This is a genomic window from Nocardia sp. CDC153 (genome assembly GCF_035818515.1).
Classification (GTDB): domain Bacteria; phylum Actinomycetota; class Actinomycetes; order Mycobacteriales; family Mycobacteriaceae; genus Nocardia.
The window spans coordinates 173,015-228,820 of record NZ_JAYKYU010000002.1; the positions used below are offsets into that span (position 1 = coordinate 173,015).

A 55,806-nucleotide genomic window follows, 5' to 3' on the forward strand; every position below is an offset into this window, starting at 1 on the left:
CCGTAGAGCATCCCCTCACAGACCGCATTCGCAGCACGGCCGAAAGTCCCCGCGCCCCGGGCAGATGGCCACCGACCGACCCGAACCGCCCACCCGGACGGGCCCCGGCGAGGCCTTGTCAGGCGGTTTATGAAAGCGCACACTTACGTACGTGGCTGCTTTCAAAGAGGTCGACCTGACCATTCTCGGGGATCCGAGCCGCAAGGCGATCTTCGAGTTGCTGGCGCGGCGGCCGTGTTCGGTGGGCGAGTTGGCCGAGCGGTTGCCGATTACCCGGCAGGCGGTGTCGCAGCACCTGCGGGTGCTCAGGGATGGCGGGCTGGTGGTGGCCACGGCGGAGGGCACACGCCGGATCTATCGGATCAATCCGGAGGGTGTGGCCGCGATTCAGGCGTATTTCCAGCGGATCTGGGATGACGCGCTGACCAGTTTTCAGAAGGCCGCCGACGCGGCCGATCCCGAACAGGAGCAATCATGAGCACCCCCACGATTCCCGCGCTCAACGGCACCGCGACGGTGGCCCTGCCACAGGAGCGGGCCTTCCGGTTCTTCACCGAGAACTTCGGCAGCTGGTGGCCCGCCGACTACCACATCGGACAGTCCGACATGGTCGACGCCGTCATCGAGCCATCGGTCGGCGGCCGCTGGTTCGAACGCGGAGCCGATGGCAGCGAATGCGATTGGGGCCGCGTACTCGCCTGGGAGCCGCCGCACCGCTTCCTGGTGACCTGGCAGATCAACGGCTCCTGGCAGTTCGACCCCGATCCGGCCCACGCCAGCGAGATCGAGGTGCGCTTCGTGCCCGAGGGCCCGGAACAAACCCGAGTCGAACTCGAACACCGCCACCTCGATCGACTGGTCGACGGGCAGGCCATTCACGACGCCATCGCCATCCAGGGCGGCGGCTGGAGCACACTGCTCGAGCTTTTCGCCAAAACCGCTGCGGCACAGTCTTGATCGAACGGCAGGACGTGGATCAGGCGGACAGGTCACCGGTCTGGAGGAAGCGCTCCAGGCGCTGGGTGTAGGGCTCGGGATCGATGCCCTGTTCGGTGAGCCAGGTGTCGCTGTAGTACTTGTCGAGATAGCGTTCGCCCGGGTCGCAGAGAAGGGTTACGACGCTGCCCTTTTCGCCCCGGGCGAGCATTTCGGCGATGACGTGGAACGAGGCCCAGACGCCGGTGCCGGTGGAGGCGCCGCAGCGGCGGCCGAGGAGGCGTTGGAGGAGGTGGATGGTGGCGACGCTGGCGGCGTCGGGGACGCGCATCATGCGGTCGACGGCGTGCGGGACGAAGCTGGGTTCCACGCGCTGGCGGCCGATGCCCTCGATGCGGGAACCCTTGTCGGAGGTGATGTTTCGGTCCAGGGTGCGCCAGCCCTCGAGGAAGGCCGAGTTCTCCGGGTCGGCCACGCAGATGCCGGTGGCGCGCTGGGTGTAGTGGACGTAGCGGGCCAGGGTGGCCGAGGTGCCGCCGGTGCCCGCGGTGGCGACGATCCAGCTCGGTTCCGGGAAGCGTTCCTGTTCGAGCTGGCGGAAGATCGATTCGGCGATATTGTTGTTGCCCCGCCAGTCGGTGGCGCGTTCGGCGTAGGTGAACTGGTCCATGTAGTGCCCGCCGGTCTCCTCGGCGAGCCGCGCCGAGACCTCGTACACCTCGCATGGATCGTCGACCAGATGGCAAGTGCCACCGTGGAATTCGATGAGTTCGACCTTGGACTTGACGGTGGAGCGCGCCATGACGGCAATGAACGGCACGCCGATCAGCTTGGCGAAGTAGGCCTCCGACACCGCGGTCGACCCGCTCGACGCCTCGATCACCGGGCGGCCGGGCCGCAGCCAGCCGTTGCACAGCGCGTAGAGGAACAGCGAGCGCGCCAGCCGGTGCTTCAAACTGCCGGTGGGATGGGTGGATTCGTCCTTGAGGTAGAGGTCGATGCCCCAGTCGGCGGGCAGCGGGATGGTCAGCAGATGGGTGTCGGCGGAGCGGTTGCCGTCGGCCTGGACCTTGCGCACGGCCTCGCGCAGCCAGGCGCGGTATTCGGGGTCGTAGCGATTGATGTCGCTCTCGTCGACGAGCGTTTGCGATCCGGTTGCCAGTGCCATGCCCCCGACGCTAGTCGAGGACCGGGTTTAGTGGGACCGACCTGGGCCGACAAATTCTAAGCGTTCGTAATAGGGGGTGAAACTCCCGATAATGGCCGGGTCTACCCTGTGACGGCCGTCTCGACGAGCGGCACGGTCGCCTGCAACTCCTCGATGACCGCGCGCACCGCGGGCACCTTCTCCAATTTGGGCAGGGTGACCGCGAGAATGCGCCGCTGCATCGCGGGTTCCACCGCCACCGACCGCACCGCGCCCACGGCCGGGATACCGGCGATGGCGAGTTCGGTGGCCAGCGCGACACCCAACCCCTCGGCCACCAGACCGACGACGGCACCGAGATTCTCCGTGGCGAAGGAGATGTCCGGGTGGAATCCGGCCTCCCCGCACGCGTCGATGAGGTAGCCGCGGCATTGCGGACACCCGGCGATCCACTTCTCGTGAGCCAGCTCCGACAGCTGGAGCGGACTCATCCGATACCCGCCCGCCAGCTCGTGCCCCAGCGGCAGCAACACGCGCAGCCGGTCGGTGAACAGCGGCCGCACACTCAGCTCCGACAGATCGGGACTGGCCGCGTCACAAGAGCTTTCGGAGTCCGGCACCCCGCCCTCGGGATAGTCGAACAGGAGCGCGATCTCGCACTCGCCCGCCCGCAGCATGGCCACGGCCTCCGGCGGTTCGGCCTCCACCAGCGCGATCCGCAGCTCGGGTTCGGCGGCGCGGACCCGGGCAATGGTCTTGGGCACCAGCGTCGACATCGCGCTCGGAAAGGCGGCCAACCGCACCGTGCCCGCCTTCAATTCGGTCAGCGCGCGGATCTCGGCCTCGGCGGCGTCGAGACTGCCGAGCACCGTGGCGGCATGCCGACGCAGCGCCTCACCGGCCTCGGTGAGCTGGAGTTGATGCCCCGACCGCGTCACCAGCGCGGTGCCGAGCTGACGCTCCATGGCCTTGACCTGCTGACTGATCGCTGGCTGCGTATAGCCGAGATGCCGGGCCGCCGCGGAGTACGAACCGGTCCGCGCGACCGCCTGGAAAATCTTCAGCTGTCTGACCTCCAGCATGCCGACCATCCTAAACGTCCCAGTTCAGCGGCCCGGATCAGCGCGGCGGCAAACGCTCGGTGCGGGACCGGCAAGCATCTCGCGGGCCGCACGAGCCGCGCACCCCTGCTAGGTTGGATGTCGATCGCGTATAGGGTTCCGCGCACCGCCGCCAGCACGACACCACAATCAGGCGAGTGCGGACTGGTCCGAGCTGCGCCTCGGTGTTTCTGCCGGAATCGCCGACATCTAAAGGGACAAAAGCCTGGAGGACTCCCTTCCGCCTGCGCCGGTGACGGTGCGGCCGACCGAGAGCCCGAGGCACATGCCCGTAATCGTCCTGGTGGGAACACTTTTCGCGGCCGTGCTGCACGCGAGCTGGAATGCCATCGCGCACAAGATCCCCGACAAGACCGTCGCCTTCACCCTGGTGAACCTCGGCAGCATGATCGGCGGCATTCCGCTGGTCTGCCTGGCTCCGATCCCGGATCCGCGCAGCTGGGTCTTCCTCGGCGCATCCGCCGCCCTGCACCTGGCCTACAACGGTTTGCTGATGGCGTCCTACCGGCTCGGCGACCTGAGCCAAACCTACCCGCTCGCCCGCGGCACCTCACCGCTGGTGGTCACCCTGGCGGCGGCGGTGTTCCTGGGCGAATTGCCCAGCGCGGGACAGATTTCCGGCGTTCTGCTGATCTCGACCGGCCTGGCCTGTCTGGTCGGCTGGGGCTACCGCGCCCACCCGGCGCGGCCCACCGCGATCTACGCCGCCCTCGCCACCGGCCTGATGATCGCCTCCTACACCACCGTCGACGGTGTCGGAGTTCGCCTGTCCCACAGCACACTCGGCTACATCGGCTGGCTGATGGTCTTGGGCGAATTCGGTGTTCCACTCGCCGCGCTGGCCCAACGCCGTCGCGGACTGGCGACCGACCTGCGCCCGTTCTGGCTCCTCGGCCTCACCGGCGGCCTGTGCAGCGTCCTGGCCTACGGCATCATCCTGTGGGCTCAGACCCGAGCCGATCTCGCCGACGTCGCCGCGCTACGCGAGTCCAGCATCATCGTGGGCGCGCTGATCGGAACCCTCTGGTTCAAGGAGAGTTTCGGCGCACCCCGCATCGTCGCCACCTGCGCCGTGACCGCCGGAATCGCGCTGATGTACCTGGCCTGAGCAAATGGGTGTCCGAATTATCGGACCGGCAAGGGTTTTAGAGGACCAATTCCTCTTTTTGCTGGATCGTAGCCGTGATGGGATGAGTCTTGCTGAAAGGAAGTCGCACAATGAACGCTCTCGTAGCAATCCTCATCGTGTGGGTCTTACTCTCCCTGCCCGCGGCCCTGCTGTTCGCGCGGATGATTCGCCCGGCCGGGCGCACGACCGGCTCGGCGCCCGGCAGACACCGTTCCGGGGCGGCTACGCCGATGCGTCGCTGAAGCTCCCGTCGCGCAGGACAGGAACCGTTGCGCTGCTATCGATTTCGATCGCAGTGGCGACGTCTTCGCCGAATCCGATGGCCGCCAGTTCCCGTCCGGAGGCGCAGTCGGTGATCAAGCCGGGCACATCGGCGATGCCGGTGTAGGTGTTGCGGGCGATGATCGCCTCCGACGACAGCGTCCCGACGCCGTGGTCGGCGAGTGCCGCGATGACGGCTCCGGCACCCACCAGGTCTTCGATCGCGGGCCGCAGTACATCGCGCCCGGGCCAGTGCTCGCCCGCGGCGATGACACCGATCGGCTGGTCCACGGTGCCCCACCCTTGCTTCGCGATCCAGTCCCCGACCACCGCGGCGTTCCGCAGACACGCCGCGATCACCGGAACACCGTCGACGGCAGCCGAAATGGCCGAACCGTTCGGTGAAGGCAAGACCAGCCGCTCCGGAGCGGGTGCGCGGCGCAGCGCCGCCGGGGACAGTGACCACGGCTGTTCGGCCGACATCGCGCGGCGGCCGACGGCCAGCCGGGCATCGTGCGCGGCCGCGAAATCCGCTGCCGTCCGGTCCCGGAACGTGTAGGGATACACCCGCGTCCCAGCGTCGATGGCGACCGACACCGAGGTGGTGAACGACAGCACGTCGACGACCACGATCGCCGCGCACCCCGGCCCGAGCGCCCGCGCCCCGGTGATCCCCCACTCGAACCGCACCCCGGTTCCGTCCTGTTGCGACCACGCGGGCAGCTCCACGACCCAATCCCCCTCTCCGCGAACTCCCTTCGCGGCCATCGCCAGAGATTACCGCCCGCGGCTCCGGGCGCCGAGTTGATCACGGAACTGGCCGGGGGTGAGGCCGGTTTCCTCGCGGAAGGCTCGGTAGAAGTGGCGGTCGGTGGAGAAGCCGGAGGCCGCGGCCACCGCGGCCAACGAGCGGGAGGGGTCGGCTCGGATGAGGCGGCGGGCGTGGGCGATGCGGGTGCGGCGGACGATCGCGCCAGGCTCGCCGAACCCTTCACAGACCCGGTAGAGGGTGCGGCGGGAGATCAGGCAGGCGTGGGCGATCTCGTCGACCGTCAGGTCCGGATTGGTGAAGTTCTTGCGGATGTAGGCCAATACCTGCTGGCGGGTGTAGAGCGAGTCCGAGGGCGCGGGTGAGGTTTCGCCCGTCGCCAGCAGCAGCGCCGAGGCCATCATGCCCGCGGCGTCGGTGCCGAAGACCGAGACCGCCTGGCTGATGTCGTCGGGCGGGAGTTCGGCCAGGCCGCGGAAGAAACTGGTGACCACCCCGAGCGCGCCGACGGCAGGAACGGCGGTGGCCGTGGGCAGTTGCTCGCGGGTGAGGCCGGAATGTTCCATCACCAGTTGTAGTGGCGCGCGGACCAGCGTGGACAGGCAATTGTCGGTGGTGCGGCTCTCCAGCGGTAGGCCGCTGTCGAAGAACGAGATGGTGCCGGGCTTGCATTCGGCCACCTGCCCGCCCTGCTCGGTCCAATTCGTCCCTTCCAGGACGATATTCACCAGGATGAACTCACCGGTGGACTGCGCCACCATCCTTTTCGTCCGCAATGCCCGTTGCGCACTGGCCTGCATGCGCGAGACGGCGAATCCGTCGAATTGGGTCGTGGTGATTTGTCCATGCCAGTGACCTTGGCGCAATGGTTCGATCACCGTCGGGGCGACCGCATCCGACATCAAGGCTTCCCACTGCTCGAACGCCTGACGTGGCGAAAGGGTCGAGGACGATGAGATCTCGACAGCGCCGAAAACGGCTTGCTCCACGCCGGTAATCTTCCCACCACATATCGCTCAGCAACCACGTTTCGAACGAGTTCCGTATTCGGTTGTTGGTGAAGGCCACGACGGTGACCTCACGGAACGGGCGAACCGCTCATCAAGAGTGCTGTCAATGTATAGAGACGCTCGATTCGAAGCGGCGAACCGAGATCTTTGTAGTGCCACAATGGGGTTCGCACAGAATCGGTTACCGCACTGTCGAGGGAATCGACAAGAAAAATGTGAGCACGCCGTAACGCGGTGGCCACGAAGCGCTCGATCATGGGACTCGTACAACTGCCCAGCGCATGGACCGCACAGGCGGTCTCCTCGGTCGTCGAATGCCAGACGCCCCACGAACCGTTCGGTCGCTGAGTCGCGAGCAGCCAGGCGACGGCGCGCGAAACCGCCAGCAGCGCATCGGCGGAGAACTCGGCTTCGATCGCGCGGGACAGGGCCATGGCCGCGGCGGCGGTGGGCAGGACGGGCGAGGCGACCGACCTGTCGCTCCAATAGCCGTCCGGGTGTTGGGTTTCGACGAGTGCGTGCAGGGCCGCCGCTTCGCGGCCGCGGAAGGGGCCGGTCCGACGCGGGGAGACGGTGGTCAGCGCCTCGAGCAGGTGCGCGGTCGCCATCGGTGCCGCGGTCGCGGGAAAGGCCGTCAGGCACCCGGGATTCACGCCGTCGTCCCACGAGTTCAGGACGAAGACCGCGAGCGCGGAGGAGTTCAGGTCCGGCGGCAGACCCGGCGCGAAGGCCATGCCGTCGGCGCCGAGCGCGGCACGCAGGGACGCGCTCAACGACGCGGTGAACCCGGGCGGCAGCGGGAAGCCCAATCGCGCGAAAAGCGCCGCCGCCATGGCCCGTTCGAAGTTCGTGGCCGGCGCGAGGGCGGGCCACAGCCCTTGGTGGCGCACCCCCTCGCGCCGCAGATAGCGTTCGGCACCGCGCATTTCGGATCCGTGCCAGCGGACCGCGCTGGCGGTCAAGGCCGGTGAGCACGCGACCGCACCGCCGCTCAGCGAATCCTCGGCGTTCCAGCCGCGAGGCGCGGTCGCGAGCAACTCCAGCGGGTACTCGCGCCACGCGTCGCGATCGCCCTCGGCCGCTCGCGTCCGCATTACCGCGCAGCGATCGGTCTTGGCCCGCTGTGCCGTTCGGGCGCGGTCCAGTGCAATCGCATACCGACCGCCCTCGTACCCGAGCCGTTCGGCAACCCGATCCAGGAGAATCGGAACCGTGCAGTCGATCGACTCCAGACTGGGCAGTCGGTCTGGCGCAAGTGATTCCGGATCGGCGAGGAGGAACTCACACCCGTCCCGCACCGCCTCTCGCACCCACCCCCGATCGACCGGCGCGTCCGACGGCAACGCCAGCAACATCGACACCACCGCCAGCGTCGACACCGTCCGGTACCCCGTCGGCGCGTGCGGACTCCCCCAGCTGCCATCCCCATTCCGCGTGCGCGCCAAGGCATTCAGGCCCAGCCGCGCCAGCGAATCCGGCAGTAGCCGAGGTGTTTGCTGGAGCCGGTCGACCACCACCGCCGTGGCATACGGCGACCCGGTGATCATGCCGTCGGCGTCCTCGTCGACGAGCCTGATCAACTGCCACAACGACATCAGTGCGCGCTTGCGGATCGCGCCGATGGATTCCTCGTTCACGGATGCTCGCACGGGGTTGCGGACGGGGACGGGAACTCCTCCACGATACCCGCGCGACCATCGCGAACCCGTCTCCACGGAAAGCCAAACCGATTGCAGCCCTGCAGATCTTGCGAATCCACCGCTATTCGCCCGAAATGTCGGTTACGCTGGCGACGGAGGGATCCCGCCTCCGGCCGAGTGAACCCGAGTGTGTCCTATGAACGAACACGAATTGCGGCACCTGGAGATCCCACTTCCGTTCCCGCCGCAAAAACATTCCATGAGCGATCGAGCACAGGAAAGAGTTCAGACCTGGGCAATGCGTTTCGGATTACTGGCCGACGATGACGCGGCACGGCGTTTCGACAAGCTCGGATACGCGCGCTTCTCCGCCTATTGGTGCCCCACCGCGTCTTTCGCCGACATGCTGCTCGTGGCCGAATGGATCACCGTATTCTTCATCTTCGATGATCTGCAGAATCTGGCCATCACCACCGGCCGCCTCGACGAGTACGACCGACTGCGCCACGCGGCGCTGCGGGTGGTGCACGATCGCGGGGCGACCGGTCCGGTACCACCCGTCATCGCAGCTCTGTCCAATCTGTGCACCCGAACCTTCCCACGCAATTCCGAAGTGTGGCAACGCAGATTCGCTTTGAACCTGGAATTGTGGCTGATCGGACATGCCCGGGAGAACGCATTCCGGCAGGCGCTCCGGTCCCCGAGTCCGGAGGAATATCCACGATTGCGACGCGACGCGTGCACGGTATTGCCGACCGTCGATCTGGCGGAAATCATCGAGCACATCGAGCTTCCCGACGCCCTCTATTATGGGCCCGCCTATCAGGAGATCATCGCCACCACCGCCGATATTATGTGCTGGACCAATGACTTACACTCATTGGCCATCGAAACCGATGCCGAGGACACCATCAATATGGTGACCACACTGCACGACCATCGCGGTATGGATCTGTCTCGGTCGGTCGTGGAAATCCGGCGTCTCATCGATGCCCGGGTGACCGATTGCCAACGGGCCGCGCAATCCATAACCGCCGAAATGGATGCGCTGCACTTGCCGCCGAGAATTCGCAACGGTGTCCGTCGCTGCATTCGCGATTGTCAATCCGCCATCGCCGGAATGGAACTCTGGGACCGCACGGACACCGTCCGCTTCACCCCGGACGACGAGCTGCGCGAAACCCGGAACATCGACTACGGCAACGGATTTCTCGATCGAGTCTGAGACCGGCGCGGCCCGCCACACGGATTCGCGGACCAGGTAGCCGACCCCGCGCCCGGTGACACGGCCGTCGGTCAGATGAGGGCCCGGTGGCGCTTCAGTCGGCGGCGGACGTCGGCCATCATCGAGCGGGTGCCCGCGGTGCGGAGGAATCGGGGGATGAAGCGGTTGACGAAACCTACGAACAGGAACAGGTGCTCGAAGCGGCGTTGGTCGGCCGCGGTCCAGGTCAGGCCCATCTGATCGCGGAAGTAGGGCGCGAGGTAGCCGACGGTGAGGAAGCGCAGCAGGCCGCCGAAGAGGACCCGCAGGTACCAGTGGATCATCCGCAGATGCAGCAGGTCGTCGACGAAGGCGCGGATCTTCTCGTCGACGGCCACCTGCTCGCAGGCCACCACCCAGTATTCGTCGAATTCCGCGCGGGTCTTGGGCCACATGTCCGCGGTGACCTGCAGGGTGGTGCCCAGGGGCGCGGCGGTGGAGTAGAACGCCTCGGCCTGTTCGGGACTCATTTTGCCGTTGAGTAGCTGATAGGAGTCCTCGAAGCCGATGTAGAGGCAGGCCGCGACCCACAGCTGCAGGTTGCGGTCGAAGGCGTTGTACTTCACCGGGACACCGGGTTCGGACTTCACCTGGCGGTGCGCGACATTCACCGCCTCCCGGAAGGCGATCTTCTCCTCGGGTGTGCCCAGAATCGCCACCGCGAGGTAAGAGGCCGTGGTGCGCAACCGCTTCCACGGATGCACCATGAGCGCACCGGACTCGACCTTGCTGTCGGCGACGCCGTGCCCAACCCCGGGCCGCGCCATCTGCATGGCCACGTTCGCGGCGGCCCCGGAGAACTGCCAGAAGTCCAGTGCGTCCTCGAGTTTCGGCGGCCGCTTGCCGTCGGGCCGGTGCACGCCGGGGATGCGGATGCGAGTCTGTTCGAGGGTGAGGGCCGCGCCGGACGGCTGCGCTGCCGCGATTGCCATGAGTACCCCTCCCGGGCAGATTCCACGATGAACCGATACTAACTTATGACCGTTGCACAGTGACCGAAATCTGTTCGATCATGCCAACTGTGCACCAACAGACAGCGGAAGCAAAGATCTTCCGATTCGCTTCCCCGTTGAAGAATACTGAGTAACATACGACGCTGCGGCCGCTCGTGCACAGCGGCACGGGCTGGGACCGGAAGGAACTTGGCGGCATGCTGAAGCGCTTGGATCGCATACTCGCTTACGAGATGAAGGTGTCGGAATTTCTCGGCACGCTCATCATTCTCGGCATCCCCTACGGGTTGGTCGGGGTGGTGTGGACGCTCACGCACACCTCGCATCTGAAGCAGATGCACGGCCTCGATGTGATCATCTCGTTCCTGGGATCCATCGTGTGCTGGCCGGTGCTCACCTTCTCGAATGTGTGCATGACCTAGATGATGGCCCTGGTCTGGCTCATCGACATCCTGGTGATCGGCATCAAGATCCTCGGTGGGCGTATGAAAGTCAATCCCGTTCTGCGCGTGGGGCTCTGGGTTGCCGTGCTGTGCACGGTGGCGGCGGGGATCGCGGTGGTCGGGTTCGGACTGGTGCGGTTGCAGAGCTATCTCGAGGGCGCGGCCTGATGACGACACTCGAAAAACACTCCGGCCCAGCCGAACCTACCGAGCTCGAACGCATCGGTAGCAGTATTCGCGGACTCTGGCGGCGCCATCCGCAACGGTCACTGGAAACCCTTGGGCGACAGGTCGATCTGGGTCGTGACGCCCTGCGGCAGCTGGTCGTGTCGATCCTGCGCCGCCGCTTCCCGTATCGGGAGTTCATCAAGCAGTGCGCGTTCATGACCAGCGTGTCGGCCGCGCCGACCGTGCTGGTCGCCATTCCCATCGCGGTCGTGGTGTCGATTCAGGTGGGCGCGTTGGTCGATCAGGTCGGCGCGACCACGTTCATCGGCGCGGTGGCCGGGCTGGGCATCATCCGCCAGGGCGCGCCGCTGGTGACCTCGCTCATGATCGCGGGCGCGGTCGGGTCGGCCATTACCGCGGATCTGGGGTCGCGGACCATTCGGGAGGAGATCGACGCCATGATGGTCATGGGCGTGGATCCGGTACGCCGACTGGTCGCGCCGCGACTGGCGGCGGCGGTGCTGGTGAGCATGCTGCTGTGCGGATTCATCGTCTTCGTGGGCTTCGCGACGGCCTACATGTTCAATGTCTATGCCCAGCAGGGGACGCCGGGCTCGTTCATCGGGTCGTTCGCGTCCTTCGCGGTGGCCAATGATCTGGTGATCGCGGTGCTCAAGGCGGCCATTTTCGGGCTGCTGACCGCGGTCATCGCCTGCGATATCGGCCTGCACGCGCACGGCGGGCCGGGTGGGGTGGCCAATGCGGTGAACTCGGCGGTGGTGAGTTCGGCGCTCATGCTCTTCGCCACCAATATCGTGCTCACCCAGCTCTACAACACACTGCTACCGACGAAGGTGGTGTGAGGATGGGCAGTAGCTACACTCCCCCGGCGCTCAAACCCGTGCGGATGGCCACGACTGTGGTGTCGATTCCCGTGGCGGCCAATCAGCGGCTCGGGCATCAGGTCATCACGTTCTTCCAGGCGCTCATCGCGATTCCGTTCGTGTTGAAGCACTATCGGCAGGAAGTGCTCAGGCTTACGGCCGATGTCGGTTGGGGCAATGGCTCACTCGTGGTCGGCGGCGGCACCATCGGCGTGGTCGTGGCGCTGTGCGGGTTCGGTGGGATCACCGTGGGCATGGAGTCGTTCACGGCGCTCAACCTGCTCACCATGTCGCCGCTGACCGGTGCCATTTCCGGTTTCGCCACCACCCGCGAGCTCGCGCCCATCATCGCCACCCTGGCGTTCGCCATTCAGGCCGGGTGCCGGTTCACCGCGCAGTTGGGTTCCATGCGCATCTCCGAGGAGATCGACGCGCTGGAATCCCTTGCCATTCGGCCGCTTCCGTACTTGATCAGCACCCGCATGATCGCGGCCACGCTGACCATCATTCCGCTCTACAGCGTGGGATTGGCGACGGCGTATCTGGCCACCAAGCTGTCGGTGCTGTTCCTGGGCGGCACCACGGCGGGCACCTACGACCACTACTTCTTCCAGTTCCTGCTCGGCCCGGACGTGTTCTGGTCGCTGCTCAAGGTCGTCCTGTTCGTCATGATCTCGACGTTCATCCAGTGCTACTACGGCTACGTCGCCACCGGCGGCCCGGAGGGCGTGGGGGTGGCGGCCGGGCGGGCCATCAAGATGGTCATCGTCGTCATGGTCTTCGTCAATCTCTTTCTGACCCTCGCAATCTGGGGCATCGACCCCGGGTTCCGCATCTCGGGATAGGTGTTGCGATGATTCTCGATCCCAGCGGGCGAGGGCCGACGGCCCGGCAGCTCACGTTGGCCGGACTCGCCCTGATCGCCACGGTGGCGGTGCTGCTGTATCTGCTGGCGCTGCGCTACAACGGCCGCTTCGAAGAGAAGGTGCCGGTCGTCGCCGAGCTCACCAGCACCGGTGACGGGCTGCCCGCGCACGCCGATGTGAAGTTCCGCGGCATGATCGTAGGTCGGGTGGAGGATGTCGCGGTGGTCGCCAAGGGCGAGCGGCAGCGGGCCGCGATCGCCTTGAAACCCCAAGTGGCGGGAACGATTCCGGCGACGGTGGCGGCACGGGTCATTCCGAACAATATTTTCGGGGTGACTGCGGTGGAGCTGGTGGACACCACGCCGACCCGCGAGACCCTGCGGGCCGGTGCGACCATTCCGGAGGACACCAGCTCGGCCACGGTGCAGTTGCAGACCACGCTCAATGTGCTGCGCACCGTGCTCAATACGATTCAGCCGGAGAAGCTGGGCCGGGTGCTGTCGACCCTGTCCGCGGCGCTGGACCCGGGGTCGCGGGTGCCGGGGTCGACCGTGGAGCGGCTCGATCACTGGGTCACCGAGGTGCGCGGCATCGACGGGATCGGCGATCTGCTCGGCAATCTCGGACGCGCGGCCTCCGCGCTGAGTACCTCGGCCCCGGATCTGGTAGGAACCCTGGCCAAGTCGGTGACCACCGCGCGCACGCTCACCGAACAGCGGGCCGCGCTGATGGATCTGCTGAGCAGCGGCGGTACCGCGGTGGACACGGTGAACGGTCTGTTCGCACGCAATCCCGACTCCGGCAAGTTCCTGGTCTCGGGACTGAACGAGCTCTTCGCCAGCCTGGCCCAGGACACCCAAGCCATCCCCTACGCCATCGCCAATCTGAATACCGCGTTGCAGCGGCTGCAGACCACGTTCACCTACGGACCCAAGAAGCAGATGGTGTGGAAGATGGACGTGTCCTTCACGCCGTTCCAGCAGTACACGGCCAAGGACTGCCCGCACTACGGCGATCTGGCCGGGCCGCGCTGCGGTGGCGGGACCGTGCCGGAAACCGCTCCGGCACAGCAGTTTCCGCAGCAGTTGACGCCCCGGCATCTAGACGCAGCAGGGCCCGCTCCGACACTTCCCGGCATTCCGGCCCTGCCCGCGATTCCCGGGCTCACCGCGCCCGCGGCCGCTCCCGCAGCCGAGGTGGGAGGTGGCGGACTGCACGGTGCCGACGCCATCGCGGCACTGGTCGGCCGCACGCCGACCGCGGCCGAAATCCTATTGCTCACGCCGATGCTGGCCGGTGGTTCCCTCGTCCCCGCCGAGGCCGGAGGTGCCGCGTGAAGTCGGGAAAAGCCTTGGCGGGCTTCAGCCTTTTCGCCGTGGTCGCCATCGTGTTGACCTACACCATCTGGTCCACACTGCAGCGCGCGGTGCCCGGTGGGACGCACAGCTATTCGGCGGTGTTCTCCGATGTGCTCGGGCTGCGGGTCGGCGATGACATTCGGATGGCCGGGGTGCGGGTCGGGCGGGTGGACAAGATCTCGTTCGGGGACGGGTACCGGGCGCGGGTGGACTTCCGGATACAGGACGAACAGCACCCGACCACGACGACCAAGGCGCTGGTGCGGTATCAGAACCTCATCGGGCAGCGGTATATCGCGCTCATGCCCGGTAAGGAGGCCGGGCAACCGCTGGCGGCCGGGGATCAGATTCCGATCGAGCGGACCGAACCGTCGTTCGACGTGTCCTCGCTGCTGTCCGGCTTCGAGCCCTTGTTCAGTGTGCTGCAACCGGATCAGGTGAACTCCCTGTCGGAGACGCTGATTCAGGCCCTGCAGGGCAATGGGGTGTCGCTCAGCGCGCTGGTGACCCAGGCCGCGCAGCTGGCCGGGACCTTCGGGCAGCGGGACGAGATTCTCGGGCAGGTGGTGAGCAATCTCAGCAGCGTCATCTCCGGGCTGGCCCACCGCAGCAATGAGCTGGAGACGCTGATCACCCAGGCGCGGGCGCTCACCGAGGCGCTGTACACGCAGGGCTCGACATTGAAATCGTCGGTGGAACGGGTTGCGACGGCGACGGATTCGCTGGTGAACATTATCGCCGCGGTCGAGCCCGGCGCGGCCCGCGCCCAGACCGATGCCTCCGCCGGTGTCGCGCTGCTGCTGCTCAATGGCGCGTCCCTGGACAAGGCCGCCGTCGAGCTGCCCGACGTCCTCAATGGCGTCGCGCGCTTCAGCAGCTACGGCGCGTACGGCAATGCGTACCTGTGCAGTCTCGACGTGTCGCTGTGGGGCGTGCTGCTCCCGCCCGGTCTGTTCGATCAGATTGGCGGCCAATCCCATTCGGAGGTATGCCGATGAGGCGGCTGCGCTATCCCGGATTCCTCGCCAACCGATACCTGCGACTCGGACTGTTCGCGGCCGGGTTCGTGGTGCTGCTGCTGGTCGGGTCGACCGTGCTGAAGCAGGCGCAGGTGGGCGACAAGACGATTCACGCCGAATTCGCCCAGGCGTCCGGGCTGCGGCCGGGCGCGACCGTGGATGTGTCGGGCATCGAGGTCGGGCAGGTCAGCGCGGTCAGGCTGGACAACGGCAAGGTGCTCGTGGATATGCGGGTGCACCGGGAGATAAGCCTCGGTGATGACGCGCGGGCGGCCATCAAGATGTCGACCATTCTGGGTCGGCTCCACGTGGATCTCACACCCGGGCACGGTAAATCGCTGGCCGGGGACCGGATCAAGCTCGATCACACCGAGGTGCCCTACAACCTGGGCAAGGTCATTCAGGATCCGCAGTACAAGAACTCCTTCGAGCGCATCGAGAAGCTGGATCCGCAGAAGCTGCGGCAGGCGCTGGATCTCGTCGACCAGCAGATGGGCACCTCACCGGAGCTGACCGTGCAGGCCCTCGACAGCGTGGGCGCGCTGGCCAAGGTGATCAATGATCGGCGCGACGAGGTGGACACGCTGCTGAAGAGCATGGACACCGTCTCGCAGCTGGCCTCGGACAATCAGAACAGCGTGCTGCTGTTGCTCACTCGCGGTGCGGCGATCGGCAACGCGGTGCAGCAGCGGCAGACGCTGCTGAAACAGTTGCTCGACAATGTGGCCGCGCTGTCGAGCCTGCTGCAGCAGATGGGCCTGGAGAACAACGATCAGCTCGCGCCGCTCATCACCGATCTGAACACCATGTCCGAGGGCCTCGAGAAGAACAAGGGCAATCTCGATCGGCTGTATCAGATCATGCCGGTGACCTTGCGGCAGTTCAACAATGTGCTCGGCGACGGACCGTACGGAAATGTGTACGCGCCGTGGCTGTTTCCGGACAACTGGCTGTGTTTCGCGCAGGCCGTACAGGGGTGCAAGTGATGACATTTCGCAGACGATGCAAATTCGCGGCGCTGGGTGCTGCGCTGCTGCTCACGTCGGCGTGCGGGCTGCTGCCGGACTCGCTCACCTCACTGCCGAGGGAGTACCTCGGGGCGCGGATGAAGGTGACCGCGGATTTCGAGAATGTCGCCGGACTGTACGCGGGCAATGACGTTGCGGTGCTGGGTGTTCCGGTCGGGACCGTCGAAACCGTCACGCCCAAGGGCAGTTACGTGCAAGTCACCATGTCCCTCGACAAGGATGTCAAGATTCCAGCCGATGCCATTGCGGCGCTGGTGAATCCACAGTTGATCACGAATCGTCACGTGGAGTTGGCTCCAGCCTACGCCGGGGACGGGCCGACGCTGGCCGACGGGGCCTATATTCCGTTGCAGCGCACCAGGGTTCCCGTCGAATTGGATCGCATCCTGGCCACCTTCTCGCAGCTGGGCGAGGCGTTGAAGGGCGACAACCAGAGCGGGCCGATGGCCAGCCGTGTGCTGTTCCCACTGCTCAACGGCAATGGCGACAAGCTGCGCGAGACGCTCGACGCGCTGTCCTCCGCGTTCGAGGTGACCTTCGCCAACAAGGACCAGATCTCCAACACCATCATCAAACTCAATGACATCACCCAGGTCATCGCCTCGAACGATCAGACCGTGCGCGAGTTCAGCGGGCGGCTCACCGAGCTGGTGAACCTCATGGGTCAGCAGGCCCCGGGCATCGACGCGGTCCTGCGACAGCTCGACGACTTCGTCACCAATACCGCCACGCTGGTCGGACAGAACAAGGATCAGCTGGCCGGGGCCCTCACCCGCTTCGTCGGGATCACCGACCAGATGCGCGCCAATGCCCGCGGACTCACCGAGATCGTGGACGTCGGACCGCTCATGTTCCAGAACCTGGCCAATGCCACCAGCACCGAACGCCAAGCCCTGCGGTTGCACGGGCTGCTGGACAAGTCACTGCTCGACGGCGAGATCCTGTCGACCTTCTGCGAACGCATCCAGATGCGACTCGACGGCTGCCGCACCGGCAAGGTCCAGGACTTCGGGCCCGACTTCGGCATCACGGCCGCACTCCTGGGGATCGCGAACCTGAAATGAGACTACGCACAACGGCTTTCGGTGGAATCGTGACCGCGACCGCCCTGCTCGCCACCACCTCGTGCGCGGTCACCGTCGACACCCTGCCCATGCCCAAACCCGGGCTGGGCGCACCCGGCTACACCGTGCACGCCGCGTTCGCCGACGCGCTGAACCTGCCCGACCACGCGCACGTCAAGATCGGCGGAACCGATATCGGGGTCGTCACCAGGATCAAGACGACGAACTTTCTCGCCGATGTGCAGATGCTGATCCGTCAGGACATTCAGCTGCCCAAGGGCACGACCGTCGAACTGCGGCAGGCCACTCCACTGGGCGACATGTTCGTGGCCATGACCCTGCCTTCGGCGCAGGCGGCCGGGGAGCCGCTGCGGGACGGGGACACGATCGGGGTCGATCACACGGCGGCGGGGGCGTCGGTGGAGCAGCTCATGATGTCGATCTCGCTGCTGCTCAATGGAGGTGGGATCAATCAGGCCGCGAAGATCACCGGGCAGTTGGACTCCATGTTCGCCGGGCGCGCGCCGGAGCTGTCACATCTGATCACGGAGATGACCGCCGCCATTGCCGCGCTCAACGCGCGGACCGGGGATATCGATCGAGTGCTCGGCGGGATGAACTCGCTCTCGGGCGAATTGGCGCGGCGCAAGGCGCAGCTCGGGCAGGCGGCCGACACGTTTCCCGCGCTCATCGCGCTGGTGACCGAGAACAATCAGCAGATCGTGGATCTGCTCGCCAAGGTGGCGACGACCACCGACGCCCTCGGCGACTTCGCCAACACCACCGGTGACGATTTCGTGGGGCTGTTCAACAGCATTCAGGCCCTCATGTCCGGATTCGCGCAGAGTGATCAGCTGACACCCGCGCTGGATGGGCTGCATCAGATCTATCCCTCGCTCATGGCCAGCCTGCGCGGACCGGCATTGGCCGTGGCGGCGACGGTGTCGTATCTGGATATCGGGGCGCTCACCGATCCCAGCGGTAGTCGCTGGCCCGAAGTCGGGGATGTCGGGCAGTTCATCGGCAGTCTGGCGCAGGTGTTGGCGAAGGTGTTCGGGCGGGTCACCAGCCCGCCTCGGCAGCCGGACACACAGCCCGAGCCGCAGGGAGGGGATCGATGAATCCGCCGCTGTGGCAGTGGGTGGTGCGGCAGCGCATCGCCATCGCCAATATCGGGTTGATCGCCGTGCTGGTGCTCGGGTCGGGGTATATCGGCGGGTATGTGTTGCGGTTCAATCCGATTCCGCACACGTATTCGGTGACGGTCGAATTGGCGTCCTCGGCCGGGTTGCTGCCCGGCAATGACGTCACCTTCCGGGGTAGCCGGGTCGGGAAGGTCACCGATGTGCACGTCGCTGGGGACGGTGTGGCCGCCGTCGCCCAAATCGATGACAGCGCACGGATTCCCGTCGGCGGAACCGTCGCGGTCGGGCGGCTCTCGGCGGCCGGGGAGCAGTACCTCGACTTTCGGCCCGACTCCGACACCGGGCCGTATCTGCGCGACGGCGCGGTGGTGGAGCGGGCGCGTACCAGCACTCCCGTGCAGATCCAGGCGGTGTTCACCAATCTCAGCGATCTGATCGGCGGCATGAATCCCGACCGGCTCAACGTCATCGTCGACGAGCTCGACAAGGCGCTGGCCGGTGGCCCGGATCGGCTGCGCAATATGGTGTCCGGCATCAGCCGCGCCATGTCCGGGCTCGACGACCTGCTGCCGCAGACCCGGCAGCTGATCGAGAACCTCGAGGTCATCGCCGACACCACCCAGCACGCCCAACCCGATCTGGGGACGCTGACCGCGGCGGGCACCGTGCTGTTCGACCAATTCGCCTCCGCCGACCAGGAATTGCGCAAACTGCTCCGGCAGGGGCCGGGCCAGTTGGCGACGCTCAACGGTTTCATCTCCGAAACCCAGGACCCCGTCACCAATCTGGTGACGAACTTCGTCGCGGTCACCAAGGCCGCCAAGCTCCGCGCCCCCGCCATCGCGGCCCTGTTCCCGGCCCTGCGCGCGGGCTCCGAGGCCCTCGGTGTCCCCGCCCACGACGGCGCGTACAACACCCTGGTCGACCCTTGGCCCCGCCCCAGCTGCGACTACGACACCATCCCGGTCGTCCCCACCGACATCCAAGCCGACACCCGAGTCCGGCTCTACAACTACTGCGTCACCTCGAATCCGGCCATCCAAATCCGCGGCTCGGCCAACGCTCCCCGCCCAGCCATCCCCGACAACGGCGCGACCACCCCACCCGGTGCCACCGGCAACGAACTCTCCCAGCCCATCCCCCGATAGGAAACCCCATGAGCGACACCGAAATCGACCAGCCACCCGCCGAACCGCGCGGGAGGAAATCGCTGCCCGAGCATCTGCGGCTGCCACGATTGGGCAAGCGCGGTCGAGTCCTAGCGAGCGCGGCGATAGTCGTCGCATTGGCCGCATCGATCGGTTCGAGCATCGTTCTCTACCGGCACGACGCGCACAGCAAGGACCTGCTGACAGCCCAATCCGAGGCTCAGGCCGCGGCGTGCAAGTACGCCCCGGTGCTCGCCACCTACGACGCCAAGAATCTCGATGCCTATTTCACCGCGGTTCTCGCCGGCGCGACCGGGGACTGGCGCAAACAATTCGACTCGACCAGCAAGGATCTGCGAGACGTGCTGACCCAAGGACAGGTGGTCTCAACGGCCACCGACGTCCAGTGCGCGGTGCGAAACGTGGACCACGACTCCGCCGAGGCCATCGTGGTGATCGGGCAGACCATCACCAGCCTCGGCACCCAGGGCAAGCCCGCCCCCGGCCAGCTGTCCATGGTCATGCGCCTGGAACGCTCGGGCGACCGCTGGCTCGTCAACAAGGTGAATTCTCCACTGGCACACCAGCCTCAGCAGTGAGCCTGAACCTCACCCACCACTGACGAACTCGCCGCGTGATTCAGCAACCACCGGGTGATCTCGTCGGTCGGGGCGGTAGGGCCGTGCGGGGCGGGTGGGCCGCCCCGACAGCGTTGGGCTAGTGCTCGCCGTCGCACCACTGGTCGGCGGGGACGACGGCCTTGACTTCGGCGATGTGTTCGCCGCAACCGGCCCAGGTCGTCTTGCCGCAGGTTTCACAGGGGACGGGCTGACACATGGGGATCCTCTCCTCGTTGGGTTCGACACCGTGTTCGATCGTTCGAGACTATGCTGCCCGACCCGTCCGGAGGCGCTGCGGTCAGGTCTGGCGCAGCTCCCAGTCGGCGGGGAGGCCCTCGACCTTGACGGTGGTGGTTCTCGCCTCGAGGGTGACGGTGGCGTCGCCGAGTTTGAGATCGGCCAGGCGGACCTGGCCGATGCGTTCGGGCAGGCGCGGGGAGACCGTGAGGGTGCGGTGCGGAACGTCGGGTTCCAGGCCGAGGAAGGCGCGCAGCAGGAGCAGCGGCGCGGCGCTCGCCCAGGCTTGTGGGGAGCAGGAGGTCGGGTAGGGCACCGGGGTCGGGAGGGCGGCGCGGGAGAAGCCGCAGAACAGTTCGGGCGGGCGGCCGCCGAAGGCGATGATCGCCTCCAGCAGGCCGCCCGCGAGACGCTCGGCGAGTTCGATGGCACCCGGAATGTGTTGGTAGCGCATCAATCCCGCGACTGCGAGGGCGGTGTCGTGCGGCCAGATCGAGCCGTCGTGGTAGCTCATCGGGTTGTAGCGACCCATGGTGGAGGCCAGCGTGCGCAGCCCGAAACCGCTGTCCATGCAGGCGTCGCCGAGATTCTCGATGAGCGCGCGGGCGTGGTCGTCGCCGACGATGCCGGTCCACAGGCACTGCGCGGCATTGCTCGACAAGGCATCGATCTGCTGCTTGTTCGCATCCAAACCGATGGCGTACCAACCATTCTCGGGAATCCAGAACGCCTCCTCGAACCTGCGCCGCAACTCCGCCGCCTCCCCGCGCAGCCGCCGCGCGGTCGCACCGTCGCCGAACGCCTCGGCTATGTCCGCGCGCCCGCGCTTGGCCGCGTACACATAGCCTTGGACCTCGCACAGGGCGATCGGCGGATCCGCCAGGCGCCCGTCGGCGAAGTTGATCGCATCCCAGCTGTCCTTCCATCCCTGATTCGCCAGGCCACGATCGGTCTTGCGGCGGTATTCGACGAATCCGTCGCCGTCCGCGTCCCCGTAGTCGTCGATCCACGCCAGGGCCGCGTCGGCGGCAGGCAGCAGATCCTGGATTTCTCGTTCATCGGCTCCCCACCTCCAGCATTCGGCCAACAACATGACGAAAAGCGTTGTGGCGTCGACGGTTCCGTAGTACACGGACCCGCCGAGCACCTGATCACCCCCGGGGCCGTGCCGCATCTCGTGCATGATGCGGCCCGGTTCCTCCTCGGTCACCGGCTCGATCCCGGTGCCCTGCAGCTTGGCCAGTTGGCGCAGGGTGCCGAGCGCCAGCGCCGAATCCAGCGGCAGCGCCATCCACGAGGTGAGCAGGCTGTCGCGTCCGAACAATGCCATGAACCAGGGCGCGCCCGCCGCCACATAGGTCGGACCGCCATTGGGTGAATCGTCGATTCGCAGTGCGCCCAAATCACTTTCGGTGCGTTGCAGAATCGCCGTCAGGCTCCGGTTCCCGGTGGTGAGGCTGGTGGCGTTGGCTCGCCACTGCTTGAGTCGCGCCAGCGGACCGTCCTGCTCGTCGTCGCCGAAGCTCATCTCCACGGCCCGGTGCGCGATCACCGGGCGGCAGTACACGGTGGTCTGCCAGTGCGCCCGCCCGGGCACCACGATCCGCCAGCTGAGCATGCCGGGCAGGGCGAGCGGATGGCCGTCGGCGCTGATGATCAGCCCGCGCCCGCCGCCCCCGCGATCGGTCAGGTGCAGCTGCCCGTCGTCGGCGCGGACGTCGCCGGTGCCGGCCGCGACCGTGCCGGACTTCACCGCGAACAGATCGGCGAAGTCCGACTCGGCGTGCAGCGTCACCGTCATGGCGGTGTCCTCGTCACCGAGGTTGTCGATCAGGATGATCTCGCGCATGCCGTCGCCGATCATGCGCCGCCGCACCACCAGCACCGTCGAGTCGGCCACGCCCGGTCGCGGCGGCTTGCGCAGGATGAAGCGGGCGCGGAACGCCTCGGGCGTAGTGACCGAAAGCGCTTCGGGCGCATGGTCGTCCAACCGCAGCTGCCAGCGTGACAGCACCCGCGCGTCCCGGTAGAACAGGCCCTGCGAGGTGCCGTCGTGAATGTCGCCGAGGTGGTCGGACAGGCAGAACGTGCTCGATTCGACGAGGGTCACCACGCCGCCGCTCGCGTCGATCGGTACCGGCGGGCCGGCGTTGAACACCGCGCCGGTCATGACCGCACGCTCACGGCATCCTCGGTGTCGGTGGCGGTCAGAGTCTCCGGGGTGCCGAGAGCCTCCGGGGTGTCGAGAACCGCCGGGGCGGTGAGCAGCTCCGGCGCGGACACGGCCATCGGCAGCCGCCCGCGCCAACCCCGCATGCGTGCCCGCGCCTCGGCCACCACGATCGCGTGCCGGTAGACCTCGGCATAACCCGCACCCAGCCGATCCAGCGAAAACCGTTGCACCACACGCTCACGACAGGCGAACGGATCGAGTTCACCCACGCGGGCGATGGCGTCGGGCAGCTCGGCCGGATCGTCGCAGATCCAGCCGGTGACACCGTGCTCCACCACCTCCTCGACCGCGCCGCCGCGCAGCGCCACGACCGGGGTGCCGCACACCATGGCCTCGATCATGACGATGCCGAACGGCTCCTCCCAGGAGATCGGGAACAGCAGACAGCGCGCCGACGCCAGCAGTTCGCGTTTGGCAATGGCATCGGCCTCACCGAAGACGCAATCGTCCGGGGTCAGGCGCGGCCGGATGTGCTCGTCGAAATACGCGTGTTCGGCTGGCTCATTGCATTTTCCGGCCAGAATCAGGCGAATACCCGCCGCGTGGGCGGCGTCGAGCGCGCGGTCGGGACCCTTGTAATCGGCGTAGCGGCCCAGGAACAGCGCGTAATCCTTCTTCTGCTCGTGGAACGGCCAATCGTCCGGATCGATCGCATTGTGCACCCGGCCGATCCACGGCAATTCCGGTGCGAGCGCGCGCTGCCGGTCACTGATCGCGACCAGGCCGACACCGTCGTCGAAGGAATGGTAGTAATCCCGCATGTCGTCCTCGACCGGGCCGTGCACGGTCACGACCGTGGGGATGCCGAGCAGTCGATAGAAGGGCGCGTTCGACGGACCCGCGAAGGTGTGATCGTGCACGATATCGATGTGGTCGGTGGCGGCCAGCTCTTCGATGACCGCGCGAACCTTCATGGCGTGCACCACTTCCGGGTAGATCTCGCCCAGCCGCGCGGTCTGCACGTCGTCCCAGATACGAATGAAATCCGCCGCCGTGCCGTCGCGTCCCGCACCCAGCAGGGTGACGCGATGGCCTTGGGCGACCAGTTCGTCGCACAGACTCGCCACAATGGCCTCTACGCCGCCATATCCGCGCGGGGGAATATCGAAATACGGAGGGGCAACCATCACAATATGCAAAGGCCGGTCGGATTCGGCCAGCCGGTCGCGGTACAGATCGAAACTCATTGCAGACTCCTTCTCGTCATCGAGAGGCGAAAACTCGAGTATCTCTGTGTACAGCCGATACCCACCCTGCCAAGACCCCAAACGAGCGGCAACCGAGAAACACGGTCAACGGATTGTTCGTAAAGAATTCCCGATATATCTTGCGGCATCACGGATGTGAACAACCCGGTGTTCACCGGTAAAAATCATTCGATTCCGCGAAATTGGAATCGTGTGCGCGCCAGACATTTCCGGTGCCCCCTCCACCGGTCCCCCGGTGCGCCGAACCGGTGGCGGAGCGTAGGCGGTCGGATTAACGTCTGCCGTATGGCAGGGCCGCGCCGCGACACAGAGCCGATCGGGACCGATCAGACGCTGCTGCATCGGTTCGTCATCCGGCAGCTCACCGCCGCCGGTCTGGATCGCGATCGGCTGATTCGGGAGTGCGGTGTGCCCGAGTGGACGCTGACCGGATCGGGCGTGCATGTGCCCAGCGAGACGTTCTCGCGGCTGTGGGAGGTCGCGGCGCGGTGGCTCGACGATCCGGAAGTGGCGCTGCGCGTCGGCAATCGGTACGAGTTGAAGGCGACCCAGCTCTACGACTACCTGTTCTCCTCCGCACCGACGGTCGGCGCGGGGCTGGCCACCTGCGGCCCGTATGTGAGCGCGGTGACCACCAACCACCGCTTCGACTTCTTCGCCGAGTCCGACGACGAGTGCACGCTGACCCTCGACATGGTCAATGGCGAGGGCCGGGCTCGCGATCTCACCCACGCGTGGGGACTCACCGCCGTGCTCGCGCGCGCCCGCGGCGTGGTCGCCGAGCCGTTGCATCCAGTCCGAGTGTCGCTGCGGCAGTCGGCACCTCGCGACCTCACCGCCTACCACGACGTATTCGGTTGCACCGCCATCGATTTCGGAGCCAGCCGGGATTCGATGACCTTCCGCGCCGCCGACATGGACCTGCCCCTGACCACCGCCGACCCGGTCCTGGCCGACGTCCTGCGCCCCTTGGCCGCGGCCCTCCCGCCCCCACCACCCCTGGCCACCGCCTGGCCCGAGCGCGTGGCCACCGCCATGGCCGAGGATCTCGACCTGGGTGAGGTCTCCCTCGAACAGATAGCCCGCCGCCTCACCGTCAGCCCCCGCACCCTGCAGCGCCGCCTCGCCGAGGCCGGAACCACCTGGCGCAATGAACTCGACCGCGCCCGCTACGCCCGCCTGGCCGCGGCCTCGGCCGACGGCCCCCTGAGCCGCACCCAGCAAGCTCGACTCCTCGGCTACGCCGATGCCGCCTCGGTCCGCCGCACCGCGATCCGCTGGGCCTTGGCAGCCTCGACGCGACCCGACGGTCAGGACGTCCGGCGCACCGGCTCCTAGCCGACCGCACCGCTACCCGGGGTCTCCCGGTCCCCGGGTAGCGGTGCGTCGCGGCTCAGCCGGGCAGGCCCAGGCTACAGGTCACCTTTTCGGCATGCGCCGGATCCAATGCGTTGGAGACCATTTCGCTGACGTCGGCGTCGTAGGCGAGACCGATGTGGCCGACCGGGTCGAGCGGGCAGGTGTCCTGAACATAGGCGTTCTTCACACCGGACTCGGCGACGAAGGCGGTTTCGGCCGTGTTGAACAAGGTCGACTTGTGCGGAACCACCAGCGCATCGGTGCGTGAAGCGATGATCGTGTACGCCACGCCCGGTTGGGCGATGGCTCCGTTGTCGAGAGTCTTCACCGCCGAACCGCCGACCACCAGCTCACTACATGCCGGGCACCCGAGCGGAATCACCTTGGTGACAAGGAAATCCAGATCGGCGTCCTGTGCGACGGTGACCAGTCCCACGAAGGTCGTCCCGTGCGTCGGCGGCGCGAGCGCGACCACCTTGCCGACCTTGCCCGCGTACCCGAGCACCTTCGGTACGTACAGGGACTGGAACGCACCCTCGGAGTGCCCGACGATATCGACCTTGCTCGCCCCGGTCGCGGTGAGCACCCGGTCGATGTACGAGGCGATCTCGTGCGCGGAGATATCGATATCGACCGTGCCGCCGACCGGGACGGTCTCATCGACCTTGCCGTAGGTCGGCGCGAAGGTGCAATAACCCTTGGCCGCGAGGATCAACGCCAACGGGCCGACGTTTCCGTCAGCATTTCCGCCGAGGCCGTGGAGTAATACCACCGGATCGGGATGTGCGGCATTGGGTTTACAGGTGAAGTCGTTGTAACCGGACGTGGCCGCCGAGGCCGGGACCATGGCGAATACGATGGCAGCCACGGCCACCAGTACAGCGAGCAGGAAACGGGAAAAAGGACGCAAGGGTCCCTCCTGGAGCGAGAAACACGATTATTCCACATCGCGAACGATGCGTGGTAGCGAAACATACTGCCCGCCAGGTCGTTTTCACAGACTTTCGACGAATTCTCGCCCTATGCAGAGAAACAAAAATGGTCCCCCAATTTTCGTCGTTTTGTCAGTTTGCTTTTGCGCATGTTTCGCACCGCCTGAAGGACGCGGGGCGAGTGAGGTCGTACCAGACCCCGTCATACGGCGAGTCATACTGCCCCGCAGTACTTTTCAGCACTGTCCATCGTTGGATAGCACGAAGAGCCCGCGGGCTCTCGGCCCCGGATTCGTATCCGGTCGTGGTGCCGCCGGGTCGATCACGGGGTGAGGATTGCGGTGCTCGCGAGTTCCGGCCGTTCGTCGTACCGCAACGAGAGGTGTGCCCGTCGTGATACCAGCAACACTCCCCAGACCTCCGCGCGAAAGCACGGAACCTATTGCACAGGAAGGGTTTTCGGTACAGCCTTTCACCGCGCACTGCCGCGTCATCCTCGACGACGGCGATCACGCCATCATCGGGGTCTCGCCCGGGAACAGCTACTTCTCGGGCCGACGGATTCAGGAGCTCGCGCGCTGGGGCCTGGCTCGATTCGACCGCGCCGACTTCGTCTACACCGATGTGTTCCAGGCCGAGATGTACGAGGCGCTGGGATATTCGCAGCTCGATGCCCGTCGGAAGGCGGTGAAGAATCTGCGCGGCGTCCGCGCGAAGATCACCGCCGCCGTCGCCGAGGCGGACCCGTCGGGCCAACGCCTTGCCGCACACCCGATTTCGGCATTCCAGAACTATCCGGCGTATCGCCGCCTGCACGCGGATCTGGTCGCGCGCCTGGCCGGCGACGAGGAGTTCGCGCAGGTCTGCCACGGGCTGGTGGACTCGTTCCTGTCCTCGAAGGTGCTGTCGGGCGCGCAACCCACCGCGCGGCAACAACGGGTGTGCCTGGACTACATCTGCGCCGAAGCGCCGCTGTTCCTGGACACGCCCGCGATCCTGGGCGTCCCGTCCTCGCTGAACTGCTACCACCAGCTGCTTCCCATGGCGGAGCTGCTCTACTCGCGGGGTGCCGGTCTGCGCGCCTCCCGCAATCAGGGCCACGCCATCGTCACTCCCGCGGAAGGACTCACCGCATGACCACCACCGCCACCGTCCCCCTGGACTTCCCCTTCTCCGCGCGCGGCGACCGGATCCCGGCCGAGGTCGAGGTCCTGCGCTCGGCGACCCCGGTCCGCAAGGTCCGCACCATCGCCGGGGACGAGGCCTGGCTCGTCTCCTCCTACGCGCTGTGCAAGCAGGTGCTCGAGGACAGCAGGTTCTCGTTGAAGGACACCTCCGCACCGGGCGTACCGCGCCAGTACGCGCTGACCATCCCACCCGAGGTGGTCAACAATATGGGCAACATCACCGGGGCCGGTCTGCGCAAGGCGGTGATGAAGGCGCTGAATCCCAAAGCCGCTGGGCTGGAAGACTTCCTGCGCGTCACGGCCGGTGCGTTGATCGAGGACATCCTGGCGGCGGGCGCACCCGCCGATCTCCGCAACGACTTCGCCGAACCGTACTCGAGCGCCCTGCACTGCCACATACTCGGTATCCCGCAGGAGGATTCGGCACTGCTGATGCGCAGCCTGCCCATCGCGTTCATGAACTCCGCGGAACCCATCCCGGCGGCAAAGCTCAACTGGGACCGGGATATCGCGTACATGATCGACCGGCTCGACGATGCCCGCTCGACCGGTCTGATCGCCGAACTCGCCGCATTGCGCAGGGATCCCGACTACTCGCATGTCTCCGACGAGATGTTCGCCACCGTCGGGGTCACCCTGTTCGGCGCGGGCGTCATCTCGACCTCCGGGTTCCTCACCATGGCGCTGGTCTCCCTGCTCCAACACCCCGAGCTGCGCGCCCTGCTGCTGCGTGATCGATCGCTGATCGCGGCCGGCGTGGAGGAACTCCTGCGCATCAACCTGTCCATCGGCGACGCGCTCCCCCGGCTGGCCACCGAGGACCTTCTACTCGGCGAAACCCTGGTCCGCCGAGGCGAATTGGTGCTCGTCCTGGTCGAGGGCGCCAACTTCGACCCCGAAGCCTTTCCCGACCCCCACACCATCGACCTGGACCGGCCCAACGCCACCTCGCACCTGAGCTTCGGCGGCGGCCAGCACTACTGCCCCGCCACGGCACTCGGCCGCCGCCACGCCCAGATCGCGCTGGAGATCCTGCTCGACCGGCTGCCGGAGCTGGAACTGGCCGTCCCCATCGAACAGCTCGTCTGGCGCACCCGCTTCATGAAGCGCATCCCCGAACGCCTGCCGACCATGTGGTGACCGATCCGGATCCGTAGTCGACCGACACCGCTACCCGGAGTCGCCCAGACCCCGGGTAGCGGTCAGGGTTTGCGGCCCATGCCCGCGTAGGCCCAGGCCGGGCCGGAGTACGGGTCGGGTTCGAACAGGGGTGCTTCGGCGAGTTCGGGGTGCCCGTCGTCGAGGTGGACCACGCCGGGGGCGATGAGATCGGTTCCGGCGAAGAGGGATTCGGTTTCGGCGCGGGTGCGCAGGGCCATGGTGATACCGGCGCGCTCGCAGGCGGCGGCGGCCAGGTCCGCTCCCTTGGGGTCGACGTCGGCGGTGGGGTAGGTGATGACCAGGCAGCTGCCGGAGGGGACGGCGTCGAGGAGGCGGGCGATGATGCCGTGCGGGTTGTCGGCGTCGCGGAAGTACATGAGGACGGCGACCAGCATGATGGCGACGGGTCGATCCAGGTCGATGGTCTCGGCGAGGGTCGGGTCGGTCAGGATGGAGTCCGGGTCGCGCAGGTCGGCGAGAATGAAAGCGGTTCTGCCCTGCGGGGTTCCCGACATCAGGGCGCGGGCGTGGGCCAGCACGATCGGGTCGTTGTCGACGTAGACCACGCGGGCCTCGGGATCCACATCCTGGGCGACCTGGTGGACATTGCGCGCGGTCGGCAGGCCGGTGCCGATATCGAGGAACTGGGTGATGCCCAACTCGGTGATGGCGTAGCGGACGGCGCGACCCAGGAACGCGCGATTGGCGCGGGCCATCGCGCGGATGCCGGGGATATAGGAGGCGATCTCGTCGCCTAATCGCCGGTCGGGTAGGTAGTTGTCGCGGCCGCCGAGCCAGTAGTCGTAGAAGCGGGCCGGATGCGATCGGGACGAGTCGATGGTGGACGGCATCCCGGAAATAATTCGACCCCGGTGTCTGGACATGAATGAGAACCCTTCTCCAACGGCGCGCAGGCCCAGCGGGCGATGGCCTGGCTACTCATTCAGGATCGGGCATCCCGGGAACTCCGGCAGGCGAATCGCCGGAGTTCCCAGGGTGTTTTCTCGGCGCGGCCGAGAACCGGCCGGTTGTCAGACGTGGAATGGGTGACCGCCCAGCGACGCCGTGTAGACGGCGGCGCGGGAGCGGGCGAGTCGCATATTGGCTCGCTCCTGATCGGTCAGGCCGTAGCGGGCGCGGACCCGCCCGATCGAAGCACCCAGCACCGACAGCACGGTCAATGGTGTACGGGCACGCGGCATCGCGAAAGTCGCCATGGCAGAACTCCTTTGCGGGAGGAAGGTGGAAGCTGACTCGGATACGGACTATCGCCGGAACTCATTCGCCCCTCACCTCCTCGCCGTCAGGACGCACGCGCGCGTCGACCATCTTCGCTGTGCCGCACCGGGCGAGGGATCCGAAGCCGCCCATGACCGGCGGCCGAGGCACCCCTCTCGTCAGAGCTTCGGCACTGCACGACGTATCCCGCCAGTCGGGAAGCCACTTCGGATAACCCCTTAATCCGGGGAGATCTGTCCTAACCCTGGGCGTCTCTCGACGTCGTCGGATCAGTGGCCTGTGTTCGTACAGGAGCCTCGCCTAGCGAGGTGCTGACCAACCCATAGTCGACCCGGCCACCGCGCGAAGTCAAATCGCTTTACGGATTCCTTGCGTGGCCGAACGGGCCGTCGAGCGCGGCCCATTGCAGCAGCATGATGGTCTTGGCGTCGGCGATCTCACCGGTTCGGATCATGTCCATGGCACGGGTGAACTCGATTTCGACGGTCTCGATGTCCTCGCCCTCGGCCGCGATTCCGGCACCCGTCGTGGGGCGCGCGTCCGCGTAGGGGGCGGCGTAGAAGTGGAGTCGCTCGGTGACGGAACCGGGGCTCATGTACGCCTCGAACACCCGCTGGACCGGACCAATGCGGTGGCCGGTCTCCTCGTAGGTCTCCCGGCGGATCGCCTCCTCCGGATAGTCGTCGTCCAGGAGTCCCGCGGGGGTCTCGAGCATCATGCCGTCCGGATGGCCGTTGACGTAGGCGGGGAGTCGAAATTGCTTGGTCAACAGGATCGTTCGACTTTCGAGGCGATAGAGCAGGATGGTTGCGCCGTCGCCGCGGTCATAGGTTTCGCGCTCTTCGCGGCTCCAGTGGCCATCCCCATGCTGAAAGTCGAATGTGGTGTTGCGCAGGACATACCAATGGCACGACAACACCTCGACCGCACGGATGCGGACTCGCGGATTGCCCGTGAGGTCGAGCCCGTGGCGGTCCAGACCGGTGCGCCCGCGACGGTCGGGGACATCGACTCCAACGGTCATCGCGTAACCACCTGGGGCCGAAAGGAATCCAGGCTCTCCACCAGGAAGAGTTCCAGTGTCCGTGGAGCGTGCCCGAGGATGCGAGCGACAGTGTCGGTCGGGCGTTCCGGATGCGTGACGGCCAGCCGCTGGACTTCAGTGATGTGCGTGGCCAGCCAGTCCGGGAGGCCCGAGCGCTCGATGAGCTGTGCACGGAAGGCATCTGACGGCAGGTCGACATACCGGATCGGTCTACCGAGAGCCGAGCCGAGCAGCTCCGCGATCCGCGGATAGCTATAGGTCCGCGAACCGGTGAGAGTGTATGCACCCCCGGCGATCTCGCTGCGTGTGAGTGCCGCGGCCGCGACTTCGCCGATGTCGCGGGCATCGATGTAGTTGAACAAGGCCGCGCCCGAAGTACCGACGATGACGCCGCCCTCGACGATCCCGGGAGCCAGGAGCAACAGCTTCTGCATGAACGCGTAGGGCCGCAGCATGGTCGCGACCATCCCGGATGCCCGCAAGGCTTCCTCGATCGCGTAATGCCATCGCGAGACCGCCACCGGTGAGTCCGGCGCGGCAATGGGAGCCGACAGCTTGACCACGTGGCCGATGCCTTGCTCGGCGGCGATTTCGATTGCCCGAGTTTCGAGTTCGATCTGAGCCGGGCCGTTGGTCATGGTGAGGAACAGCTGTGTCGCGCCATCGAACGCGGCCCGCAGTGATTGCGGATCCGCCGCGTCGGCGTACCGGACCTCCGAACCCGGGGCCAGCGATGCCCGGACGAACTCCGGACGCCGACTCACTGCCCGGCACGGCACCCCGATTTCGGTGAGACGGCCCATGAGAGCCTGGGCGATCGAACTCGTCGCCCCCATCACAACAATCATCCGTCGACCTTTCGAACTATAATTAGGTAGCTAACTATGAGGGTTTGACGGACCGCATGCAGGCGGCCGTTCGTTCAGTCGGCGGTGAGCGCGTCGATTCCGTGGGTGATGCGGTCGAGCAGCTCGAGAAACACGGTGCGCTCCTCGCGGGTCAGGACGTCGACCATCGATTGCAGGCGGGCGAAGTGCTCGGGGGCGATATCGCGCAACTTCCGCGCGCCGCGGGCCGTCAGCACCACGGTCACCGCGCGGCCGTCCTCCGCCGAGGCCCGCCGACACACCAGCCCCTGCTGTTCGAGCCCACTGATCAGCCCGGTAACCGTTGCGCGCGTGACCCCCAGGATCGCCGCCAACCGCGACGGCGACAACTCCCCCTCGGCATCCTCGAGCGCCGCCAACAACCGATACCGCCCCGCCGAAAGCCCGAACCGCGCGAAATGCACCTCGGTCGCCTGCCCCAACTTCGCCCCCGCCGCCAAGAGCCGCACGGCCACCAGCACCGCCCGCGGGTCCACCTCCCCCTCGAGCCCATACCGCCGCAACTGCAACCGCGCCTGCCCCAACGTGGGAGCGTTCAAGTCCTCCGCATCCGAACTCACAAATCTAATATGGCACCTAACTACCTCACCGTCAAAGTCATCCAGAACACGCGGTCGTCATGCCCGGTCCGCCCTGGCCTCCCGCTCGGATCCAGGCCGGAAGCGGCGAATTGATCACTCACACAACCCCTTCCAGCAATACTGGACGAATGCAGTTGGGGCCCGGAACCGTCTTCGCCGGTCACGTGATCGAACGCGAGATCGGGGCGGGCGGGATGGGGGCGGTCTATCTGGCCCGTCATCCTCGATTGCGGCGGCTGGTGGCCTTGAAGGTGCTGACCAGCGAGAAGAATCGGAATTCGGCGGTCGCCGCGCGCTTCGAGCGCGAGATCGAACTGATCACGGCGCTGGAGCACCCGAATATCATCCCGGTCTATGACCGCGGCGTCGAGGACGGCATGCCGTGGTTGTCCATGAAATACGTTGCGGGCGGGGACGTCGCGAGCTTGATCGCGCGGGAAGGGGCGCTGGCACCGCAACGCGCCGTGCGGCTGCTGGCCGACGCCGCCGCCGGATTGGATTTCGCGCACCGCAGGGGCGTGGTTCACCGGGATGTGAAGCCCGCCAATCTACTGCTGGAATCCGTCGATGGGCAGGAGCGTGTTCTCGTCGCGGATTTTGGCATCGCCCGCGCGGTCGACGCCACCGTCACGGCCACGGGACTGCTCGCGAGTTTCGCCTACACGGCACCGGAACGCTTCGAAGGAGAAGTCGCCGACGGATACTCCGACATCTATTCGCTCGGCTGCACGTTCTTCCAAATGCTCACCGGCAGAGTGCCTTTCCCCGGGGACAGTGAGGGTGCCGTTGTCGCCGCGCATTTGACCGCGACGCCGCCACGACCGAGCGGCATCCGCCCCTCGGTGCCAGGGGGATTGGACGCCGTCATTGCCAGGGCACTCGCCAAAAGCCCGCAGGATCGGTATCCCGACTGCGCGTCCATGGTCGATGCCGCCCGGGCCGCGCTGGCCGAGGCCACCACCTCCGAGTCCGAGCGCCCGGGTAGGACCCGGACGCGACGCCCCGCTTCTCGCCGCGCGGCCGTCATTTTCGTGGCGGTCGGCATCGCCTCGGTCGCCGCGATCGCGGCGCCCGTCTACTTACACCTGCGCGCCGTGAACAGCCACAGTGGTGTCGCCGCAACCGCGACCGACACCGCATCGGCGACTTCCACCGACTCACGCTCATCTTCGACTGCGCTGCCGTCACCGGTGGCGACACCACCACGCGTCATTTCCCGCTGCGGTGATCAACCAGAAATCCGCCCCACCAAGATCTCCGCCCTGCACTGCGGCACCAACGCCGACATTTGGATCGACGACTTGGTCTGGTCACGATGGGACCAAACCGCCGCTGACGGAACCGGCACCATTCACCGCAACACCTGCCAGCCCTCGTGCTCGGCGGGCCACTACATGACCGTCCCGGTTTCCGTTACCCTGCAACGGTATTCGCCGTTCTTCAACGTATACATGAGCATTACCATCGACGACGGCACAGCCCTCGAAAGCGACGACCTACCCACCGGCTGACGACCTCCTCAGCTGGCCTCGGACGTTACGGCCACGGCCTCTCCCCGCGCTGGCTCCCCGCCCAACTCACCGCCGACCAGGCGCGCGAGCATCTCCGCAAGGCACTCGAAACTCTCCTTCCGGCCAAGGGGAGCAATCGAATTCGCGCGGGCACCGGATCCAGCGGCCGACCCTCAGCTCGCGGCTGAGTCCGGCCCGAAGGCGGCCTCGGCGTGGATTGAGCCGCGCCGCACCAGTCGCACGCCGGTGACCAAGGTGGGTTCGATGGCCACGATGGTGTCCATGAAGCCGTCGATCCAGGGCCGCACCCGGCGGTCGTAGCGGGCCACCCGCATGGGATCGGTGATGGTCCGCGCGATGCCGGTGACCACCACCGACCAGCCCAGTCGACGCACCGGATCGAGGTCGTCGGCCTCGAAAGCGACCACCACCTCCGGGTCGGCGCGCACCGTGGTGGTGAGCCGCGAGCTCAGTCGGGTCCGCACGATCACCTGGTCGCCGTCGACGATGTGATTGACGGGTCGGATGGCGGGCAGCGCGTCGCGGGTGAACACCACACGACCGAACGGAACGGTGGCCAGCAGACGCAGGGATTCGGCCCGCGACAGGTTCACCATGCTGCGCGGCTCTTCGTGGGAGTCGAACGGGTCCATGTCCGCACCTCCTGTCGACTGGTTCACGGATGTGTCCGATCTCCATCTGACCACCGGTAGCTGTCGGTTCGACAGGGACAAACGCCCTCGATCGGCACTTCGTGGCGGTGGCGCGGGAGACACCGCGACCACCGCCACCATCCGCGTCGTGCGGGATCAGAGGGTATTGGCCGCGACGTAGCCGAAGGTCATGGCGGGTCCGATGGTGGAGCCCGCACCGGCGTAGCTGTGGCCCATCACCGCGCTGGAACAGTTTCCGGCCGCGAACAGGCCCGGGATGACCGCGCCGGCGGCGTTCAGGACGCGGGCGCTGGCGTCGGTCAGCAGACCGCCCTTGGTGCCCAGATCGCCCGGCTCGATCTTGCAGGCGTAGAAGGGCGGTAGCAGCAGCGGCGCCAGACACGAATTCGGGAAGACGCCGGGATCGGTGTAGTAGTGGTCGTACACCGAATCACCGCGTTTGAAGTCGGTGTCCTTGCCCGCCAAGGCCATTGTGTTGAACTTGGTGAGCGTCTTGGAGAAATTGCCGGCATCGACGCCGATCGCGGCGGCCAGCGCGTTCCACGTGTCGGCCTTCTTCACCGCGCCCGAGCTGTACCAGGTGTCGGGGAACGGCAGGGTCGGGGAGACATCGCGGAACAGGTACTTGTCCCGATAGTTCTGGTCGAAGATCAACCAGCACGGGATGTCCGGGTTGGCGGGGTTCTGTTTGTACATCACGTGCACCACGTCGCTGTAGGGCGCGGCCTCGTTGACGAATCGGTTGCCCGCCTGATTGACGATGATCGTGCCGGGCAGGGTGCGTTCCGCCAGACAGAAATACGGTTCGTTCGGGAGCGGGATGGCCGGCCCCCACCAGCTGTCGTCCATGAGCGAGACCTGCGCGCCCGCCGCGATTCCGGCCAGGATGCCGTCGCCGGTATTGGCTGCCGCGCCGACGGTCCAGTCGGTGCCGATGGGTGCCTGCTGGTATTTGGTGCGCATCGACAGGTTGTGCTCGAATCCGCCGGAGCACAGGATGACTCCGCGATTGGCGGTGAGGTTCACGCTGTTCCCGTTCTGGGTGACCGTGACCCCGGTGACCTTCCCGGAACCGTCGTGCAGCAGCGCGGACAGTGGGGTGTTCAGCCACACCGGCACCTTGGCCTGCAGCAGCCCGGCGCGCAGTCCGCCCGCCAAGGCTTGGCCCATGGTGAGCGGAACCTTGCCCGCGGCAACGGCTTCCGTGTAGCGGGCGACCGTTTTCGTCGCCACCGCAGCGCCTTTGGCATTGACCGCCGAGATCGCCAGCCACTTGTACTCCTGGCTGAAGATCGTCACGCCCTTCGGGGTGGGGATGTAGGACGGATTGAGATTGGCCAGTTCCGAGCCGAGTAGGTTGCCGTCGAACAGGTCCGGTTCGATGGACCGGCCGTTCGGCATGCCGCCGGTGAGTTCCGGGTAGTAGTCGGAGTAGCCGTCCATCCAGATGAACTTCGAGGGGCTGTTCGCCATCACGAAGTCGAGCATCTTGGGACCGTTGGTCAGGAACGCCGCCTTGCGGTCGGCCGCGACATCGGAACCGACGACCGCGTCGAGATAGGCGGCCGCCTTGGCGGGCGTATCCGGTACTCCCGCAGCGAGAATCACCGAATTGTTGGGCAGCCAGATACCGGCCCCGGACCGGGCCGCGGAACCGCCGAACACCGCGGCCTTCTCCACCACCAGGACGGAGAGACCGCGCTTGGCCGCGGTCAGCGCGGCGGTCATGCCCGCCGCGCCGCAGCCGACGACGACCACGTCGTAGGCGGGATCGGCGGCATGGGCCAGATGCGGTGCGATCGTGACGCCGACCAATCCGGCGATCGCGCCGCCCAGCACCTGACGACGTGTGTGTTGCGTGGGTGAAGCCATGGAAAACTAACCTTTTGCAGCAGAATGAATTCAATGAAAAACGGTGCGCCGCAACCGGTCTCCGCCGCGAACGCGCGGCAGGGCAAAGGATTACGGGAGTCGTTGCGAGCGGTATCCGGTTCAGGCACCGAGAAAGCCCGACGCTGGCCGCGAGACCGGAGCGACCTGTCTACGCGGCAGTGTCGAGTACGGGCGTGCGGCATCGCGCGGGGAGCACACACGCATCCCGGCGGGACCCCCTCGCTACTACCGAGGCCGGCCCGTGATCACCGGGATGCCAGACCTTATCCCCAGCCCACACCGCCCGTGTCCGTTTCGCGTATTTTCCACTGAGCGGGAGACGGGCGTGTCGGGCGTCACCGACACCGCCTCCCCTACGATCGTCGGATGCCGATTCCGAAAGCCGAGTTGCATCTGCACATCGAGGGCACCCTCGAACCCGAGTTGGCCTTCCGGCTCGCCGAGCGGAACGGCATCACGCTGCCCTTCGGGAGCGTCGAGGAATTGCGGGACGCCTACAGTTTCAGCGACCTGCAGTCGTTCCTCGATCTGTATTACGCGCTCACCGATGTGCTGCGGACCGAACAGGATTTCACCGATCTCGCGAACGCCTATTTGGCTCGGGTGCGGGAGGACGGTGTCCGGCACGCGGAGATCTTCTTCGATCCGCAGGCCCACACCTCCCGCGGCATCGCCTTCGACATCGTCGCGCGCGGACTGCTGGCCGCCCTGGACCGCAGCGAGCAGGACTACGGCATCACCACCTCGCTGATCCTGTCCTTCCTGCGCGATCAGTCGGCGGAATCGGCGCTCGAAACCCTCAGTGCGGCAGAACCATTCCTGGACCGCATCGTCGCCGTCGGCCTGGACTCCGCCGAGGTCGGACACCCGCCCGCCAAGTTCGCGGCGGTCTACGAGCGCGCCCGCGCCCTCGGTCTGCGCGCGGTCGCGCACGCCGGTGAGGAGGGCCCGCCCGTGTACATCCGCGAAGCCCTCGACATCCTGCGCGTCGAACGCATCGACCACGGCGTCCGCTGCCTCGAAGACCCCGAGCTGGTGAATCGCCTTGTCCGCGAGCGCATCCCGCTGACCGTCTGCCCCTTCTCCAATGTGCGCCTGCGCGTCGTGGACACCCTCGCCGACCATCCCCTGCATCGCATGCTCGACGCGGGCCTGCTGGTCACCGTCAACTCCGACGATCCGGCCTACTTCGGCGGCTACGTCCACGCCAACCTCACCGCGACCGCCACCGAACTGTCCCTCACCGACGCCCAGGTCCGCACCCTGGCCCGCAACTCCTTCGAGGCCGCCTTCCTCGACGAGCCCACCCGCGCCACCTACCTCGCCGAACTCGACGCCTACCACTGACCCCGGCGCGGCGAAACCAGCGATCGGCCCGCCTACCGCGTTGTAATGCCGTTGATATGGGCCGTTTCTACGGTGGCCACCATGAATATCGCTGAGCGCACGGGCATCGCCGCGGCGGCGGTTGCGGTCACATTCGCCACGGCGTTCACCACCGCGACCGGCCACGCCGACCCGCCCGGCGGCTGGCCGACATGGCCGTTCGGAACCTTCCTGCGCAATATCGCGACCGGTCAATGCCTGACCGACAACGACGGCGCCGTGGACATGGAACCGTGCGCATGGGACTCGTCCCACATCGTCACCGTCCAATCCTGGACCGGGGTCGTACCGGGAGTCGGGGGCTGGGCGGGTCTCTTCCGATTGCGCAGTGGCCTGGGCAACTGCTTGGCTCGCACGTCATCGGGTGCGCTGATCTCCGAACCGTGCACGGAGACCAATGACAACCTCGACAACCACATCTGGCAGCACGGGCCCGGCGATGATCAAGTCCAAGCGTGGTACAACACCGGCCAACAACTCGGCGTCAAGGCGGGAACCATCGTCATGGCCCATGCCGACCAATTCCCCGACCCCCGCGCCACCGAATGGGACTTCGGCTAACCGTGCGCGGTCCCGCTCGGCGGCTGGACTGGCTAAGGTGCCTGGTCGATTTGGTGAAGGAAGGTCAGGTTGTCTTCGATGTGCCAATCCTCGGTGATGAGGGTGTGGTCGGGGCCGATGTGTTGTAGGTCGATAGCGTTGAACTCGACCGGTTGGCCGGTGCCCTGGACGCCGTTGTAGGTGCCGGTGAAGTGGCCTCGGAAGATCAGTCGTGCGGTGAGGGTGTCGCCGGTGACGTACAGGTCCGACAGTTCGCAGGTGAGGTCCGGGACCGTGGCGCGGAAGTTCTTCGATGCCGTGGCAGGGCCGCCGGGGCCTTGGGGTCGGCCGGGCGGGAGGGTGTTGTCGTGGAAGGACGGAGCGATTGCCCGGTCGAGGTAGTCGGTGTTGCCGGTGTTCCAGAAGGTGTAGAGAACCTGGGCCAGATGGACTTCCCGCTCGGCCTGTTCGGGGCTGAGCCCACCGTCGATGTGCACGGCCTGCGGGATGACCAAGTCGCCGGAGCGATCGACGGGGTCGGTGGTGTGTCCGGTCTGGGTCGAGCAGCCCGCGAGGATCAGTGCGGCACAGGCGAAGTAGAGGGTTCGGATGGTCATGCCCGTTTCAGCGTCGCATGGGCAATCGATAATCCCTTCGCGATCTGAATAGTTTCGATTGCATACATCGAATTCGCGAATGTCATCGAAGACCTCGACCGGCTGCCCTCGGCCACGCTATCGCGGTGTGGCGCTGTGGATTGCGTGGTTGGTTGCCCGCAGGTCTGCGACGAAGAGGGCGGGTTGTTCCCAGGCGGCGAAATGTCCGCCGCGGGTGGGTTCGCTCCACTGCACGATGTTGGTGAATCGGCGGGCTGCCCAGCGGCGGGACGGGCGCGGTACTTCTTTCGGGTAGACGCTGCAGCCGGTCGGCACATCTATCGTGTCGGCTACGGACGCCGTGAACCACCGGCTGACCTGAGCGATGCTCTCCCAGTACAACCGAATCGACGACGTAGCGGTGCGGGTGAACCAGTACAGGGTGATGTTGTCGAGTATCTGGTCACGGGTGAGGCCGGGGTCGCCAGTCCAGGTGCACAGCTTCTCCGCGATCCATGCCGCGAGGCCGGCAGGTGAGTCGGTCAACCCATATCCCAGTGTTTGTGGGCGGGTGCTGTGTATGGCCGAGTAGCCGGATCCGGTGCTGGTCCGTTCGTCCAGGTCAGCGACTGACGCTCGCTCGGCATCGGTGAAAGGTATAGAGCCATCGGGTGGTACGAGCGGCGGGACCAGGTGCAGGCCGATCAGCCGTTCCGGATTCTGGAGCGCGATGGTGGTGGAAATGCTTGTGCCCCAATCGCTGCCCGCGGCGAGGAAGCGCGGGTAGTTCAAGCGGGTCATCAATTCGCACCAAGTTCGGGCGATGCGCTCGATCCCCCAGCCGGGAGTGGTGGGCTTCCCGCTGAAGGCGTATCCGGGTAGCGATGGGACGACGACGTGGAACGCCGACTCATCGTGGGGTGGGTCGGTGAGCGGTGCGATGACCTGCTCGAACTCCAGGAACGAGCCGGGCCAGCCGTGGGTCAGAATCACCGGCGTGGCGTCGGGGTGGCGGGAACGTATGTGGAGGAAGTGGATCGGCAGGCCGTCGATCGTGGTGTGGAATTGCGGGATCCGATTGAGCCGTCGCTCGGTGGCGCGCCAGTCGTATTCCTCCATCCAGTTGCGGCACAACCCGATGATGGTGTCCAACGGCATGCCCTGGGACCAGTCCGGCACCGATTCCCGCTCCGGCCAACGCGTTTCGGCCAAGCGACGACCTAGGTCGTCGAGTTGGGATTGTGGGATATCGATGCGAAATGAGCTGATAGCCTGGGACATTCGGACAACTCACCGCGTCTGCGCGGCGAGGCTGTGGCGTGTCTTCACCACGATGAGCATCGAGATCAAGACCATCATCGCCGCGTTCGTGACCGCGACGGCCAGATCGGCACTGCGCACGCCGTACACGAGCCAGCCGCCGACCGCGGCGGCGAAAAGTGCCAGCCACCACCACGAGAGATCGGTCGTTCTGCCCGTGCGGATCGCGCGGACCACCTGGGGCAGCAAACTCGCCGTACTCAATGCTCCACTGACGAGACCGAGAGTGGTGTCCACGTGACCTCCCAGGTTTGTGCAGTAGCTGCACAAAGTATGCTAGGCGGATGGCACCGAAACGGCAAGAGACCGGCCGAGACTCGCTTGCCGCGCTGATCACCCAGCTCCACCTGCTCGGCGGAATCGCAAGCCGCGCGACACTGACCGAGCGGCTCGGCTGCGGACGCAGCGTGATGGGCTACCTGCTCACCGAATTGACCGATCGGGGCGTGGTGACCGTCGACCGGGCGGCCCGGCCGGGCAATGGTCAGGACACCGGCCGCCCGTCCCACCGCGTCTCGATCGCGCCGGAGGCACCGGCGGTGATCGCGGTGCAGATCAATGTGGATACGGCCACGGTCGCGACGGTGGCCCTCGGCGGACGCATCCTGCGGAGTTCGACGATCTCCCTGCAGCGGCGAATCGCGGTGGAGGCCTTGCTCGACCGGATTTGTTCCCTCGCCGCGGAGCAGTCGAGGGCGCATCCGCGGCTGCTGGCCATCGGCGTCTCCGTCCCCTCGCCGGTCCGACGCGGCGACGGATATGCTTTCGCGCCTTTGCATCTCGGGTGGGGAGCGCTGCCGCTGCACGAGCTGCTGACCCAGCGCATGGCCCGCATACCCGGTCTGACCGAGTTGCCGCTGGCCATCGGCAACGACGCCAACCTCGCCGGACTGGCCGAGTACCACCACGGCGCGGGCCGTGACGCCACCCAGATGCTCTACCTCACCACGGCCGATATCGGTTTGGGCGGTGGGCTGATCAGTAATGGGCAACTCTTCGACGGCGCGCACGGCTACGCGATGGAACCCGGGCATATCACCGTTGACCCCGCCGGAGCACCCTGTCCCTGTGGTTCCACCGGATGCCTCGAAATCGAAGCCGACCATCGCGGGTTGCTGCGTGCCAGCGGTCGCGCGATGGTGCCGGACCACGAAATCGCCCATTCCGCAGACCTATTGCTCCAGGCGGCCGCTCGCGGTGAGGAAGCCGCCATGACCGCCGTGCGTCACGTCGCCGAACGCCTCGGCAACGGCCTGGCCAGCCTCACCAACCTCACCGACCCCGATCGCATCGTCCTCGGCGGAAGCCTGGCCCGCTACCACCAACTCGCTCCCGACACCATCACCGAAAGCCTCACCGCCCGATCGTTTTTCAGCCACGCCGATCCGGCCCTCGTCCTGCAAGGCAGCCTGACAACACCGGCGTTGCTCGGAGCCGCCGGCCTAGCCTTCCAACCCCTCCTCGACGACCCCCGCCTCACCTTGGACCGCATGTGACTGCACGAAGCATCGGGTGGCGGTGAGTCAATCTGGGAGACAGCGCCTTTCGTAACCGGCGCGACGGGCCAATCCGGCCAGACCGCGCAGCACCAGCAGTCCACCGACAGCGGGAAGCAATGCGAGCGCTTTGATGCCGCGCCGAGTCTCCGTGAGCCGCAAGGCCAGCAGGATGACGGCGATGTAGGCGCAGCCGTGCACGGGGCCGATCAGGGCGGAGACAACCGGCCAATGGACAGTGACCAGGTTGAGCAGCAGGACCACCAGCGACAGCGTCTCGATGATCGCCGCCCGGCGCAGGGCCGTCGGAGTCATGGTCACGCTCCTGTCGTCGGTCGGGGGCTGTGTCACCATTTCGGGTGAAATTGGTTGCACCGCAGGTAGATCACCGTCGCCCAGGGTCGTGGATGAGGTGTCGAATTCGGTCACGATTTGCCCTTCGGGAACGGCCGACCGTCGCGAGCCGGCGCCATGCGCTCAGTCTCGGTGGCTCGAAACAGCTCCCGCAATGACACAAAGCCCACAGATCCGGACCTCGCCATACGGTGCGGGCAATGCCTCAGGAAATGGCTGGATCTGTGGGGTGGATGTCCTTGTGGACTCTTCGGCCGGTACGCAAGATCGAAATGTGGTGGTTGCGAAACCCGCGGATGTCGTGGTGGCGGTGGCGGATGGTGTGGTCTTGCTGGATCTCTCCGGCCCGGTGCAGGTGCTGCACTGGGCCGGGCATCGGATTCGGTTCGCCTCCCCGGACGGTCGGCCGGTGCGCACCGATGTCGGAGTCGAGATCGGGATCGATTGCGCACTAAGCGATCTCACCAGGCGGATCGATACGCTGATTGTGCCCGGTTACGCACCGACCGGCAGGGTCCCCGCCGAACTGGTCGCCGCGATCCGGGCCACGCGCCGACACGTGCGCCGGTTCGCCTCGGTGTGCACCGGCGCGTTCGTGCTGGCCGAAGCGGGACTGCTGGATGGGCGGCGGGCCACCACACATTGGGCGGCCTGCGCCGAGCTCGCCGCCCGATTCCCCGCCGTGGACGTCGATCCCGACGCCCTGTACGTGCGCGACGGACCGATGGTGTCCTCGGCCGGGGTGACCGCGGGCATCGATATGGCCCTGTCGCTGGTCGAGTCGGACCACGGTGCCGAGACCGCGTCCAGGATCGCGAAGTATCTGGTCGTCTTCCTGCACCGGCCGGGCGGGCAATCGCAGTTCAGCGTCCGCACCAGCGTCAATTCGCCACGGACCGAGGCATTGCGGACGGTGCTCGATGCCGTGGTCGCCGATTTGTCGGCCGACCACCGGCTTTCGGCGATGGCCGAACGGGCCGCCATCAGCCCGCGTCATCTGACCCGGCTGTTTCGCCGCGAACTCGGCATGTCGCCGGGGCAGTATCTCGAGCAGGTGCGGATCGAGGCCGCGAAAGCCCAACTGGCCTCGGGCAGTGACGGGGTGGCGACCATTGCCCGCCGATGCGGATTCGGCTCCGAGGAATCCATGCGCCGGATATTCCAGAAGGAAATGGGTGTCACCCCCAGCGACTACCGCCAGCGTTTCCGCACCGTCAACTAGTGAAATATGTTGTCCGACAAGGAGTTATCGTGCCTATTCCACGTCGCCGCGCGCTCTGGGGCGGGGCAGCGGTCACCGGGATGTTCCTCGCCGCAGCGCCCACCTGGTCGCGGGCGGAACCGGCCGAGCCGCCATTGACCGCGCTCGCCGTCAAGGCGCGCCTGCTGCTGGACCAGGTGGCCCAGCCGCATGTGCGCAATCACAGTATGCGCAGCTACTTCTACGCCCGCGCCTTCGCCGAGCAGCAGGGGCTGGCCTGCGATGACGAAATCGTGTTCCTCATCTGCGTTTTGCACGACATCGGCATGACCGACGTCGCCAACGGCGATCAACGCTTCGAAATCGACGGCGCCGACTACGCGGCCCGCTTCCTCGAGGACAACGGCGTCACCGACGCCCGAGTGGACATCATCTGGGACGCCATCGCCGCGCACACCTCGGGATTCATCGGTTCCCCGGTGTACCAGCGCCGCCGGCCCCCAGAGATACAAGCCGCCGTGACCGGCATCGGAATCGACCTCGGCGGCAGCCCCTCCGACCTACCGCCCGGCTACGCCGACGAGGTAACCGCCCGCTACCCGCGACTGGGCGGAAGCCCCGCCCTCTTCCGCACCCTCGAACAACAAACGCTCGCGAATCCCCGCAAGGCCAGACCCGCGACCCTCGCCGGTGAGATTGTGCGGCAACGCCATCCGGAGGTGCGAGTCGAGACCGTGGAGGACATTCTCGCCAGCAGCGGATGGGCCGACTAGGACCCCGATGAATTCGGATCGGCCTCAGTCGCGACAGTGTCCAGGTCGGCGACGATATGCACAGCCATGTAGCCCAATGGGGCGCACCAGCGGGAATCACGGTCGCCGAGGTTATCTACGAGATGGCACACGGCTACTCAGGGATCGAAGGCTGATCTTCCTCCCTGTCTTCGTGGAAGCGGCCGCGTTCCCGCATCAACTCCAAAGCGGCGGCCGCGATCGGTTCGATGCGGGCGGGCCAGCCTGCGGCGATGAACTCCTCGGACGTGAGGCCTACGGTCGCATCGCAGGCATCGAGGAGGATTCGCTGAACCTTGTCGAGCGCAGTCACCTCCGCTGGGGTGAATGTCGACCATTCTCGCCAGCGCCATGGCGAATCGTCATCGATGGTGTCGAAGAACCTGTTGATGTACTCAGCGTCTCCCCAGGCGCGGACACTCTCCTCACCGTCGGCGAGAATCTCCAGCGCCTCCATCGTGCGATTACGCAGGCGCTGCTCGACAATTCGCTCGCTTGGCCGATCTCGGATATCGACCTGCTCGATATAGTTCTCAGCGGCTCGGCTCTCGGCCGGGTCATAACCCGGGAGTATCAGATCCCCGTACGTTCGCGGCATCGCATTGGTCAATTCGCCCCGCTGCTGTCGGCGGCGAATGCTCCGGAATACCCACCGACAGCTTGCCAGCACTGCGGCCAGGGTTGCGATCGTCAGGAGAAGTCCCACGTCAGCGACCCTAACTCCGAGAATCCCCGAACGTTCGGAACTGCCCATCACAAGGCGGGTTCAATGCCCTCAGAAGCATGATCCGGTCAGAGAATGGGCTTGGCCGGGTGGATTGGCGGCGGGGATTCGATCAAATGTCGAGGCGGGTGTCTATGGCGGCGAGAAGGTCCAGTAGGTCGGGGTCGTTGGTGCGGGTGAAGGCGAGGGCAGTGGCTTGGGCGGCTGGGCCGTTGTTGAGCCAGGTGGTCAGTTCGTGGTGAGCTTTGGAATCTTTGTCCCAGAAGGCATTAGTTGGAATTAGTCGACCGGCCTTCAGTTTGACGCCGGAGTTGGCGGTGTTGGTGTGGTCGGCGGCGAGGAAGGCGGCCAGGTTTTGGATCGCGGCGGGGGTGTGTAGCTGGGACCAGGAGGAAAGGCGTTGGGTGACGGAACCTTCGGCGAGGGCTAGGGAGCATAGGAGTTCGTCGGGGTGGAGTGTTGGTGGATGGTTGGTGAGCACGTCGTTCCAGAGGGCGTCGAAGAATTCTTGCAGGGCATGCGCTTCTGGCCAGGTTCGCCATGGGAGGTTTCCGATGTGGCTGAAGGTGATCTCGATGCAGGGCATCGGATGTTGTTCGGGCAGCGATAGTCGGAGGATGCGCGGCAGGAAGTAGCGGAAGTCGTGTTCGGAGCCGCAGGTGAGTGTTGCGTTGTGGGCGTAGGTCCAGAGTTGTCCGGCGGTGAGATGCTCGCGGGGAGTGTTCAGGAGGGTTGCGGTCTCTGCTTCGTCGACGCAGCATGGGCAGGCGTCGATGGACCGAGGGCGCGGGACCTGGGCGAACGCGTCGTCCAGGGTCGCCAATAGCGCATTCAACGTCTCGGTCCGCACCTAACGGATTGTCCCCTGCTACGAATTCCGCATCGAGGGGAGACAGCGATTCATCGACGAACCCGAGCCGAATCGGGTCCAGCTCGGCTGACTGACGTAAGGTGCCTCCACATGAGTGATGACTTGCTTGGTAAGAGTGCTCTGGTTACCGGGGCCAGTCGCGGGATTGGGTTTGCGGTGGCGGCGGAGCTGCTGGGGCGGGGGGCCAATGTGGTGATTTCGGCTCGGAAGGCGGAGCCGTTGGAGGAGGCGGCGGAGCGGCTGCGGGGGCTGGGGCATCCGGGCAAGGTGGTTGCCGTGGCGGGGAACTCTGGGGATGCGGAGGCTCGAGCCTTGCAGGTTGCTACCGCCGTCGAGCAGTTCGGGTCGTTGGATGTGCTCATCAATAACACCGGGATCAATCCGGTGTATGGGGCGCTCATGGATGCTGACCTCGAGGCCGTGCGCAAGATCTTCGATGTGAATGTTGTTGCGGCGCTGGGGTATGTGCAGCAGGCGTACAAGGCGTGGATGGGTGAGCACGGGGGCGCGGTGGTGAATGTGGCCAGTGTCGCGGGGTTGCGGTCGACGGGAGTCATTGCGGCCTATGGCGCTTCGAAGGCTGCGCTGATTCGGCTCACCGAGGAGTTGGCCTGGCAGTTGGGGCCGAAGATTCGAGTGAATGCGGTGGCGCCGGGTGTCATCAAGACCAAGTTCGCGGATGCGCTGTATTCGGCGGACGAGGAGGCGGCGGCCGGGGTGTACCCGATGAAGCGGCTCGGGTCGCCCGAGGATGTGGCGGCGCTGATCGGGTTCCTGGCGTCGAACGAGTCGGCGTGGATCACGGGCACGACCGTGCGGGTGGACGGCGGTCTGCTCGCCACGGGCGGCATCTGACCACGAAAGTTCGCGCCCGGCACCGGAACTCAGCGCCGGGCGCGCGGTCCAACTGTGGTCGCTGACTGGCGCTCGGCAACGGACTCGCTGCCGAGCGCGCTCGCGAGCTGTGGTCGCGGGGAATGATCAGCGGAATCCCAGTGCGGCGACGGTGTCTGTTTGGCGGTAGTGCATGTACTTGTCGGCGGTTGCCTCGTCCACCGCGCTGGTGGTGGTGACCTCGGTGACGACCAGGAACGTGCTCTGGTTGCCGTCGACCCATTTGCCGGTGTCGAAGTCGGCGATGTAGGTGCCCTTGGGTAGCACCAGGTCCTCGTCCTTGAAGAGGTCCACCGCGGAACGGGCCTTGTCGGCGTCGGTCATGGTCAGCACCAGTTGGGTCAGCATGAGGCCGCCGTTCTCGGACTTCCACGCCATCAGGGAGGCGGCCTTGCAGCCCATGCTGGTCAGCTTGCCGGCGTCCTCGATCGGGGCGCAGGTGTCGTAGTCCTTGCCGGTGACGTAGGTGGCCTGCAGCGCAACGTCATTGAACTTGAAGTTCCAGTCCTTGCCGTACTCGGTGTAGCTGAAACCTCGGCCCGCGGGGGCGGCCTTGGAGGTGGTCGGCGCGGTGGTGCGCGTGGTGGCGGGAGCCGAGGTAGTGACCGCCGTCGTGGTGGTCGTGGTGGCGTCCGCCTGCGAGGAAGAGTCGCTCTTCTTGGACACCAGCAGAATCGCGCCCACCGCGACCGCGAGCACCACGATCGCGCCGATCGCCACACCGACGATCAACCCGGTATTCGACTTCGGCTGCTGCGGCGGTGGAAACCCCGGCTGTTGACCGAATCCCGCGCCCTGCGGACTCCCTGCTGGCTGCCCATATCCAACGCCCTGAGGCGTCCCGGGCTGCCCGTACCCGGCATCCTGCCCATACGCAGCTTGTTGGCTGTAGCCCTGCTGCCCATACCCCGGACCCTGGGCACCTCCGACCTGCTGCCCGAAACCGGCATCCTGTCCGTACGCGGCCTGCTGCCCGTATCCCCCACCCTGTGGACTCCCCGCCTGCTGTCCATATCCGGCGTCCTGCGGGAATCCGTGCGGTGGATACGGTTGCTGCGCAGCCATATTCAGCTGCGTAGGCTGCCACCCCTGGGGATCCGCCGACTGCTGCGTCTGCTCGCCCGTCGGCTGCGCGGGGTGGTCCCACCACGCCGCCTCCGGTTGTTGCGGCTGCTGTCTGTGGACAGTCGGATCGCCACCGACCCCGCCGGGTGGATTCGTCATCTGCTCACCTTTCGTGGCCCTCCCGGGCCCTCCCCGGCCCGGCATACATTCCCGAAGCGTATGCGGACCACGCGGCATGATCCAATCACGTGGTGACCGACGATCTGCTGATCTGCGGCGCGGGCCCCGCAGGCCGCGCCCTCGCCCACCGCGCCCTCGCGCACGGGCTCACGGTCACCCTCGTCGACCCGAACCCCCATCGCCGCTGGACACCCACCTATGCGGCCTGGTCCGACGAGCTCCCGGACTGGTTGCAGCCGAACACCATCGCGGCCACCATCGACCGCCCCGTCGCCTGGACCACCCGCCGCATCGAACTCGACCGCCCCTACACCATTTTCGACACCGCAGCCCTCCAAGACTCCCTCGATCTCACCGGCGCACGCCTCCTGCAAGACCGCGTCGTCGAGATCAGTCGCCCCACCCGCCACCGCACGACGGGTCTCGACCTCCCCGCCATCCGCCTCGCCTCGGGCCCAATCCTCCCCGCAGGCCGCGTAATCGACGCCCGAGGCGTCCCCCGCTCCCCCGCCCTCGCTGAGCAAACGGCCTTCGGCGTCATCGTCGACCGCCCCAAGTGGCCCGACACCGACACCTACTTCATGGACTGGCGCGACGACAACGGCGCAGACCCCTATGAGCCCCGCTCGTTCCTCTACGCGGTACCCCTGAACGACACCCAGGTCCTCCTGGAGGAAACCTGCCTCGCAGGCCGCCCTGCCCTCGACCTGACCACCCTGCGAGACCGCCTCCACACCCGATTGCGTTCCCGCGGAATCACTCTCACCGGCACCGAACCCACCGAACGAGTCCACTTCCCCGTCCACGGCGGCAAGCCGACCGCCTCCGCCTTCGGCGCGGCCGGAGCCCTCATGCACCCCGCCACGGGCTACAGCGTCGCCACCTCCCTGCGTCTGGCGGACACCGCGATCTCCGGCGACTCCACCTGGCCTGTTTCGGCCCGCGCCGTAATGCTGTTGCGCCAGGCGGGATTACGCGCACTACTTGCCCTACCGCCCACGGAGATTCCCGGCTTCTTCGATGCGTTCTTCGCGATGCCGACGTCGTCGCAGCGTGCCTATCTCTCCGGACGCGACGATCTGCGCGGCACGGCCACCGCGATGGCGACACTGTTCGCGGCCCTGCCGTGGCGAGTGCGCCGCGAACTCGCCGCCGCCCTGATCAGCCGGGGCGTCGGCCCCAGACGGTGACGAACGCGTCGGGACTGTCGAAGAAGGCGGGCTCGTCCAGCAGCGCGACACCCGCGCCGAGTTCGCCGGCGGTGAGCAGCCCCAGTTCGACCATGCGCGGGCCGACCTGCGCGAAGAACATGCGCCAGAACCGATCCGCCGGACCGTCCGTGCCGACGACGGCCGTATGGATCGCCATGTCGACATCGGTGAACCCGGCCTCGGCGACGACCCGCGCCAGCCGTTGCCGACCCCACAGCGGATCGCCACCGTGGGCGGCCATCAGATCCCAGAACGCGTCCATCAACCGTCGCCACTCCGGATAGGGCGACGAAGCCGAGGTGAACCCGGAGGGATCCGTGGCCACCAGCCAACCACCCGGAGCCAGCCAGGAGTGGCACCGGGCCACCAGCTCCACCCGCTCCGGCAGATGCATCAACATCGCCCGAGTGTGAATGAGATTGAACGACCCCGGCTCGAAATCCCCGGTGCGCGCATCGAATTCGCGAATCTCGAGGTTACCCTCGGGATTCAAGAACTTGACGTCGATGTCCGCCGCAACCACCTGACCGTCCGGACAGCGCTTACTGAGCCACCGCGCAACCCCACCCGCCCCCGCCCCGAGATCCAAACAACGCCAGTCGGTTTCGATCCCGGTACGCTCGATCGCCGCCGTAGTGAACGGTTCCAGAAACTCCTCGAGCAACCGCAACCGCCCCAACTCCGTCGGCATCTCATGACTGAGCGCGCTCTCGCTATACGAATTCCCACCCATCCCGCCAGTATCCCCCCGCCCAAGATGATCGAGTGGCACATCCTGGAGGCGAATTCAGACAAATCCCCTCCAGGATGTGCCACTCGGCGAGGGGTAACCGTGTTGGTGGAGGGCGGCGGTGATTTTGGTGATGAGTTCTTGCGGGTGGCGGGCGAGGAGGGTGGCGTTGGCGCGGATGATTGTCCAGCCCAGGGCGGGGAGGTCGTTGTAGCGGGCGAGGTCTTGGGTGCGTTGGCGGGGGTCGGTCCAGTGGTGGGCGCCGTCGTATTCGACGCCTACCAGCCAGTTTCGCCAACCCATGTCGATGCGCGCGATGATGGTGCCGTGGCGGAACACTGTGATCTGCGTTTCTGGTTTGGGGAGGCCGGATCGGTGCAGTAGCAGGCGGGTACGGGATTCTGGGAGGGATTCCGCGCCACCGTCGACATATGGCAGCAGCCGTATGAGCCGCCGACGGTTCCGCGCCCCGGGATGGCGGAGTGTGAATTCCTCGATCTCGGCGGGCGTGAGCCCCGTTGCCCTACACAATGAATCGAGTCGCTCCACCGCCTGCCACTCATTACCCCGACGCCCGATATCGAACGCGGTACGAACCGGTGTCGTACACAGCAACCCATCGACGAGGCAGAGGTCTTCGGTAGGAATATCGTCCCGATAGACCAGCACATTCTCCGGCGTCCGCGCCCGCCTAGGCAGCACTACCTCCGCGGGCAACTCGTCGAACCACAACGCCCCGTGCATCGCCGCCGCCGAACACCCCACCAACACAGCGCCTTCCCCACCCCACACCGCAGCCGCCCGCGCCCACCCCCGAGCATCCAACCGAACCGTGTCGTCCACAAACGTATCCGGCCCCACCCGCCGACACTGTCGCACCGCCCACCTGCTCATCTCCCCCGCTGCCACGGCCGCACTCCCCGAAAACGCCTCCCCCGCATCACCCATACCGCCATCATCACCCAACCACCCCACCCAGCGATTCCACTCGCGAACCTCGCACCACCAACCCGCCGAGTGGCACATCCTGGAGGCGAATTCAGACAAAACGCCTCCAGGATGTGCCACTCGCCGAAAGACTGCTAGAGGCGACCTACCCGGACGGCTGCTGTGAAGGAATGCCAGGCAGCACTGGTGAAAGTGAGTGATGGGCCGGTGGGGTTCTTAGAGTCGCGGATGGCGGTCGTGCCGTTGGGGAGGAAGGCCACCTCTACACACTGGCCGCTTGTCTCGCTGTAGCTGCTCTTGAACCAGCGCGCGTGGGATAGGTCATCGTTCACTGTCGAATCTCCTTGCTGCTTGCCGGAGCAGGTCCCGCGACCTCGTCTCGTCCAGGGCCGTGCGTCGGATGGCCTCGGCGAAATCATGGTAGCGCTCCACGACTTCACGCTTCTCGATGTACAGATCGCTGCTCATCGCACCGTCGAGGTAGACGACCGGCGGTTCGACGGGCATACCTCTGCTGTCAGTACCGAAGTCCAACAATACGAATGGGACCGCGGGCAACCCCCAGATCGAGCCCGCTGAGAACGGATGTACACGAAGGGTCACATTGGGTAGCTTGCTCACCTCGGCCAGTTGGCGCAGTTGGGTGGCCATGACGTCCGGGCCGCCGATCACGCGGTGGGCGGCCGACTCGTGCAGGAGAATCTCCAGTTCGAGCGGGCGCGTGCGGCGGGTGACGATGACCTGACGGTCGAGCCGCACCTGCACGCGACGTTCGATTTCATCCTCGGTGCCGTTTACATAGAAGGCGCGAATCATCGCGCGGGCGTACGCGGGCGTTTGCAGCAAACCGGGAACCAGCTCCTGGTAAGAGAGCAGCCGCCGGGCCGCGCGTTCCATTCCGATGTACATATTGAACGCGTCGGAGAAGAGCCCGCCCAGCGATGTCACCCCGCCCTCATCCTTCGCCGCGGCGGCGCGTGACGCGAGTCCGACTGCTTTTTCGGTCTCTTCCGCGTCGACTTCGTAGAGCGAGCACAGCTCGCGCACATCCTGTCGGCGTGGGTTCACGGTACGGCCGGTCTCGAGGCGTTGCAGGGCATTGAAACTGAGTTGCACCTCCTTGGCGGCGTTCGCGATCGACAGGCCGCGCCCCTCCCGCGCCTCACGTAGGAAGCGGCCCAGTTGCCGCCGCATCAGGGTGGGTGACGCACTCTCCTCGATCTCGGCCATCGCCAGCTCTCCAATAGTGAATGGACAACCCGCTGAAATCTGCCTACCCATTGTCCGCGAATCCGCATCGCCTCAAGGCGTTTTCGACGACCTGATCTGAATATTCAGATATCACTTATGCGGACGTTCGCGCGGTGGTCTGCTAGGAGTGTCAGCAATCCCCGAATGACGGGAGGTTCCAACGATGTTCGGGCTTCCAGCGACCGGGCATAGTGCCCTGCCGGTAATGACTGAAGGCGATGCGCTACGGGCGCTCCGTGAGCATGCGGATTGTCCGATTACCGTGTGCGCGGCCAAGTTACAGGCGAAGACGTATCTGGTGCGGATCGGGAAGCGGGCTCCTCGGCCGCCCTGGAGGATCTGACATGGACGACATGCGCGAGATCGAGATTCGGGTGTTGCGGGAGGTGATCGAGGCGGTGGAGGAGCGGTTGCGCGCGAACGAGAATGCGGGTGGATGTGTGCTCGCGCCGCGCGCGGAGGTGTATGCGGCGCTGATCTATTCGGTGATCGCCAGCGCGCGGGCGGGTGGACACTACGGCGCCGGGAGTCTGGTGCGGGCCCCGATTCTGGATGTGATTCTCGGCGGGGCCGAGGCCGACCCTTGGGAGGCGGCAGTTTACGCGGTGGCCATGGAGGGTGCGTTGATCTTGGGGTGACCCGGACAGGATCGGACCGAATTCTCCCGAATCGCTGTACGCGGCGGGTCGCTGATGGTGTGCTGGTATCGGTTTCACATCCGGCGAGCTGCGCAGGGGGTTGTGACGTGGATAGACAGAGTGATGTCGAGATACGGGCGCTACGGGAGGTGATCGAGGCGGTGGAGGAACGGTTGCGGCGGATCGAGGCCGCGGGGGCGGTGATACCGGCGGCGCGGTCGGAGGTGTACGCGGCGGCGATCTATGCGGTGATCGCCAGTGCTCGGGAGTCCGGGCATCACGGGTCCGGGAGCATTGCGCAGGCACCGTTATTGGATGAGATTCTGGCCGGGGCCGAGGTGGAGCATTGGGAGACAGCGATTTACGCGAGGATCGGCGACAGGGCTTTGACGCGGTAGGCACCGGCCGCTGACCGGGCTGGCGGGGCATGGGACCGCGCCGGGGCCGGTATGGACGATTCGGTGTATGGCGGGTGCTCGCACACTCCGCTTCGGCCACTGTGTCCCGCGTCTCTGTGCGGCAGATTGATGCGAAACCATCAAGGTCACGCGCAGGGAGTTGAATCGGATGAGTCTCGCAGCAGTGGTCGGCACGCTGGACCAGGATCGGGGGCACGCCGCGCCGCGGCTGGAATTCGATCCCGGCGCGCGGCCGCCCCGGGCGCGGTTGATCTGGCTGGGCGACGGTCCGTCGCTCACCGAGTTGATCGAGATCTTCTCGGCGCTGCGGCTGCCCGTCAGCACCCATGAGGTGCGCGCGGACGGTGAGGCCACCGAGCATCTGTTCACCTTCCGACCCGACGGCGTCGAGCCGACCGCGCCGGAGGCCGAGCTGCTGGCCGAGGCGTTCCTGGCCGCCGTCGCGGGCGACTTCGAGATCGACGGCTACAGCGGCCTCGTCGCCACCGCCGGATTGAGCTGGCGCGATGCCGTGCTGGTGCGCGCGGCCTGCCGCTGCCTGCGACAGGCCGGACTGCCCCTCGGCGGCCCGACCATCACCGAAATCCTCACGGCCCATCCGGATTTCGTGCGCGCGTTCGTGACCCTGTTCCATGCCCGCTTCGACCCCGCGCGGCCGGATCGCGCGGCGGCGACCGAGCGCGCCGAGGCCCAGATTCGCCACTGCCTCGAAGCCGCGACCACCCGCCCGGAAGACCAACTGCTGCGCGGGCTGCACACCTTCTGCACGGCGCTGCTGCGCACCAACTGGTTTCAGCCGCGCCGCGCCGTCGCCGCGTTCAAGATCGACCCGTCGGGGCTGTCACTCACCGGCCCGATCACCCCGTACCGGGAGATCTTCGTGCATTCCACGCGGGTGGAGGGCAGTCATGTGCGCGGCGGGGACATCGCGCGCGGCGGCCTGCGCTGGTCGGATCGCGTGGACGACTTCCGCACCGAGGTCCTGGCTCTGATGAAGACGCAGACGGTCAAGAATTCGGTGATCGTCCCGATGGGCGCGAAGGGCGCGTTCGTGGTGCGCGGCGGCAGTCCGGACGCCGCGGCGGTCGAGCACGCCTACGCCGCGTTCATCGGCGGCCTGCTGGACGTCACCGACAATGTCGTCGACGGCGTGCCCACCGCGCCGCCCGCCACGGTGGTCTACGACGACCCGGATCCCTACCTGGTGGTGGCCGCCGACAAGGGCACCGCGCGATTCTCGGATCTCGCGAATTCCATTGCGGTGGCACGCGGTTTCTGGCTCGGCGACGCGTTCGCCTCGGGCGGCTCCACCGGCTACGACCACAAGGCGCTGGGCATTACCGCGCGCGGCGCGTGGCGTTCGATCCGCGGGCATTTCGCCGAACTCGGCATAGACCCGGACACCCAGCCGTTCACCGTGGTCGGTATCGGCGATATGTCCGGTGATGTCTTCGGCAACGGCATGCTCGAGACCGGCCGCCTGCGCCTGGTCGCCGCCTTCGACCACCGCCACATTTTCCTCGACCCCGCCCCGGATCCCGTGCTCTCGCACGGGGAACGCACCCGATTGGCCGCGCTGGAGCGCAGCAGCTGGGCCGATTACGACCCGGCACTCATCTCCGAGGGCGGCGGAGTCTGGCCACGGACCGCCAAAACGATTCCGCTCTCACCACAGGTGCGCCGACTGCTCGGCGTCGACGAGACGGAAATGACCGCGCCGCAATTGGTTCGCGCCATCCTGTGCGCCGAGGTCGATCTGCTGTTCAACGGCGGCATCGGCACCTACGTGCGAGCGCGGGGCGAGCTCGACGCCGAGGTCGGCGACCCGTCCAACGACGAGGTGCGCGTGACCGCCGACCAACTGCGCTGCCGCGCGATCGGCGAGGGCGGCAATCTGGGACTGACCCAGCGGGCCCGCATCGACTACGCCGTCGCCGGCGGCCGGGTCAACGCCGATTTCATCGACAACGCGGGCGGTGTGGCCACCTCCGACCGCGAGGTGAACCTCAAGATCGCACTCAATGCCGCTGTGTCAGAGGGTCTTTCGACACTCGCCGAGCGGGACGCCCTGCTGGCCGCCAATGCCGACGAGGTGGTGCGCGCCGTGCTCGCCGACTGCGACGCACAGGCCCTGGCCATCAGCCTGGCCGAGGCGCACGCCCCCTTCCTCATCGACCGCCACGGCCGTCTGATCGAGAACCTGGAACAGGCCACCGGCCTCGAACGCTCCGCCGAATTCCTGCCCACCCCAGCCGAACTCGCGGCCCGCCACCGCGCCGGGCAGGGTCTGGTCCGCCCCGAGATCGCGGTCCTATTGGCCACGGCCAAGAATCTGGTCCGCGACGAACTGCTGGCCTCCGACGCCCCGCACGACCCGGTGGTCGCCGGGCTGCTGGCCGAGTACTTCCCCGAATCCGTGCGCGCCCTGCTGGGTGAGCACCGCCTGGCCCAGCACCCCGTAGCCCGCGAGATCGTCGCGGTGACGGCGGCCAATCGGGTGATCAACCGGGTCGGCCCGGGCCTGATCCACCGCCTCGAGGAGCGACTCGGTACCGACACCCCGCAGATCGTGTTGGCCTGCACGGTCGTCGACGCGGTGCTCGAGGTGGATCGCTGGTGGCGTGCGGCTTTGGCGTTGCCGGGGGTCTCACCGCAGGTCCGCATGGGTCTGCTCAAGGGCATTCAGGACGCGGTCGAACAGGCCGCCGCCTGGCTGCTCACCCACCGTTCGGCCGCCACCTGGTCGGCCGAAATCGACCATCACGCACCGCTGGTCGCCGAACTCACCGCGGTGCTCCCGCGCCCCGGCGGCCACCCCGGCCGCAATCTGGCCAATCTGCGCCTGCTCGCCCAGGCGCTGCCGCTCAGCGACACCGCGCGCCGCACCGGGCTCCCGGTCGCGCTGGTCGCCCAAACCTACCGGGAGCTGGGCGAACTCATCGGCTTGGACCGTCTGGCGACCGCGTTCGCCGCCACCCGCACCGCCGACCACTGGGAGACCCTGGCCGCCACGGTGCTGGCCGAGGAACTCCAATCCCGTTGGCACGCACTGGTGGCCGCGGTGCTGGCCG

Annotated in this window: 57 protein-coding genes and 1 riboswitch (1 of these 58 running past the window's edge); of the genes, 30 read left to right on the forward strand and 27 right to left on the reverse strand. The window is 66.5% G+C overall.

Going from position 1 to position 55,806, the window contains the following annotated elements:
• Positions 1-151: 151 nt before the first annotated feature.
• Both VMT65_RS08935 and VMT65_RS08940 read left to right on the forward strand, forming a co-directional pair.
• Complete coding sequence (locus VMT65_RS08935) at positions 152-478, forward strand: ArsR/SmtB family transcription factor (RefSeq protein ID WP_326307584.1); 327 nt, start codon at positions 152-154, stop codon at positions 476-478.
• On the forward strand, positions 475-957 hold the full coding sequence (locus VMT65_RS08940; protein WP_326307585.1) for an SRPBCC family protein: 483 nt from the start codon (positions 475-477) through the stop codon (positions 955-957). Before VMT65_RS08935 ends, VMT65_RS08940 begins: the two co-directional genes overlap by 4 nt.
• Before the next feature lie 19 nt (positions 958-976).
• Here VMT65_RS08940 and VMT65_RS08945 read toward each other — a convergent pair whose 3' ends face one another.
• Positions 977-2,104, reverse strand: coding sequence for a PLP-dependent cysteine synthase family protein (locus VMT65_RS08945; RefSeq protein ID WP_326307586.1), 1,128 nt, complete (start codon positions 2,102-2,104; stop codon positions 977-979).
• A 101-nt stretch (positions 2,105-2,205) separates the two neighbouring features.
• On the reverse strand, positions 2,206-3,165 hold the full coding sequence (locus VMT65_RS08950) for a LysR family transcriptional regulator (protein ID WP_326307587.1): 960 nt from the start codon (positions 3,163-3,165) through the stop codon (positions 2,206-2,208).
• 304 nt (positions 3,166-3,469) lie between these two features.
• Here VMT65_RS08950 and VMT65_RS08955 point away from each other — a divergent pair, with 304 nt between their 5' ends.
• Positions 3,470-4,312, forward strand: a complete 843-nt coding sequence (locus VMT65_RS08955) for a DMT family transporter (protein WP_326307588.1) — start codon at positions 3,470-3,472, stop codon at positions 4,310-4,312.
• 110 nt (positions 4,313-4,422) lie between these two features.
• Entirely contained in the window at positions 4,423-4,575 is a 153-nt protein-coding gene (locus VMT65_RS08960; protein WP_326307589.1) for a hypothetical protein, read from the forward strand.
• On the opposite strand, the gene VMT65_RS08965 is transcribed toward VMT65_RS08960, so the two are convergent.
• The 3 genes from VMT65_RS08965 to VMT65_RS08975 form a co-directional block, all read right to left on the reverse strand.
• Positions 4,556-5,362: a 2-phosphosulfolactate phosphatase gene (locus VMT65_RS08965; RefSeq protein ID WP_326307590.1), complete on the reverse strand. Its 807-nt coding sequence runs from the start codon at positions 5,360-5,362 to the stop codon at positions 4,556-4,558. The two genes, VMT65_RS08960 and VMT65_RS08965, sit on opposite strands and share 20 nt — an antisense overlap.
• Before the next feature lie 9 nt (positions 5,363-5,371).
• A complete protein-coding gene (locus VMT65_RS08970) occupies positions 5,372-6,352 on the reverse strand; it encodes an AraC family transcriptional regulator (protein ID WP_326307591.1) in 981 nt (326 codons plus the stop codon).
• An 89-nt stretch (positions 6,353-6,441) separates the two neighbouring features.
• Entirely contained in the window at positions 6,442-8,010 is a 1,569-nt protein-coding gene (locus tag VMT65_RS08975; RefSeq protein WP_326307592.1) for a hypothetical protein, read from the reverse strand.
• A gap of 262 nt (positions 8,011-8,272) precedes the next feature.
• On the opposite strand from VMT65_RS08975, the gene VMT65_RS08980 reads away from it, so the two are divergent.
• Positions 8,273-9,238 carry a terpene synthase family protein gene (locus tag VMT65_RS08980; protein WP_326307593.1) on the forward strand — a complete coding sequence of 322 codons (966 nt, stop codon included), beginning with the start codon at positions 8,273-8,275 and terminating at the stop codon, positions 9,236-9,238.
• 71 nt (positions 9,239-9,309) lie between these two features.
• On the opposite strand, the gene VMT65_RS08985 is transcribed toward VMT65_RS08980, so the two are convergent.
• On the reverse strand, positions 9,310-10,209 hold the full coding sequence (locus VMT65_RS08985) for an oxygenase MpaB family protein (RefSeq protein ID WP_326307594.1): 900 nt from the start codon (positions 10,207-10,209) through the stop codon (positions 9,310-9,312).
• A gap of 218 nt (positions 10,210-10,427) precedes the next feature.
• Here VMT65_RS08985 and VMT65_RS08990 point away from each other — a divergent pair, with 218 nt between their 5' ends.
• The 11 genes from VMT65_RS08990 to VMT65_RS09040 are packed head-to-tail and all read left to right on the forward strand — an operon-like array spanning position 10,428 to position 19,952.
• A complete protein-coding gene (locus tag VMT65_RS08990) occupies positions 10,428-10,652 on the forward strand; it encodes a hypothetical protein (RefSeq protein ID WP_326307595.1) in 225 nt (74 codons plus the stop codon).
• Positions 10,653-10,841: a hypothetical protein gene (locus tag VMT65_RS08995; RefSeq protein ID WP_326307596.1), complete on the forward strand. Its 189-nt coding sequence runs from the start codon at positions 10,653-10,655 to the stop codon at positions 10,839-10,841.
• Complete coding sequence (locus VMT65_RS09000) at positions 10,841-11,704, forward strand: MlaE family ABC transporter permease (protein WP_326307597.1); 864 nt, start codon at positions 10,841-10,843, stop codon at positions 11,702-11,704. Before VMT65_RS08995 ends, VMT65_RS09000 begins: the two co-directional genes overlap by 1 nt.
• Before the next feature lie 2 nt (positions 11,705-11,706).
• A complete protein-coding gene (locus VMT65_RS09005; protein WP_326307598.1) occupies positions 11,707-12,570 on the forward strand; it encodes an ABC transporter permease in 864 nt (287 codons plus the stop codon).
• A gap of 8 nt (positions 12,571-12,578) precedes the next feature.
• Entirely contained in the window at positions 12,579-13,928 is a 1,350-nt protein-coding gene (locus VMT65_RS09010) for an MlaD family protein (RefSeq protein ID WP_326307599.1), read from the forward strand.
• Positions 13,925-14,947: an MlaD family protein gene (locus VMT65_RS09015; RefSeq protein ID WP_326307600.1), complete on the forward strand. Its 1,023-nt coding sequence runs from the start codon at positions 13,925-13,927 to the stop codon at positions 14,945-14,947. The genes VMT65_RS09010 and VMT65_RS09015 overlap by 4 nt, the downstream gene beginning before the upstream one ends.
• Positions 14,944-15,954, forward strand: coding sequence for an MlaD family protein (locus VMT65_RS09020; RefSeq protein WP_442790209.1), 1,011 nt, complete (start codon positions 14,944-14,946; stop codon positions 15,952-15,954). The genes VMT65_RS09015 and VMT65_RS09020 overlap by 4 nt, the downstream gene beginning before the upstream one ends.
• Positions 15,954-17,060 (forward strand): MCE family protein, encoded by a 1,107-nt coding sequence (locus VMT65_RS09025; protein ID WP_326307602.1) that lies wholly within the window; start codon positions 15,954-15,956, stop codon positions 17,058-17,060. The genes VMT65_RS09020 and VMT65_RS09025 overlap by 1 nt, the downstream gene beginning before the upstream one ends.
• Before the next feature lie 29 nt (positions 17,061-17,089).
• Entirely contained in the window at positions 17,090-18,181 is a 1,092-nt protein-coding gene (locus VMT65_RS09030) for an MCE family protein (protein ID WP_442790210.1), read from the forward strand.
• The gene (locus VMT65_RS09035) at positions 18,178-19,353 is read left to right on the forward strand and encodes an MCE family protein (protein ID WP_326307604.1); all 1,176 of its coding nucleotides are present in this window, start codon (positions 18,178-18,180) and stop codon (positions 19,351-19,353) included. Before VMT65_RS09030 ends, VMT65_RS09035 begins: the two co-directional genes overlap by 4 nt.
• A gap of 8 nt (positions 19,354-19,361) precedes the next feature.
• Complete coding sequence (locus tag VMT65_RS09040; RefSeq protein ID WP_326307605.1) at positions 19,362-19,952, forward strand: hypothetical protein; 591 nt, start codon at positions 19,362-19,364, stop codon at positions 19,950-19,952.
• A 319-nt stretch (positions 19,953-20,271) separates the two neighbouring features.
• Here VMT65_RS09040 and VMT65_RS09045 read toward each other — a convergent pair whose 3' ends face one another.
• Positions 20,272-22,380, reverse strand: a complete 2,109-nt coding sequence (locus VMT65_RS09045) for an amylo-alpha-1,6-glucosidase (RefSeq protein ID WP_326307606.1) — start codon at positions 22,378-22,380, stop codon at positions 20,272-20,274.
• A complete protein-coding gene (locus tag VMT65_RS09050; RefSeq protein WP_326307607.1) occupies positions 22,377-23,630 on the reverse strand; it encodes a glycosyltransferase family 4 protein in 1,254 nt (417 codons plus the stop codon). The genes VMT65_RS09045 and VMT65_RS09050 overlap by 4 nt, the downstream gene beginning before the upstream one ends.
• A gap of 306 nt (positions 23,631-23,936) precedes the next feature.
• Between VMT65_RS09050 and VMT65_RS09055 the strand changes: the two genes are divergently transcribed.
• The gene (locus tag VMT65_RS09055) at positions 23,937-24,989 is read left to right on the forward strand and encodes an AraC family transcriptional regulator ligand-binding domain-containing protein (RefSeq protein ID WP_326307608.1); all 1,053 of its coding nucleotides are present in this window, start codon (positions 23,937-23,939) and stop codon (positions 24,987-24,989) included.
• A 55-nt stretch (positions 24,990-25,044) separates the two neighbouring features.
• On the opposite strand, the gene VMT65_RS09060 is transcribed toward VMT65_RS09055, so the two are convergent.
• Positions 25,045-25,878: an esterase/lipase family protein gene (locus tag VMT65_RS09060; protein WP_326307609.1), complete on the reverse strand. Its 834-nt coding sequence runs from the start codon at positions 25,876-25,878 to the stop codon at positions 25,045-25,047.
• A 457-nt stretch (positions 25,879-26,335) separates the two neighbouring features.
• Between VMT65_RS09060 and VMT65_RS09065 the strand changes: the two genes are divergently transcribed.
• Positions 26,336-27,079 carry a tRNA-dependent cyclodipeptide synthase gene (locus tag VMT65_RS09065; RefSeq protein WP_326307610.1) on the forward strand — a complete coding sequence of 248 codons (744 nt, stop codon included), beginning with the start codon at positions 26,336-26,338 and terminating at the stop codon, positions 27,077-27,079.
• Positions 27,076-28,269 (forward strand): cytochrome P450, encoded by a 1,194-nt coding sequence (locus VMT65_RS09070; protein ID WP_326307611.1) that lies wholly within the window; start codon positions 27,076-27,078, stop codon positions 28,267-28,269. The genes VMT65_RS09065 and VMT65_RS09070 overlap by 4 nt, the downstream gene beginning before the upstream one ends.
• A gap of 62 nt (positions 28,270-28,331) precedes the next feature.
• Here the strand turns inward: VMT65_RS09070 and VMT65_RS09075 are convergent, their stop codons facing one another.
• The 5 genes from VMT65_RS09075 to VMT65_RS09095 form a co-directional block, all read right to left on the reverse strand.
• Positions 28,332-29,141, reverse strand: a complete 810-nt coding sequence (locus tag VMT65_RS09075) for an SAM-dependent methyltransferase (RefSeq protein ID WP_326307612.1) — start codon at positions 29,139-29,141, stop codon at positions 28,332-28,334.
• Positions 29,142-29,321: 180 nt separating this feature from the next.
• Positions 29,322-29,507 (reverse strand): hypothetical protein, encoded by a 186-nt coding sequence (locus VMT65_RS09080; protein WP_326307613.1) that lies wholly within the window; start codon positions 29,505-29,507, stop codon positions 29,322-29,324.
• Between the two features lie 165 nt (positions 29,508-29,672).
• A riboswitch (M-box (ykoK) riboswitch) is annotated at positions 29,673-29,844 on the reverse strand.
• A 43-nt stretch (positions 29,845-29,887) separates the two neighbouring features.
• Positions 29,888-30,553, reverse strand: a complete 666-nt coding sequence (locus VMT65_RS09085) for an NUDIX domain-containing protein (RefSeq protein ID WP_326307614.1) — start codon at positions 30,551-30,553, stop codon at positions 29,888-29,890.
• Positions 30,550-31,422: an NmrA family NAD(P)-binding protein gene (locus VMT65_RS09090; RefSeq protein ID WP_326307615.1), complete on the reverse strand. Its 873-nt coding sequence runs from the start codon at positions 31,420-31,422 to the stop codon at positions 30,550-30,552. The genes VMT65_RS09085 and VMT65_RS09090 overlap by 4 nt, the downstream gene beginning before the upstream one ends.
• 74 nt (positions 31,423-31,496) lie before the next feature.
• Positions 31,497-32,021, reverse strand: a complete 525-nt coding sequence (locus tag VMT65_RS09095) for a MarR family winged helix-turn-helix transcriptional regulator (RefSeq protein WP_326307616.1) — start codon at positions 32,019-32,021, stop codon at positions 31,497-31,499.
• 149 nt (positions 32,022-32,170) lie between these two features.
• On the opposite strand from VMT65_RS09095, the gene VMT65_RS09100 reads away from it, so the two are divergent.
• Positions 32,171-33,553 (forward strand): serine/threonine-protein kinase, encoded by a 1,383-nt coding sequence (locus tag VMT65_RS09100; RefSeq protein ID WP_326307617.1) that lies wholly within the window; start codon positions 32,171-32,173, stop codon positions 33,551-33,553.
• Between the two features lie 173 nt (positions 33,554-33,726).
• Here the strand turns inward: VMT65_RS09100 and VMT65_RS09105 are convergent, their stop codons facing one another.
• Both VMT65_RS09105 and kstD read right to left on the reverse strand, forming a co-directional pair.
• Positions 33,727-34,206 carry a pyridoxamine 5'-phosphate oxidase family protein gene (locus VMT65_RS09105; protein WP_326307618.1) on the reverse strand — a complete coding sequence of 160 codons (480 nt, stop codon included), beginning with the start codon at positions 34,204-34,206 and terminating at the stop codon, positions 33,727-33,729.
• A gap of 156 nt (positions 34,207-34,362) precedes the next feature.
• Positions 34,363-36,099 (reverse strand): 3-oxosteroid 1-dehydrogenase, encoded by a 1,737-nt coding sequence (gene kstD / locus VMT65_RS09110; protein WP_326307619.1) that lies wholly within the window; start codon positions 36,097-36,099, stop codon positions 34,363-34,365.
• Positions 36,100-36,486: 387 nt separating this feature from the next.
• Here kstD and VMT65_RS09115 point away from each other — a divergent pair, with 387 nt between their 5' ends.
• Positions 36,487-37,467: an adenosine deaminase gene (locus tag VMT65_RS09115; RefSeq protein WP_326307620.1), complete on the forward strand. Its 981-nt coding sequence runs from the start codon at positions 36,487-36,489 to the stop codon at positions 37,465-37,467.
• Between the two features lie 81 nt (positions 37,468-37,548).
• Positions 37,549-38,067: a hypothetical protein gene (locus tag VMT65_RS09120; protein WP_326307621.1), complete on the forward strand. Its 519-nt coding sequence runs from the start codon at positions 37,549-37,551 to the stop codon at positions 38,065-38,067.
• 32 nt (positions 38,068-38,099) lie between these two features.
• Here VMT65_RS09120 and VMT65_RS09125 read toward each other — a convergent pair whose 3' ends face one another.
• From VMT65_RS09125 to VMT65_RS09135, 3 genes are all read right to left on the reverse strand, one after another.
• Complete coding sequence (locus tag VMT65_RS09125) at positions 38,100-38,663, reverse strand: ester cyclase (protein ID WP_326307622.1); 564 nt, start codon at positions 38,661-38,663, stop codon at positions 38,100-38,102.
• A 117-nt stretch (positions 38,664-38,780) separates the two neighbouring features.
• Complete coding sequence (locus VMT65_RS09130) at positions 38,781-39,911, reverse strand: epoxide hydrolase family protein (protein ID WP_326309130.1); 1,131 nt, start codon at positions 39,909-39,911, stop codon at positions 38,781-38,783.
• A 21-nt stretch (positions 39,912-39,932) separates the two neighbouring features.
• Positions 39,933-40,199 carry a SemiSWEET family sugar transporter gene (locus VMT65_RS09135; RefSeq protein WP_326307623.1) on the reverse strand — a complete coding sequence of 89 codons (267 nt, stop codon included), beginning with the start codon at positions 40,197-40,199 and terminating at the stop codon, positions 39,933-39,935.
• 47 nt (positions 40,200-40,246) lie between these two features.
• Here VMT65_RS09135 and VMT65_RS09140 point away from each other — a divergent pair, with 47 nt between their 5' ends.
• Positions 40,247-41,458: an ROK family protein gene (locus VMT65_RS09140; protein ID WP_326307624.1), complete on the forward strand. Its 1,212-nt coding sequence runs from the start codon at positions 40,247-40,249 to the stop codon at positions 41,456-41,458.
• A gap of 27 nt (positions 41,459-41,485) precedes the next feature.
• Here the strand turns inward: VMT65_RS09140 and VMT65_RS09145 are convergent, their stop codons facing one another.
• Positions 41,486-41,773 carry a DUF3817 domain-containing protein gene (locus VMT65_RS09145; RefSeq protein ID WP_326307625.1) on the reverse strand — a complete coding sequence of 96 codons (288 nt, stop codon included), beginning with the start codon at positions 41,771-41,773 and terminating at the stop codon, positions 41,486-41,488.
• A gap of 316 nt (positions 41,774-42,089) precedes the next feature.
• On the opposite strand from VMT65_RS09145, the gene VMT65_RS09150 reads away from it, so the two are divergent.
• Both VMT65_RS09150 and VMT65_RS09155 read left to right on the forward strand, forming a co-directional pair.
• Entirely contained in the window at positions 42,090-43,034 is a 945-nt protein-coding gene (locus tag VMT65_RS09150; RefSeq protein ID WP_442790236.1) for a GlxA family transcriptional regulator, read from the forward strand.
• Between the two features lie 29 nt (positions 43,035-43,063).
• Positions 43,064-43,786, forward strand: a complete 723-nt coding sequence (locus tag VMT65_RS09155) for an HD domain-containing protein (RefSeq protein WP_326307627.1) — start codon at positions 43,064-43,066, stop codon at positions 43,784-43,786.
• Positions 43,787-43,919: 133 nt separating this feature from the next.
• Here the strand turns inward: VMT65_RS09155 and VMT65_RS09160 are convergent, their stop codons facing one another.
• Positions 43,920-44,510, reverse strand: a complete 591-nt coding sequence (locus VMT65_RS09160) for a hypothetical protein (protein WP_326307628.1) — start codon at positions 44,508-44,510, stop codon at positions 43,920-43,922.
• A gap of 130 nt (positions 44,511-44,640) precedes the next feature.
• Positions 44,641-45,378 carry a hypothetical protein gene (locus VMT65_RS09165; RefSeq protein WP_326307629.1) on the reverse strand — a complete coding sequence of 246 codons (738 nt, stop codon included), beginning with the start codon at positions 45,376-45,378 and terminating at the stop codon, positions 44,641-44,643.
• 111 nt (positions 45,379-45,489) lie between these two features.
• Here VMT65_RS09165 and VMT65_RS09170 point away from each other — a divergent pair, with 111 nt between their 5' ends.
• Positions 45,490-46,254, forward strand: coding sequence for an SDR family oxidoreductase (locus tag VMT65_RS09170; RefSeq protein WP_326307630.1), 765 nt, complete (start codon positions 45,490-45,492; stop codon positions 46,252-46,254).
• Between the two features lie 126 nt (positions 46,255-46,380).
• On the opposite strand, the gene VMT65_RS09175 is transcribed toward VMT65_RS09170, so the two are convergent.
• The gene (locus tag VMT65_RS09175; RefSeq protein WP_326307631.1) at positions 46,381-47,517 is read right to left on the reverse strand and encodes a hypothetical protein; all 1,137 of its coding nucleotides are present in this window, start codon (positions 47,515-47,517) and stop codon (positions 46,381-46,383) included.
• Positions 47,518-47,609: 92 nt separating this feature from the next.
• On the opposite strand from VMT65_RS09175, the gene VMT65_RS09180 reads away from it, so the two are divergent.
• Complete coding sequence (locus tag VMT65_RS09180; protein ID WP_326307632.1) at positions 47,610-48,728, forward strand: lycopene cyclase family protein; 1,119 nt, start codon at positions 47,610-47,612, stop codon at positions 48,726-48,728.
• On the opposite strand, the gene VMT65_RS09185 is transcribed toward VMT65_RS09180, so the two are convergent.
• The 4 genes from VMT65_RS09185 to VMT65_RS09200 all read right to left on the reverse strand — a co-directional run bounded on the left by VMT65_RS09185 (position 48,700) and on the right by VMT65_RS09200 (position 51,657).
• Complete coding sequence (locus VMT65_RS09185; RefSeq protein WP_326307633.1) at positions 48,700-49,482, reverse strand: methyltransferase domain-containing protein; 783 nt, start codon at positions 49,480-49,482, stop codon at positions 48,700-48,702. The two genes, VMT65_RS09180 and VMT65_RS09185, sit on opposite strands and share 29 nt — an antisense overlap.
• 54 nt (positions 49,483-49,536) lie before the next feature.
• Positions 49,537-50,340 (reverse strand): endonuclease domain-containing protein, encoded by an 804-nt coding sequence (locus tag VMT65_RS09190; RefSeq protein ID WP_326307634.1) that lies wholly within the window; start codon positions 50,338-50,340, stop codon positions 49,537-49,539.
• Positions 50,341-50,561: 221 nt separating this feature from the next.
• Positions 50,562-50,846, reverse strand: a complete 285-nt coding sequence (locus tag VMT65_RS09195; protein ID WP_326307635.1) for a DUF397 domain-containing protein — start codon at positions 50,844-50,846, stop codon at positions 50,562-50,564.
• Positions 50,749-51,657 (reverse strand): helix-turn-helix domain-containing protein, encoded by a 909-nt coding sequence (locus VMT65_RS09200; protein ID WP_326307636.1) that lies wholly within the window; start codon positions 51,655-51,657, stop codon positions 50,749-50,751. Before VMT65_RS09200 ends, VMT65_RS09195 begins: the two co-directional genes overlap by 98 nt.
• Before the next feature lie 365 nt (positions 51,658-52,022).
• Between VMT65_RS09200 and VMT65_RS09205 the strand changes: the two genes are divergently transcribed.
• From VMT65_RS09205 to VMT65_RS09215, 3 genes are all read left to right on the forward strand, one after another.
• Positions 52,023-52,316, forward strand: a complete 294-nt coding sequence (locus tag VMT65_RS09205) for a hypothetical protein (protein WP_326307637.1) — start codon at positions 52,023-52,025, stop codon at positions 52,314-52,316.
• Positions 52,317-52,423: 107 nt separating this feature from the next.
• Positions 52,424-52,714 (forward strand): hypothetical protein, encoded by a 291-nt coding sequence (locus VMT65_RS09210; protein ID WP_326307638.1) that lies wholly within the window; start codon positions 52,424-52,426, stop codon positions 52,712-52,714.
• 169 nt (positions 52,715-52,883) lie between these two features.
• On the forward strand, positions 52,884-55,806 hold the 5' portion of the coding sequence (locus tag VMT65_RS09215; protein WP_326307639.1) for an NAD-glutamate dehydrogenase domain-containing protein. The gene runs 176 nt beyond the window's last position; 2,923 of the gene's 3,099 nt are visible here — the first part of the coding sequence; the start codon lies at positions 52,884-52,886; its stop codon lies off the right edge, out of view.

Excerpts from the sequence above, each read along its gene's own strand:
- VMT65_RS08940 (WP_326307585.1), top strand. The coding sequence starts at position 475 with ATGAGCACCCCCACGATTCCCGCGCTCAACGGCACCGCGACGGTGGCC.
- VMT65_RS08945 (WP_326307586.1), bottom strand. The coding sequence starts at position 2,104 with ATGGCACTGGCAACCGGATCGCAAACGCTCGTCGACGAGAGCGACATC.
- VMT65_RS08950 (WP_326307587.1), bottom strand. The coding sequence starts at position 3,165 with ATGCTGGAGGTCAGACAGCTGAAGATTTTCCAGGCGGTCGCGCGGACC.
- VMT65_RS08955 (WP_326307588.1), top strand. The coding sequence starts at position 3,470 with ATGCCCGTAATCGTCCTGGTGGGAACACTTTTCGCGGCCGTGCTGCAC.
- VMT65_RS08960 (WP_326307589.1), top strand. The coding sequence starts at position 4,423 with ATGAACGCTCTCGTAGCAATCCTCATCGTGTGGGTCTTACTCTCCCTG.
- VMT65_RS08965 (WP_326307590.1), bottom strand. The coding sequence starts at position 5,362 with ATGGCCGCGAAGGGAGTTCGCGGAGAGGGGGATTGGGTCGTGGAGCTG.
- VMT65_RS08980 (WP_326307593.1), top strand. The coding sequence starts at position 8,273 with ATGAGCGATCGAGCACAGGAAAGAGTTCAGACCTGGGCAATGCGTTTC.
- VMT65_RS08985 (WP_326307594.1), bottom strand. The coding sequence starts at position 10,209 with ATGGCAATCGCGGCAGCGCAGCCGTCCGGCGCGGCCCTCACCCTCGAA.
- VMT65_RS08990 (WP_326307595.1), top strand. The coding sequence starts at position 10,428 with ATGCTGAAGCGCTTGGATCGCATACTCGCTTACGAGATGAAGGTGTCG.
- VMT65_RS08995 (WP_326307596.1), top strand. The coding sequence starts at position 10,653 with ATGATGGCCCTGGTCTGGCTCATCGACATCCTGGTGATCGGCATCAAG.
- VMT65_RS09000 (WP_326307597.1), top strand. The coding sequence starts at position 10,841 with ATGACGACACTCGAAAAACACTCCGGCCCAGCCGAACCTACCGAGCTC.
- VMT65_RS09005 (WP_326307598.1), top strand. The coding sequence starts at position 11,707 with ATGGGCAGTAGCTACACTCCCCCGGCGCTCAAACCCGTGCGGATGGCC.
- VMT65_RS09010 (WP_326307599.1), top strand. The coding sequence starts at position 12,579 with ATGATTCTCGATCCCAGCGGGCGAGGGCCGACGGCCCGGCAGCTCACG.
- VMT65_RS09020 (WP_442790209.1), top strand. The coding sequence starts at position 14,944 with ATGAGGCGGCTGCGCTATCCCGGATTCCTCGCCAACCGATACCTGCGA.
- VMT65_RS09025 (WP_326307602.1), top strand. The coding sequence starts at position 15,954 with ATGACATTTCGCAGACGATGCAAATTCGCGGCGCTGGGTGCTGCGCTG.
- VMT65_RS09035 (WP_326307604.1), top strand. The coding sequence starts at position 18,178 with ATGAATCCGCCGCTGTGGCAGTGGGTGGTGCGGCAGCGCATCGCCATC.
- VMT65_RS09040 (WP_326307605.1), top strand. The coding sequence starts at position 19,362 with ATGAGCGACACCGAAATCGACCAGCCACCCGCCGAACCGCGCGGGAGG.
- VMT65_RS09045 (WP_326307606.1), bottom strand. The coding sequence starts at position 22,380 with ATGACCGGCGCGGTGTTCAACGCCGGCCCGCCGGTACCGATCGACGCG.
- VMT65_RS09050 (WP_326307607.1), bottom strand. The coding sequence starts at position 23,630 with ATGAGTTTCGATCTGTACCGCGACCGGCTGGCCGAATCCGACCGGCCT.
- VMT65_RS09055 (WP_326307608.1), top strand. The coding sequence starts at position 23,937 with ATGGCAGGGCCGCGCCGCGACACAGAGCCGATCGGGACCGATCAGACG.
- VMT65_RS09070 (WP_326307611.1), top strand. The coding sequence starts at position 27,076 with ATGACCACCACCGCCACCGTCCCCCTGGACTTCCCCTTCTCCGCGCGC.
- VMT65_RS09075 (WP_326307612.1), bottom strand. The coding sequence starts at position 29,141 with ATGCCGTCCACCATCGACTCGTCCCGATCGCATCCGGCCCGCTTCTAC.
- VMT65_RS09080 (WP_326307613.1), bottom strand. The coding sequence starts at position 29,507 with ATGGCGACTTTCGCGATGCCGCGTGCCCGTACACCATTGACCGTGCTG.
- VMT65_RS09085 (WP_326307614.1), bottom strand. The coding sequence starts at position 30,553 with ATGACCGTTGGAGTCGATGTCCCCGACCGTCGCGGGCGCACCGGTCTG.
- VMT65_RS09090 (WP_326307615.1), bottom strand. The coding sequence starts at position 31,422 with ATGATTGTTGTGATGGGGGCGACGAGTTCGATCGCCCAGGCTCTCATG.
- VMT65_RS09100 (WP_326307617.1), top strand. The coding sequence starts at position 32,171 with ATGCAGTTGGGGCCCGGAACCGTCTTCGCCGGTCACGTGATCGAACGC.
- VMT65_RS09105 (WP_326307618.1), bottom strand. The coding sequence starts at position 34,206 with ATGGACCCGTTCGACTCCCACGAAGAGCCGCGCAGCATGGTGAACCTG.
- kstD (WP_326307619.1), bottom strand. The coding sequence starts at position 36,099 with ATGGCTTCACCCACGCAACACACACGTCGTCAGGTGCTGGGCGGCGCG.
- VMT65_RS09115 (WP_326307620.1), top strand. The coding sequence starts at position 36,487 with ATGCCGATTCCGAAAGCCGAGTTGCATCTGCACATCGAGGGCACCCTC.
- VMT65_RS09120 (WP_326307621.1), top strand. The coding sequence starts at position 37,549 with ATGAATATCGCTGAGCGCACGGGCATCGCCGCGGCGGCGGTTGCGGTC.
- VMT65_RS09125 (WP_326307622.1), bottom strand. The coding sequence starts at position 38,663 with ATGACCATCCGAACCCTCTACTTCGCCTGTGCCGCACTGATCCTCGCG.
- VMT65_RS09140 (WP_326307624.1), top strand. The coding sequence starts at position 40,247 with ATGGCACCGAAACGGCAAGAGACCGGCCGAGACTCGCTTGCCGCGCTG.
- VMT65_RS09145 (WP_326307625.1), bottom strand. The coding sequence starts at position 41,773 with ATGACTCCGACGGCCCTGCGCCGGGCGGCGATCATCGAGACGCTGTCG.
- VMT65_RS09170 (WP_326307630.1), top strand. The coding sequence starts at position 45,490 with ATGAGTGATGACTTGCTTGGTAAGAGTGCTCTGGTTACCGGGGCCAGT.
- VMT65_RS09175 (WP_326307631.1), bottom strand. The coding sequence starts at position 47,517 with ATGACGAATCCACCCGGCGGGGTCGGTGGCGATCCGACTGTCCACAGA.
- VMT65_RS09185 (WP_326307633.1), bottom strand. The coding sequence starts at position 49,482 with ATGGGTGGGAATTCGTATAGCGAGAGCGCGCTCAGTCATGAGATGCCG.
- VMT65_RS09195 (WP_326307635.1), bottom strand. The coding sequence starts at position 50,846 with ATGATTTCGCCGAGGCCATCCGACGCACGGCCCTGGACGAGACGAGGT.
- VMT65_RS09200 (WP_326307636.1), bottom strand. The coding sequence starts at position 51,657 with ATGGCCGAGATCGAGGAGAGTGCGTCACCCACCCTGATGCGGCGGCAA.
- VMT65_RS09205 (WP_326307637.1), top strand. The coding sequence starts at position 52,023 with ATGGACGACATGCGCGAGATCGAGATTCGGGTGTTGCGGGAGGTGATC.